The organism is Kineococcus sp. NBC_00420, assembly GCF_036021035.1.
In the GTDB taxonomy this organism is placed as follows: Bacteria; Actinomycetota; Actinomycetes; order Actinomycetales; family Kineococcaceae; genus Kineococcus.
In genome coordinates this window covers 3,039,151-3,094,645 of sequence record NZ_CP107930.1, presented here as the reverse complement: position 1 = coordinate 3,094,645, position 55,495 = coordinate 3,039,151, and the positions used below count along the sequence as shown (strand labels likewise).

Here is a 55,495-nt window from a genome sequence, read left to right as displayed (position 1 = left end):
GACGCAGCCGAGGCGTCGTCCTGACGTCCCTGGCCCACTTCCCGCAGGCGTTCACGTCGGCCACGCTCGTTCCGCTCGTCGACCGGTCGATCTACCCGGTCGAGCAGTACCCCGACGGCCAGTGGGACTACTACCACTACTGCACGACGCGGTTCGAGGCGGCGGTCGCCGACCTCGACGCGGACCCGGCGGCGTCACTGGCGTCCATCTTCCGGGCGGGTGACCCCGTCGGGGTCGACAAGGTCTCACCCAGCGCGACGGTCACGCGTCGCGGCGGGAGGTTCGGCGACACCCACCGCGCTCCGGCCACACCGCCGGATCCGGCGCTCTGGCCACCGGACGACGTCGACCAGCTGGTTGAGGAGTTCCGCACGAACGGGTTCCGAGCATCCTGCGCGTGGTACGTGAACGACGACACCAACCTCGAGTACGCGCGGCGAGCCCCCGCCGGCGGACGACTCACCCTGCCGGTGCTGTTCGTGAACGGCGAGTGGGACGTGATCTGCAGCACGAACGGGAACCGTCAGGGAGACCCGATGCGCGCGGCCTGCAGCGACCTGACCGTGACGCAGGTTCCCGGCGGGCACTGGCTACCGGTCGAACGCGAGGGCGAACTCGTGGCGGCGATCCGGAACCGGCTCCGGGCGAAGGATCTCTGACCTCGTCGGCCGGGTTCCCAGGGTCACGACGCTGTGCACCGGCTGTTCGTCTGGAGTTTCCTGCGAGTTCGAAAGGCACTGTCAGGTTGTGCCTGCCCTTGGAGCCGGCGGTTCGCGCCGGGAGATCGAGTGAGAGGTACCCGGTGTCCGACACCCAGTCCAGCACGAACGACGACGGTTCGCAGGACCGTCGCGGATTCTTCACCCGTCGAGGCCTGCTCGGCACGGGCGGCCTCGCCACCGCCGTCGTCTTCGGCAAGGGCCTCGTCGACGCGTCCGCCGCGTCCGCCGCCCCCGCCTACGTGCCCGCGCAGCTGAACGTCAAGGACGCGCACTACACCACCACGTTCCGCCGCATCGCACTCAGCTCGGGCACCGGCAGCGCCGTCAAGGTCCTCCCGATCGACCGCGCGAAGTTCCAGGTCGGCGCGAAGTTCGACCTGCGCATCGAGGCCACCGGGGTCGACCCCGAGACCACGAAGATCGTCATCAAGGTCAGCGACGGCAGCGGCCCCGCGCCGCTGCTCGCCCCCGCGCCGCTGCGCACGAGTTCCGCCCCGGACTCCGTCGAGGTCACGTTCAAGGACCTGGTCTACCCGGCCGCCGGCCGCTACACGATCGCCGCGGCCGTCACCTCCTCCGCCGGTTCCGCCTCGCAGGAGGTGAAGCACGAGGTCGTGCTGTCGAAGACCGACGCCAAGACCGCGAAGAACGTCATCTTCTTCCTCGGTGACGGCATGGGCCAGGCCGCCATCACCGGCGCCCGGATCCTGTCCAAGGGCATCACCGAGGGCAAGTACGACTCCCTCCTGGAGATGGACACCCTCGACTTCCGCGGGAACGTCACCACCTCCGGCTGCGACTCGATCGCGACCGACTCCGCGAACTCGATGTCCGCGTACATGACCGGCCACAAGTCGGCCGTCAACGCCATGGGCGTCTACCCGGGCAACTCCGAGGACCCCACCGCCAGCCCGCACGTCGAGACCATGGCCGAGGTCCTCAAGCGCTCGCGGGACATGTCGATCGGCATCGTCACCACCGCCGAGGTCCAGGACGCGACTCCCGCCGCGGTCTTCGCGCACACCCGTCGCCGTTCCGAGTACGCGAGCATCATGGACCAGGCTCTCGAGCCCGGTCAGATGCCCGACGTGTACATGGGTGGCGGCCGTGCGACGTTCCTGCCCATGTCGGTGAAGGGTTCCAAGCGCACCGACGAGCGCAACCTCGTCGAGGAGTTCAAGGACAAGGGCTTCGCCTACGCGGCGACCCGCACCGAACTCTCCGCGGTGATGGCCGCCGGCACCCCGGACAAGCTGCTGGGTTCCTTCCACACCGGCAACCTGAACGTCTACATCGACCGTCAGGTCACCCCGAACCCCGCCGTCCTCGGTGAGTTCGACGACCAGCCCGGGCTGGTCGAGATGACCAAGGCCGCCCTGAAGGTCCTGGAGAAGAACGACAAGGGCTTCTTCCTGATGGTCGAGGGCGCCTCGATCGACAAGTCCGAGCACCCGCTCGACGGCCCCCGCGCCGTGTACGACGCGATCGAGCTCGACCAGGCCGTCGGCATCGCCAAGGAGTGGGCGAAGGACCGCGACGACACCCTGATCGTCGTGACCGCCGACCACAACCACGCCATGAGCATCGCCGGCACGCACACCCTCTCCAAGGAGGGGTCGCCCGCGCGCCAGCAGAACGGCGTCTACGCCGACGCGGGGTTCCCCACCTACGTCGACTCCAACGGTGACGGGTTCCCCGACGACCCGAACCCCGACGTGCAGTTGTTCTTCGGCTGGTCCAACCACCCCGACCACCCGGACGACTTCGCGCACAACGCCGTCCTGGCCCAGCCGGCGCTGGAGGACGCGGCCACCGGCCTCGCGTTCCCGAACCCGACCCGCGACCCGGGCGCCGTCGTCCAGATCGGCAACCTGCCGATGGAGGACACGAACTGCGTCCACACCGTCGAGGACGTCTTCATCGGCGCCTCGGGCCCCGGTGCGCAGCGGTTCTCGAAGCTCCTCGACAACACCGAGGTCTTCCACAACGTCTGCGCGGCCCTGGGGCTGGAGATCCCGACCTACTCGCTGAAGTCCACCAGCGCCAAGGTCGCCGAGACCGAGGTCGCAGCCGCCGAGACCGCCCGCGTGAGCTGACACCTCCCTGACGAACGCCCCCTGCCGCACCCAGCGGCGGGGGGCGTTCGGCGTTCCGGCTCCGTCGTCCGGCGGGTGCGCGGACACCGCGGTCCAGTGCATCGTGGACCCCGAGCGGCGCTGAGCGAGCGTCGTCCGCGTCGACGCCCCGGACGTCGTGTTCGCCGACCCGGAGGAGTCGGTGGTGGGTCACCGGGCGCTGAACGACGAGGCGCAGCGACTGCTCGACGAATCGCCGTCCTTCGTCTTCGGTCCCGGCGGCGAGGTGCAGGTCGTGCAGGACCTGGGCTACCTCACGTGGCAGTTCGGGCCCGAGGGCGAGGCCCCGGTGGTGCGCGGAGTGGACGTCGTCCTCGTGGCGGACGACCTGATCACCAAGGTCTGGACCATGCTCACGACATCCTGACCGAGGACCGGTTCCCAGGCGGCGGGGCGAGCCCGACCAGGACGCAGGAGCACCGGTCGCCCACGGAACCGATCGGCGTCGGCCCACCTCCAAGCGGCGTGAGCGACCCCGCTCCGCAGAGAGGTGGTGCAGCGTGACCGGTCTGGTGGTCCTGTTCGTCGTCTGCTTCGTCGTCCTGGCCGGCATCTCCCTCTGGCGCTCACTGACCGGTACCGGCCGGTCGGGCGGGTCCTCCCACCACTCGTTCCCGGGCGGGAGCGACGGCGGTGGCTCGTCGAGTTCCTGGGACGGCGGGTCCTCGTCCGGGGACTGCGGCGGCTCCTTCGACGGCGGCGGCTCCTCCGGCGGCGGGGACGGCGGTTCCTGCTGACGCCGGGTGGGGAAGGCAGTGTCGCGGCTGCCCGGGGAGTGGTCGTCGTCCTCATGGTCGGGTTGCCCGGCAGCGGGAAGACGACCCGCGCCCGTCAGCTCGAGGCGGAGGGGGCACTGCGCTTCAGCCTCGACGAGTGGATGCTGCCGTTGTTCGCCGGCGAGAACGGGACCCGTCAACGCGACACCCTCGAGGGTCGGCTGATCTGGGCGGGGCTGCGGGCCGCAGAACTCGGGGTCGACGTGGTCCTCGACTTCGGGTTCTGGTCCCGCGCGGAACGTGACGCCCTGCGCCACCTGTTCGCCGCCGTGGGCGCGGAGTGCGTGGTGGAGTTCCTGGACGTCGATCCCACGACTCAGTGGGAGCGGGTGAGCAGGCGCCAGCTCGAGGCCCCCGGTGACACGTTCACGATGACCCGCGGGGAACTCGACCACTGGCGCACGCTGTTCGAGGTGCCGACGGCGGAGGAACTCGCCACGAGCACGAACGGGCCGCCCGCCGGGTTCCTCACGTGGTCGGCGTGGGCGGCGGACCGGTGGCCGTCCCTACCCGACCGGGGACGCTGACCGCGACCTCGTGGGGCCGCAACGGGATCACCGGCGTCCCGCGACGACGACGTCGGTACGCTCCCGCAGCTGGCCCCGCTCACTCGGGGAGGTACAGGCAGAAGACGTGGCCGTGCGGGTCGCGCATCACCCGGACGGTGTCCTGCGGCTGGAACTCGAAGAGTTCCGCACCTGCGGCGACAGCGTGCGCGACGCCCGCGTCGAGGTCGTCGACGGCGATGTCGAGGTGGTCCTGCACCTGCTGCTCTCCGGGGCTCTGCGGCCACCGCGGCGGCACGTAGGCCGCCTCGCGCTGGAACGAGATCCCGACCCCGCCGTCGGGGTCGCGCAGCACGATCCAGTCCGGCGACCACTGCTCGGGTTCCATCCCCAGCAGGTGCCGGTAGAAGGTCGCGAGTTCCGGGGGTTCGGGGGAATCGAGCACGACCGCCGACAACCGCGGGCGACCGCTCTGCGTCGTGGAGGTGTTCACCCGCACAGCCTGCCGTCGGGGAACGGGCGTGTCACCCCTCAGCGACGGACGCGGACCGTGCGCCAGATGTCGCGCAGCGCCCAGGGCACGGCCACGACGAGCCAGGCCGCGAGGCCGACGAGGCTGCCCGACCAGAGGAGGAGCGCGGTGATCGCGACGAGCACGAGCGTGAGGACGATCCGACCGACCGGACCGAAGGTCACCGAGGACCCGGCCCAGCGCGACTGCCTGAAGGCGGGCTGCTCGAGCGGCGGTGGGTCGTCGGTGCGGTGGGTCTGCAGGGGGGCCGTGAACCGGGCGTCGGGTGCGGGCGCGAAGCAGAGCCCGCACCACTGGTCCGTGGGGGCCAGGGCGCGGCCGCACTGACCGCACCCGGTGTCCGCCACGTCTGCCGGATCGGCAGGTTCCGTTCCGGTCTTGAACCGGCCGGGAGACGTGGTCGCCGTGGTCGGCCGCGACGTCGCGGGCAGGATGGTCCGGTGGACTCAGCCCTGGTCGACGTCGTGCGCCGGCACTGGGAACACCTCGCCGGTCCAGGGGCACGCTTCGCCCCGGTCGAGGAGGCGCGCGCGCTGGTCGCACCGGGTTCGGTGGTCTTCCCCGCCGGCTGGTGCGGGATCGTGACGATCGCCGGCCGGGTCCTGGCCACCGCCCCCGACGCCGACCGGGCCCTGGTTCTCGACGACCACCTGCACCGAGACCGACCGGCCCCTCCCGCCGTGCTCGGACCGGCCCGGCTGGCGTACCTGGCCCGCGACGCACCTCTCCCGATCGCGCTCGGGGAACTCCACCCCGCCGACCGGGGCGATGCCCTGCAGGACCTGCTGCGCAGCTGTTCCGCCGACGACGTGGGCGAGAGCGGGATGACCGGGATCGACTCTCCCTCGTTCCTGGTCGTCGAGGACGGCGAGACCCTCGCCGCGGCGGGGTACGAACTCTGGCCGAACGACGTCGCCCACCTCTGCGTCCTCGTCCGGGCCGACGCGCGAGGGCGCCACCTGGCCCGCACCGTCGCCGCCCGCGCGAGCGCGCACGCGCAGTCCGCCGGGCTGCTGTGCCAGTGGCGCGCCCGCCCGGCGGACTCCCTCCGGGTGGCGCGGAGCCTGGGCTACGACGTGCTGGGGGAACAGCTCGGACTGCGCTGGTAGGCGCAGGCGTCTCCCGTGCGGCAGGGGGGTCAGTCGCGGGTGACGACGACGAGGCCGTAGACGACGCCGGGGACGTGGCCGAGGAGCTGCAGCAGGAAGGCGATGACCACCTTCCTGCTGAACCCGTCCTTGAGGAGGACGGCGAGGAAGGGGAAGAAGAAGCAGAGAACGATCAGTCCGATGCGCATGGTCCGACGTTCTCCGAGTTTCCCGGGTGCGGCCTGGGCTCCGTCCGGGAATCGTCTGGACGTCACGCGGAGCGGACACCGGAGACGCTGTGCAGGAGGGCGTCGACCCACGGGAGGACGTCCTGGACCCGGTGGACCGTCGCTTCGGCGCCGGCGATGACGGGCCAGAGGCACGCCAGCAGCGAGATCGCCCAGGCGAGCACGACCAGGCTCCAGGTGAGCACCCGCCGACGCGCGACGTAGGCCCCCAGCAGGCAGAGGCCGGCCGCGAGGAACCCCAGGACGACGACGACCGCGACGCTCGCGGTGTGGACGTCGAGGAGGGAGTTCGCGGGCGCGACGGCACCGGCGAGGCCGAGAACGGGGCCGAGCACCAGCAGGGCGTTGAGGAGCAGCAACCCCGTCCCGACCGCCACCGCGACCACGCGGGTCGGGAACCGGCGCGAGAAGTGTCGAGCGGAACGGCGGTAGCGGAGTGTGCGCGACATCGGTGGCCTCGGTCCTCACAGAGGGCGTGGCGCCCTCTCCGGCGGCCACGTCCCGCAGTCTTACACCGTAAGTCCGGGAGGGGGCCACTCGGGACGCTCAGGCGCCGCTGCCGCCGAGCACCTGGGCGGAGATCCGGTCGATGAGGCTCTCCAGCGACTCCTCGAACTCCTGCAACGCCCGGTCCTCCCCCAGCCTCCGGGCCAGGCGCCGCACGATGGGCGCGTCGTCGAGGCCCCCGACGGGTTCCTCCTCGTCCACCAGGTCCAGGGGTCCGACCGCACCACCCCGCTGGGCCACCTCCAGGAGCAGGTTCCCCAGCAGGAAGCTGGTGAACGCCCGGTAGGCCGCCACGGCCTCCTGGTCGGAGAACCCCTGCTGCACCAGCCCGGAGAGGAACGTCTCCACCCAGCTGATGCTGCGCAGCGGCGGACGCAGCCACGGCGCCTCGGGGGGCGTCGAGGCGATGAGGGGGAAGGCCTTGGGGTGGGCGATGGCCATGCGCCGGACACCGTGGGCCATCCGCTGCAGGAAGTCCTGCCACCCGTGTTCGGGGGACCGCAGGACGTCCGCGTCGTGGTCGAGCTCGCCGACCAGCGCGTCGACGACCCCGTCGAGGAGGGCCTCGCGGCCCGGGACGTAGCGGTAGAGGGACATCGCCTCGACTCCGAGCCGCGCCCCGAGGCGTCGCATCGTCAGCGCGGCCAGGCCCTCCTCGTCGATGGAGCGCAGGGCCGTGGACAGGATGCGCTCACGACTGAGCGGGACCCGGTCGGAAGGTCGTTCCTGCCCGTCGACCACCAGCTCGTCCACGTCGGGCAGGTGACCCGGGTCGGGTTCGTCGCTGCGCCGGGCCTCGGTGGGCCCACCGTCGTCAGGGGTTGCCGCCACGTCCCGATCCTGGCACCGCTGCTCCCGCTGCGCCTTCCGCCGGGTCCCGCAGCGGCCCGGACGGGTGCCACAGGGGTCCCACCCAGGCTGGCGCTCGTCGAACTTACGGTGTAAGTCTCTTCCTGACCCGGCCGTCCCAGCCGGACCGACGACGCCGAGGAGACGGTCCCGTGCCGCAGGACACCACCACCACCAGTTGGGCCGCGACCCCGGAGGGGAGCACCACGATGGCCGACGACGTGGTCGCCACCATCGCCGGCATCGCCGCCCGCGAGGTGCCGGGGGTGTTCGCCCTGGGCGGCAGCGCGGCCCGCGCCGTCGCCGTCGTGCGCGAGCGCACCCCCCGCAGTCGGCCGGACCTGGCGACGGGTGTCCACGCGACGGTCGGCGAGACGCAGGCCGTGGTCGACGTCGTCCTCGTCGCGGAGTACGGCAGCGACGTCGTCGACGTCGCCGCCGGGGTGCGCCGCGAGGTGGCCGCCGCCGTCCGGCGGATGACCGACCTGACGGTCACCGAGGTCAACGTCACCGTCCAGGACCTGCACCTGCCCGTCGAGGGCGAGGACCCCGCCGAGCGGGTCCGTTGAGGACCGTCCCGCCACCCCGGCGCCGCACCACCACACCGAGGAGAAACCCGTGCCCTTCCTGATCAACACCGTCCTGCGGCGGTGGCTGCTCACCACCGTCGCCGTCCCCCTCGTGGCTTCCGGGGCCCGGCGCCTCGCCCGCCGCCTCGAGGCGCGACGCGGTGGCGCCACGACCGTCACCCGCGGGCTCACCCGGGCCGCCGACACCGTCGAGCGCGACCGCCGTGACGCGGACACCGGCACGTCCGCACGCCGTCGGGGTCTGCTGCGGGGCCGACGGTGAGCGCGCCGAGCCGTCACCACGGCGTGACCACCCCCCGGGAAGGTGACTCCACGGACGCGGTGACCGAACCGCGGACCGCGGTGAAGCTCGCCGCGGAGGCGATCGGGACGTTCGTGCTCGTCCTCGGCGGCTGCGGGGCCGCCGTGCTCGCTGCCGCGACGACGACCACGGACGGCACCGCGGTGGGTATCGGCTACCTGGGGGTCGCCGTGGCCTTCGGGCTGACCGTGCTCGCCATGGCCGCCACGTTCGGAGGGGTGTCCGGTGGGCACTTCAACCCCGCCGTCAGCCTCGGCCTCGCCGTGGCGGGACGCCTGCCGTGGCGCGACCTCCCGGGGTACGCGCTGGCCCAGGTCGTCGGCGCCGTCGCCGGGGCGGCGGTCCTGTTCACCGTCGCCTCCGGACGTCCCGGTTTCGACGCGGCGACCTCGGGGTTCGCCACCAACGGCTACGGCGAGCGTTCACCGGCCGGGTACTCCCTGCTCGCGGCCCTCGTGGTCGAGGTCGTCCTCACCGCCGTCTTCGTGCTGGTCGTCCTCGGCGCCACCGCACCCCGCGCACCGAAGGCCCTCGCCCCCGTGGCGATCGGGCTGGCCCTGACGCTGATCCACCTGGTGTCGATCCCGGTCGACAACACCTCGGTGAACCCCGCGCGCTCCCTCGGCCCGGCCCTCTTCGCGGGAGGACCGGCTCTGGAGCAGCTCTGGCTCTTCGTCCTCGCCCCGCTGGTGGGCGCCGCGCTCGCCGGTGCGCTGCACGCGGGGCTCTTCCGAACCCCCGGACACCGCGACTGACCTGGCGGGGGGAAACCGGGTGCGCGACGGCAGGGACGTGCTGCACGGTGGGCCCGTGACCGGCACCCCGCCCGACGAGACCGTTCTCACCGGCGGTGGCCGCAGCACCGTCACCCGGCGGGGTGACGTCGTCCTGCGCCCGGCCCGTCCCTGGTCGCGCACCGTCATGGCCCTGCTGCGGCACCTGGCGGACGTCGGGTTCGAGGGTTCTCCCCGCCCCGTCGGTGACGGTTTCGCCGCCGACGGCCGCGAGGCGGTGGAGTTCGTCCCGGGCGGGTTCGTGCACCCGCACGCCTGGTCCGACGACGGGACCGCCGCGGTCGGCCAACTCCTCCGCCGGCTTCACGACGCGACGGCGACGTTCGTCCCCCCGCACGACGCGGAGTGGCAGCCCTGGTTCGGCCGGGACCTCGGGCGGACTCCCCGCGTCCTGGGGCACTGCGACACCGGACCGTGGAACATCGTCGCGAGGGACGGCCTCCCGGTGGCACTGATCGACTGGGAGACAGCGGGTCCGGTCGATCCCCTGGTCGAACTCGCGCAGGCGGCGTGGCTCAACGCGCACCTCGTGGGCGACCAGGTCGCCGAGCTCCAGGGTCTCGGGTCGATCGAGGACCGCGCCCGACGGTTGCGGCTGCTCGTCGACGGCTACGGCCTGGCCCGCGCACACCGTGAGGCCCTGCTGGACCACGTGGTCTCGGTGATCGTCGCGGACGCCCACACCCAGGCCGTGGAGGCCGCCGTCACGCCGGCCAGCACCGATCCGGCGCCGTTGTGGGCGATGGCGTGGCGCACCGCCAGTGCGGACTGGGTGCTGCGTCACCGTCGCCCGCTGCTCGCGGCTCTGGTGGACTGAGCCCGTGACGACGTCCTGGCGCATCGCGACCCACGCGGAGGAACCGCTCGACCCCTCCGCGGTGCTCGCCCTCTTCGCGGCCGAGGGGTGGTGGCCCGAGCGCACCCCGTCGACCGTGCAGGACGTCCTGGACCGCGGGCCTGCCGTCGCGGCTCGGGTCGGCCGGCGCGTGGTGGGTTTCGCCCGGGCGGTCTCCGACGGGGCGTTCCGCGCGTACGTCGAGGACGTCGTCGTCGACCGGGAGTTCCGCGGCCGGGGTCTCGCCCGGGAACTCCTCGAGGCCCTGCTCGAACAACTCCCGGACGGTGCGACGACGACCCTGTTCTGCGACCCGGAACTCGTCGAGCTCTACCGAGGCGCAGGGTTCTCCGACACCCGCCAGGTCGTGCTGCACCGGCGTCCCCGGGTCGAGTTCGTGCTGACCCCTCCCGCCGAGGCGGACGACGTCCTCACGGCGTACTACGAGGACATCGTCACTCGCTGGTACGGGCGTCCCGCGACGCCCGCCGAGGTGAGCCGGGCGATGGCGGAAGGTCCCAGCCACGACCTCACGGGTCCGACGGGTGCGCTGTTCGTGGTCCGTGACGGCCCACGCGAACTCGGCTGCGGCGGGCTGCGCCACGTGGACGCGGACGTCACGGAACTCACCCGGGTCTGGATCGCCCCCGCCGCCCGGGGGCGGGGTCTCGGCAGCCGGCTCGTCCGGCGTCTCGAGGGTTTCGCCGCGGAGAACGGACGGACGAGGATCCGCCTCGACACCCGCGACGACCTCGTCGAGGCCCGGGCGATGTACGCCCGGCTCGGTTACGCCGACGTCGAGCCCTTCAACGACGACCCGTACGCCCACCACTGGCTGGGCCGCGACCTGCCCTGAGGTTCAGGCCGGGTTCAGGCCTGGACGAAGGGAAGCAGGATCGCGTTGAGCTCCTCGGCGTGGGTCCAGCCGAGACCGTGCGGCGCACCGTCGATCTCGTGGTAGTCGGCCTCGGGGAACGCGGCGTGGAACGGACGGCCGGTGGCCTCGATCGGCAGGATCCGGTCCGCGGTGCCGTGGACGATGAGGGCGGGCTTCTCGCTGGCGCGCACCGCGGCGACGTCGGCGGTGAAGTCCTCGATCCAGCTGGGGACGACGGCGTAGGCGGCGACCGGGGCACTGCCGACGGCGGTGTTCCAGCTGGCGTCCACGGCCTGCTGCGAGATGCGCGACCCGAGGTTCTCGTCGAGGTTGTAGAAGTTCGCGTAGAAGTCGGAGAACCAGGCGAAGCGGTCCTTCTTCGCCGAGGCCGCGATGTCGTCGAACACCGACTGCGGAACCCCCTGGCCGAGCATGCCGGGTTCGACGGAGGCGAGGAACGCGAACTTCGCGACGCGGTCGGTGCCGAAGAGCTTGGCGTAGCGGGCGAGTTCGCCGGTGCCCATGGAGAACCCGACGAGGATGACGTCGTCGAGGTCCAGCGTCGTGAGGACGGCGTTCAGGTCGGCCGCGAAGGTGTCGTAGTCGTAACCGGTGCCCACCTTGGAGGACCGGCCGAAACCGCGGCGGTCGTAGGTGATGACGCGGTACCCGGCGGCGAGCAGTTCGCGGCTCTGACGTTCCCAGGAGGAGCCGTCGAGCGGGTAGCCGTGGATGAGGACGACCGGCTGCCCCGTGCCGTGGTCTTCGTAGTACAGCTCGATGGAGGTCGAGTTCTCCTGGCCGGCGGTGATGGTGCCCATGGTCGTCTCCCGTGGTCGAGTCGTTGAGAACGAGCGTTCTCTAGCGATGGCCCTACAGTAGAGAACGACGGTTCTCAGCGCAACCCCCAGGAGGCACGAGATGACGACCGACACCGCGGCAGACCGCGACCGCATCGTGGAGGCCGCCGACCGGCTGTTCAACCGCAGCGGCGTGCAGGCCGTCGGGATGGACGCCGTCCGCGCGGAATCCGGGGTGCCGCTCAAGCGCATCTACGCCGCCTTCCCGTCGAAGGACGCCCTCCTCCTCGCCGTCCTGCACCACCGCAGCGGCAGCTGGGACGCCGGACTCGCCGGGGCGGCCGCCACCGCGACGACCCCGCGCGAGCGCCTGCTCGCCGTCTACGACTTCCTCGACGAGTGGTTCCGCGGCAACGACTTCCGCGGCTGCGGGTTCATCAACGCCTTCGGTGAGCTGGGCGGCGTCTCCCCGGAGGTCGTCGACCTGGTGCGGGCGCAGAAGGCGTCCTTCCAGGCCTACGTGGCCGACCTCGTCGACGAGCTGGGCGCCCCGCAGCTGCTCGCACCGCAACTCGCCCTCCTCGCCGAGGGCGCGCAGACGACCGCGGCGATCAGCGGCGATCCCGTCGCCGCGGCACACGCCCGCTCGGCCGCGGAGACCCTCATCGACGTCGCGCTTACGGGACGCTGAGCGGTGCCTCTCGACCTCGACGCCACCGACCACCGCATCGTCGAGCAGCTGCAGCTCGACGGCCGGATCTCCGTCGCCGACCTGGCCCGGACGATCAACCTCTCCGCCAGCGCCACCGCCGAACGGCTGCGCCGCCTCACCGAGGGGGGCGTGGTCACGGGCTACAGCGCGGTCGTCGACCCGCAGGCCCTCGGGTTCGCGATCACGGCGTTCGTGCGGCTGGCCTACCCGACCGGCAACTACAAGCCCTTCCACGACGTCGTCGACACGACCCCGGAGATCGTCGAGGCGCACCACGTGACGGGCGCGGACTGCTTCATCGTCAAGGTCGTCGCCCGCTCCATGCCGGACCTGGAACGGATCGCCGGGCGGTTGGCGACGCTCGGTGGCATCACGACGAACGTCGTGTACTCCAGCCCGCTCCCGAGGCGTCGCCTGCCACCGGCCTGAGACCTCCCGCGCCGGACTCAGCGACCGGAGCCCCGAGCGTGCGGTGCGGGTGGACCCTGCGGGCCGAGGACCCGGTTGCGTCCAGCGCGCTTGGCCTCGTAGAGGCGGGCGTCGGCACGGGCCAGGAGGTCGGACCAGGTCGTCAGCGATTCGGCGACGGTCGTGGCGAAACCGACGCTGACCGTGATGGGAATCCCTGCCGCAGAGGGGAGCCAGTCGTGCTGCTCGATCCCGGACCGCAGCGTCTCCGCCGAGAGTTCGACGGCGCTGACGGACCACCCCTCCCACACGACGACGAACTCCTCACCGCCGAGGCGTGCGCAGAACTTCCCCGGGGCACCGTCGACGTAGTGCCGCAGCAGGACCCCCAGCTCACGCAGGACGGCGTCACCGGCGTCGTGGGAACGTTCGTCGTTGACGCGTTTGAAGTGGTCGAGGTCCACGATGGCGACGGTGACGGGGCCGGGCCCGTCGAGCACCTCGCGGACGTGCTCCTCGACCGCGCGACGGTTGGGCAGACCCGTGAGGGAGTCCGTGAGCGCGAGGGTGCGGAACCTGTCCCGGTCGCGTCGGGCGGTGGAGGCGTCGAACTGCACCTGGGCGAGCAGGGCTCGCGCGGCGTTCTGACGGTCCTGCAGGCGCACGTGCTCCCGGTGGAAGCGGACGTGCGCGCGGTAGGCCCCCTCCCAGTCGCCCGTCGTGGCGCGGTAGGTCGCGTCCGCCTCCTCGACCTCGGCGAGCACCCCCGGGAGGTGCCGCTCGGTCGCCAGGGTGCGGGCGGCCTGGAGCTGCTCGAACGCCGCCTCGGTCCGCTCGAGACCGATGAGGATCCGGAACGCCGTGAGGCGCGCGATGGGTTCGTGGTCGGCGCCGTTGTCGGGACAGCCCGGCTGGAACGCCTCGGTGATGGCCGACCAGGCCTCCTCGAACCGCCCCGCCCGCAGCTCGACCGTGGCGACGGTGTCGAGGTCGGCCATGCGCAGCGGGATCCCCGAGGCGGCGGCGACGCGGCGCATGCGTGCGGCCAGCCGGACGGCCTCGTCGACGTGCCCGACGTCGGCGTGCTCCCAGGCGGTGTTGTTCAGCGCGAAGAGTTCCAGCGCCGGGTCGTCCTCGCTCGCAGCGATCGCCAGGACCTCCGCGATGACGGCCTCGTGGGAGTCGACGGCACGGTCGAGGACGACGGTGAGCGCCAGGAGGTGCTCGGCGCGCAACCAGGCCGGGGCGTCCGCGGGGAGGACCTCGACGGCACGGATCGCGTGCCAGCGGGACTCGGCGACGTCTCCCGCCTGCAGGTGCAACTGGAACCGCAGGAAGTGGGTGCGGGCGAGGAGTTCGTCGTCGCCGGTCTCCTCGGCGACCCGGACGGCGCTCTGCACGATCAGGCCGGCGGTCTCCACGTCGCCCGTCGTGCCGATGCCGTCGGCCCGCACGAGGGCGGCGCGGACGGCGGCGACGCGGTCCCCCGCGGCCTCGGCCGCGGCCTCGATCGCCGCGGCGGCCTCGCCCTGGGCCAGCAGTTCGTACCCGCGGGCGCGCTCGAGCGCACGCACCTGGTCCACCAGGGGCGTGACGCGCACCGCAGGGATCGCCACGTCGTGGACATCGGCGTGTCCGGCGGCGACCCTGAGCCTTCAGCCCTCGAGGAAGTAGCGCCGCGCCCCGCCGACGGGGTCCAGGGTCAGGAACCGCTGCGGCAGGCCGGCCCTGGTCCGCAGCGCGGCGTAACGCCCCAACGGGCCGTCGCAGGGTTCCACGACCCAGTCGCGGTCGGGGTGCTCGCGTTCGAAGGCGTCGACGTCGTCGAGCAGGTAGACGCCGCCGGCGCCCAGTTCCAGCTCGACGTCGTGCACCTCGAGCAGGACCGCGGCCGTGCTCGTCCCGGGCGCGGCCAGCAGCGCGGAGTCCCGGTCCGGGTGCCACAACACCGTGAACCCGGACCGCTCGAAGCCGGTCAGCGCCTGCTTGAGGTTCGTCACCGGGTGCTTCTCGAACCCCAGCCTCACCGCACCACTCCTTCGTCGTGTGCGGCCATCCTGCCGCAGCGGGGACGTGATGTCCCAGAACTCCGGCGACAGTCGATTCGTCAGGACTTCGGTGACGGTCGCGGAGTCATCAGGTGCAGCCACCCCGACAGCACACACTTCGCGGGATGACCGTGCGTTCCGAGACGGGTGATGCCGATGATCGTCTGACACCACCTCCTCGTATCGCTACGGTCCGAACATGCACACAGCAGCGATGGTCCGAGCTCTGCAGGTGGGAAGTGCCATCGCCTTGGGAGGTGGCCTGATCTTCGGCGCCATGCCCCTGCCGCTGCACAACTACGGTTGCACCTCCGCTTTCGCTGGCAACGTCAACGACAGCGCTGATCTCTGGCCGGCGTGCTCTCAGCAACGTGCGGACCGGCAGAACGTGGTGCTCGAGCTGACCGTCGTCTCCCTCGGTCTCGCTGCTGGGGCTGAGACGTACTTGCGACTCACGCAGCAGGAGGTCGCACGGCGGGCCGAGGAAACAACCGCACCGGCAGAGTGAGGCGTCGGAGGACCTTCTCGGCGATCGCTTGGTCATCGCCATGATCACGACGTCGCCGACCACGGTGTCGCCCCGACGGACGGGACGGGCGAAACGCCCTCCCTGCAGGTCTTCGTGTTCGAGGTCGCTCATCACGTTCCTGGGTCGGTGTGCCGGGTCGGCCGGGTGAGGTTGAGGCCGCGGATCGTCCAGTCGTATCGGCAGGGAAGGTGTACCGCCATCCCTTTACTGCGCCTCGCTGTCACTCGGCGTCGCATGGGAGGCGCGCGACCAGCGGGATGTCCGGAGGGTGGCACCACCGGTGCTACCCGGGTAGCATTTCCGTGTGAAGCTCAGCATCAGCCTCTCCGAAGCCGACGTCGCCGCCCTCGACGAACACGTCCGCGCGACCGGTCTGCCGTCTCGATCCGCGGCGATCCAGCGGGCCGTCCGGGCACTGACCCACCAGCAGTTGGAGCAGGACTACGCCGCCGCGTGGAAGGACTGGGACGACTCCGGGGACCGTGAGGTGTGGGAAGGCGCCGGTACCGACGGACTGCGCTGATGCGCCGCGGAGAAGTACGCCTCGTCGATTTCGACCCGGTCCAGGGCAGCGAGGCGAACAAGCGCCGACCGGCGGTCGTGGTCAGCAACGACCGGGCCAACGCGGTCGCCGAGCGTTTGGGGCGAGGAGTGATCACCGTGGTCCCGGTGACCAGCAACACGGCCAAGGTGTTTCCCTTCCAGGTGTTCCTCGCGGCAGAGGACACCGGACTGAACCTCGACTCCAAGGCTCAAGCGGAGCAGGTCCGCGCCGTGTCGGTCGATCGCCTGGGGCCGGCGCTGGGGCGGTTGCCGTTCGAGGCGTTGGACGCCCTCGACGACGCCTTGCGGCTGCACCTGGATCTCTGAGGCTGGTGACGAGAACGACCCCCATCGCGGGATGACCGTGACGTCGAGTAACTCCTCGCGGTGGCCGTTCTCTGCGATGCGTTCCCCTCCTGAACGCATCGCAAAGTACGGACATATCCGTCGGCGGGCGTGGTGGCGCCGAGCAGCACCCCGAGCTGCGTCCTCAGCGGGGGTTGACCTCCGCAGCGACATCTCGGGCGTGATCGGTCATCACCCAGTAGGCCGCGAGGTCCTCGGCGTGGGCGCTGGCTAGCGGCGCCCAGTGCTCCACCAGGGCTTGAGCGAGGACCGAGCCCAAGGCGCTGGTGTCCTTGCAGTTCCGATCAGCGTCGGCCAAGGCGGTCTCGGTCTCGGCCAGCGCGGTCAGGTCAGCGTTGGTGGCCTTGGTTCCATCTTGCTTGTGCAGCAGAAGGTCCCGGCGGGCGGCCTGCAACTGCACCGGTAGGTCCGCGGGGGTGGTCACGCTGTAGCCGCGGGCGTTCATGCACTGCGACCACCGCTTCGTGGCATCCTCAACTTCGCCGTCAGCAGCGACCTGGGTGAGGAGTTCCTCGCGCAGGGGCCGGACCGCGACGGAGGTGCGGGTATAGGCCTCCACATCGCTGCCGTACAGCTCTTGGACGGCCTGGCCGAAGCAGCCGGTGGTCGCCACGGTCAGGCTGCCGTTGTTCTCCAGCCGCACCGTCACCTCCACCCTCGGGTCCCCGTAGACGGCCTGCTCGTAGCCCGTCGGGATGCCGTGGACGAAGTCGCCCAGTTCACCAACGCCGGGGTCGGCCAGGGCCGCGCGGATGGCGGTGCTCAGGCCGTAGTCGGTGCCGTGCGCGGTCCACGCTGTCAGGTCCTCGATGTCCACGCCCCCCGCCGCGTCGGCGATGGGATCGGAGGGGTCAAGGGTGACCGGTGCACGCTCGACGTCGAGGCCCTGCGCGGCCAGGCACCGGTCGATCAGCACTTCCTGGGCCGGTCCGATGCCCTTCTCGGTGGGCAGCTGAGCCAGGACGTCGTCAACGGTGGCCGCGGCGCGCTGGCCGTCGCGGACCTGCTCGGCGACCGGGACAGTGCGCACCTGCCCACCGGTCCAGGGCTGGGCCCAGCTCAGGCCGAGCGCGCCGACGGCGACCAGGGCGATGGGCGCGGCGATCGCGGCGCGGCGCTGACGGCGGCGACGTTGGCCACCGCGCAGGGCGGCGCTGACCATCCCGGCCGGGGCGTGCACCCCGCGGCCGGCGGCGTCCAGACCTGAGCGCAGACGGCGCGCGGTCACGTCGTCGCTGCTGGCGTCGTAGCGGTCGTGGGGGTCGTGGGGGTTCATCAGGTGCGCTCCTCGGACGAGGGAACCGGGTGCTGGGAGGGGGCGAGGACATGGGGAGACAGGGCAAAGGTCAGGGCGGCGGTGCCGGTACTGCTGGTGCTGATGTCGGGTGGGTCCGCACGGGCAGTACCCAGCAGCTGCCGCAGCCGGGCCAGGCCGCGCGAGGCTTGGGTCTTGACCGTGCCGGTGGAACAGTTCAGCGCGTCGGCGATCTGGGCTTCGGTCCAGTCCTCGTAGTAGCGCAGCACCAGCACCGCCCGCTGACGAGGCGAAAGCTGGCGCAACGCGGTGAAGGCTTCGTCCTGGTCGGCGTAGCGGACCGCGGCGTCCTCACCCGTCGAGCTGGATCGGTGGCCGTGCTGGTCGGATCCCACCGCGTCCAAGACGGCATCAAGGGTGACCTCACGGGGGCGGCGGCCCAGTCGGCGCCAGCGGTCGGTGACAGCGCGGGCCATGACGGTACGGGCGTAAGCGGCAGGCTCTTGTACTCGTCGCCAGTGCAGGTAGGTGCGTTCGAGGGTGTCCTGTAGGAGGTCCTCGGCGCTGTGGTGGTCGCCGGTGAGGAACAGCGCGGTGCGCAGCAGGTGGTCGACGTGTGTGCTTGCCCAGTCCTCGAAGTCGCGGTCGCGCTGCTGATGGCTGGGGTGGGTGGGGTGCGGTGTAGAGCTGGGGGCAGGGCCCGGCTGGGGGTCGTGCCCTGGCTGGTTCACGGGGGCCGTCCTTCACTCTGTGCTGGCTAGGTCACCATCACAGACGCCATACGGCGCTGGATGGTTGACAGCACATCCCCAGCTTTGTGGTGTCTCCGTCCACGTTGCGACCTGGGGGCGGTGCAGCAGGGGCGGTGTAACGGGAGCGACATGTAGAGGTGTGGCGACTCAGCGGGAGTCGCTGGAGGAGGCATGTCATGGGCGAACACGACGAGCAGCGCCTGACGCGGCTGCTGCGTCACGCTGATCCGGCCCCGCTGGACGCCGTCACCGTAGAGGACATCTACGAACGGGCGTGGGAGGCGATCCGCGCGGGGATGGCCGAGGAGCACCGCACGGCAGACGCAACGGGAGGGAGGAACGCGGAGAGTACGGCGGGCACAGCGGGCACGGCGGGCACGGCGCGGCCAGCTCAGGTCGCTGCGCGGCGCCTCGACGTGATCGCTGCCGCCGACGCCCGAGCGCGTCGACGCCGGCGGGTGGCGCGCACGAGCGCCATCACGACCGCGGTGCTGCTGGCCGGAGCGGGAACCGCCGCGGCGAGCACCTACCTGGCCACCCGCACCGGGCAGCACACCAGCGGGTGGCAGATGCAGGCCGCCGGTTCCGGGGAACTGCTGAACCTCGAGGGCGATGACCGGGTGCAGGTCATGCGTGAACTCATCGCCGACATCCCTTACGCCCCAGGCTATGAAGACCTGCGCGAAGCCGAGCCGGTCACGGGGTCCCTGCGCAGCGAGAAGAATGCGCAGGTCAGTGACAGCGCCGCGCGGGCCTGGGTGGCGCGTGACGCCATCTGCACCTGGGCCGACGCCTGGGTCGCGGCGGACAGCTCTCGTGATCGCGTGGCCCGGGACGCTGCCACCGCGGCACTGGCCGGGTCGCTGCAGTGGCCGGCAGTGCGTGAGGTTGACCCCGACCCCAGTCCCACCGGCTACCTCGGTGATGAGGGAGTGGGCAGCCCGACCCAGTTCGGATGGGTGCCGGGTATCGTCACCGCCGCGCAAGGCGGGCAGCGTCAGGCGGTGCTGGACGCCGTGGCCCACGACTACAGCTGCTTCCCCGAGTACACCCCGGCGATGAACGAGGACCCCGACTATGCAGGACCGCCGCGATGAGCGCACCGCGTCAGGAGGTGGACGCGGTGCAGGGCCCTGGCTCGGCGCGGCAGACGCAGGAGGAGGCCGCCTTCGAGGAGTTGTACCGCCAGACCCGGGCGGATCTGCTCGCCTACCTGCACCGACGAAGTGGCGGGTGGGCCGGGGGCACTGGCGCCGTTGAGGCAGCGGATCTGCTCGCGCAGGTCTACCTGGTGGCCTGGCGTCGTCGCAACGTCCTGCCCCCTGCGGGGCAGCGGCGGCCGTGGCTGTACGGCATCGCGCGCCGGGTTCTGGCTGAGTACCACCGCGCTGCACCGGCTCACGTATCTCTGGAAGATCTGACCCACGAGCCGAGCGATATGCGGATGGACTGGGAGGGTGGCGGTCTCGTCGTCGCTGACGGGAACGTCACGGGAAGTTCAGCAGAGGCCGTTGTGCTGCATCAGGCCCTCGCCGGCTTGGGAGAGGTGGATCGGGAACTACTGCTGCTGACGGTGTTGGACAGGCTGAGCAGCGGTGAAGCGGCGCGGGCCTTGGGGATTAGCTCCGGGGCAGCACGTGTTCGACTGCACCGTGCCCGCCGCCGCCTGCGGACCCACGACGGGCTCCTGTCGTTGCTCGAGGCGTACGGCCCACCGATCTTGCGTCTTGCTCCCGACCTTGGTGTGCAGACCGCACCTGATGTTCACGATGTCCCTGAGACGAGGTGCTGAGGGTAGGTCAGCGTTCACATACGGTGCGGCACCCTGATCCATACCCTGCACCTCCCATGCGCCCATTGTTTGGGCCCAGCTCGACGCGACGACTCATCAGGACCGGGTCGAGGGCTGCTGGTTGGCGACAGGACGTGACATTGCCCGCGCGCCAGGACCGCGACGTCGATCGATTCCTTCGCGGACAGGTTTCTGGATCATTCATCCACCTCAGCGTGGTCAGTTGTGTCAGCCTGCGCCGGTGAACGATCGTCGATGCTTTCGCGCGGTAGGCGCTGGACTGCTGGCCGGTGTCGCGCTGATGGCCGCGGCCTGCTCGGACGGCGCCGACAGCAACCCGCCGGTGCAGCCGACGACATCTCCGACGACGCGAAGCACTGTCGTGACGGAGTCGAGCGGTCCTCGGGCAGAGGATCATTCGGCTGAGATCGCCGAGTACCGGAGTGCAGCGCAGGCAGCACTGCCTTCCCGCACCGACGTGGTGTTCGGGTCCTCCGACATCGTCACCGGTGCGGACACCCCCGAGGGTTGGCAAGTGCAGAACCTGCGGGGCAGCTCCTTCGGGCAGGGCGTAGCGGTCGGGAGCCGGCTCCTGGAGGTGGTGTGCGCGGGCCGAGGAGAAGTCGAGGTCAGCATCACCGTGCGCACGGGGCACGGCGAGGAAGTGAGTGTCACTCCGGTCTCGACCACCTGTTCGGTGCAGGGGTCGATGTCGCAGGCGACGTTCGAGGTGGGAACGGACGATGAGGGCTTCGACGTCGATGTGGTCCCTGCGGAGGGCGCCGTCGCGGTCCTCGGGTACGCCATCACTTGAGCGATCGGTCATCTATCCCATGCTCGATTGCTGGTCATGACAGCACGCGCAATTCGTCATGACCGCGACGTCGCCGACCGCGGACAACGCGGGATGACCGTGCGCTTCGCGCGCACCGCGGAATGAGCGCGAAGTCGAACGAAGGCCGAAGCGGCAAAGGCCGGAGCGACACCGGGCAGTGGTCGCTCCTTCCGTTGGGGCGGTCAGCGCTTCTGGCCAGGCCGCGCCGGTCGCCACAGCGATTGCCCCGGTTTCGCCCGAGCCGCCATGCCGAAGACGAAGATGAGACCGGAGATCGAGGAACCAACCACTGTCGAGGTCCACCCGTGCACGGAGACGGGTACGTGGAGGACCTTCATGACCAGAAACCCCGCCAAAACGCCGACGGCCCACAGCGCAGCGGCGACGGCGAACCGACGTGGGTAGGTGCTGGGCCAGGTGCTCATGTCTCTCCTCGGTGACGACTACTCGTCTTGATCATGCACTTCTGCGGGTTTGTTCTGCAGGCACCACTGAGGGTGCTCGTCCTGGGTGTGACCTTCTGCCGGCGGCGGTGGCGGTGTTGGAGGACGAACAGGGCAAAACGGTTGATCGCGCCGGCGTTCCCGTCTGCCGGGCATCGCCGGCGTTCCGCCGTGGTCAGGCGTCGTCGTCAGGCATCGGCGTCTCCTGGAGGTAGACCAGCTGGTTGCCGTCGGGGTCGCTGAAGTGGAACATCGCCGGCACGCCGTCCCAGCGCAGGACCTCCGCGTTGTGAAGCACCACACCCTCCGCGCCTGCCAGCCGTTCGTACGCGGCGTCGGCGTCGCGCGTACCCAACCGCAGCGCCATCGGCAGCGGGGTGTCCGGTGGCAGCAGGACCAGACCCACGCGCGAGCCCGGCGGGACCACCTCCACCATGCGTGCCCCCGGCCACACCTCCACGTCGTAGCGCAGTTCGCACCCCAGGACGCCGGTGTAGAAGGCCAGGGCGGCGTCCTGGTCCGCCACCGGCAGCGCAACGCTGATCACGGTCGTTGTCATCGTCATGGCGCTCAGACCTCGCGACGCTGCAAGAGTCATCGGTTCTCAGGACGGCTCGGTCGTCACCTCGCCCCAGCACCTGACGCCGGCCCACGCTCCTCGACGAGGTGGCGACCGTTGCGGAAGCTGCTCCAGAGCCATCCGGAGATCGGCATGGTCACTGTGTCGCCGGCCGAGCGGATCGCGGGATGACCGCGATGTGGGGAGCTACTGCTTCGGGTTCGAGGAGCGCTTCTCACGACGCCACGAAGTCCAGGCGGTGCTGAGCGCACCAGCAGCCACGGCAGTGATGACGCTGGCGTAGTTCCCATCCACGACTTCGCGCAAGGCGAACCACAGGCCGACTGCCACCACCAAGGCGAAGAGGATCGCTCCCGCGAGACGCGAAACCTCCTCGGTCCGGCTGAGTTGACGCCGATGCTGGGCCACGAGAACACCTTGCCGCACGGACGACACGTCGATGCGCGATCTTCGTTCGACGTCACGCGATCGGCGCCACGAGCGCGCAGATCGCGGGATGACCGTGAAGTCGTGAGTACGCCGAAGGAACGCAGCTCGTGGTGAGACGGAAGATCAGGTGAGGTGCTCGAAGGTTTCCTCGCCGCGCCGCCGACACATCCAACCCTTGTCCTCGAAGCCGAAGAGCATGGCGATCTCTGGCCCCTCGGGCTCATCACGGGTGGGCAGCAGGACGATCGCTCCGCCGGTGAGTCCCAGGCGCAGTCCCTGGACCCTCGCCTCGGTCGTCGCGGTCACGGTCCCTGGTACGAGCGAGACGGGTTTGCCCCGTGAAGCACGGACGCCGCGCGAGCGGTGACGATCACACGGCGTCGTCGGCCAGTCGTTCTCCGAAGAGGACAGCCTCCCCGGTGGAGTAGTGACTGTTCACGCTCAGGTGCTCGGCGAAGCGTGCGTCGTCGAACGCCGCGGTCAAGTCGGCGGCTGAGCGCCACTGCACGTGCTCGACGATTCGCTCGCTGCGGAGGTCGCGGAAGAAGCTCGCCGAGACGAATCCGTCGAGATGCCTGGTGTGGTCGCGCGTTTCGCTCTCGTTGTACTCGCCGACCCACCCTTGTCTACCGCTGTCGGGTGTCAGCCGGATGATCTCGTTCGCCGGGTCGGACCGAGCGCTCGATGGGTCGAGTCCGGTCACGTTGTCCGGACTCGCAGTCATCGAGGCGGCGAACTGGTAGATCCCTTCGTCGACGACGAGGTCGTCGACGAACTCGTCACCGGGTTGCGTCCGACTCAGCTCCACGGCGAACGCTTCGGCGTCGCTGCTGCTGCGCCAGAAGAAGAACCCCGTGAGGAGTTCGGTGTCAGGGGCTGGGGGCGGACCGAGCACCTGGCCCTGCGCCAGCCAGATCCCGCCGCCGTACCCTGGTCGCGGCCGTGCGAGCGCCTCGGTGGACGCCACGAGGCCAGTCCACCTGTTCCCTGCACCGCGTGGGTCGGTTGCATCGTGTGGGTCGGCGTCTGCCTTCACCACGACGAGGAAGGGAAACTCGACGAAGTTGACGTCGTCCATGTCAGTGACCTCCGGCTCTTGTGACGAGCTCGTCGTCCTGGTCGTCGAGCAGGCGAGCGGTGACTCCGAGCTCGATGTCGACCCGGTTGCCCGCCAAGACCCCCTGTCGATCGAGGGGAACGCCGAAGCGGACTCCGAAGTCCTGACGATTCACCTGCCCCGTCGCACGGAACCGGACGTCGTGGCGTCCTTCGGCGTCGCGCTCGAACCGGATCTGTGTCACCTCCAGCACGACGGGGCGGGTGACGCCGCGCATGGTGAGGGAGCCGTGGATTCGAACGTCGTCGTTGCTCGGTGTGATGGCGGTCGAGGTGTACGTGATCGCCGGGTGGTTCTCGGCGTCGAACGGGTCCTTGGAGCGGGTTCCGTCATCACGCCGGGTGTCGAAGGTGTTCATCGAGCGCACCTGGATGCTCGCCTGGACGGAGGACCTGGTGACGTCGGGACGGGTCACGATCCGGCCGTCGAACTCGGTGAAGACATCTGGCACCTTCTTGGTGATCAAGTGGCGGATCGAGAACTTCACCGTGCTGTGCTGTGGATCGATGATCCAGGTCCCCGTCACGTACTTGCCGGATGCTTGTGCCATGGGTCTCGGTCTCCAGGTCCAGTTCGATTGTCGAGAACAGGTTGGGTGCTTCACGGGCGACGTCTCTCCGAGGTTGTTCCTCGGGTTCGTCTCGAGGACTCACCGTCGAGCGAGGGCGCTTCACGCGGTGAGCGTCGTTTCAGGCCATCTGTTGCCTGCGCTGGGGGTACTCAGGAGACCGCGGAGCTGAAGAGCCCGTGTGCTCCCAGCACCGAGAGGTCCGTGGCCGTGTAGCCACCGTCGACCGCGATGATCTGAGCGGTGATGAACGAGGCCGCGTCACTGAGCAGGAACAGCACCAGCGCGGCGGCCTCTTCGCTGGTCGCGGCCCGCTCGAGGGGGAGGGTGCGGAGAAAGCGATCCATACCGGCCTGGTCGTCGTAGGCGAAGGCAGTGGCATCAGTGCGCGTCAGCCCGGGGCGGATCGCGTTGACCCGCACACCCTGAGGTCCCAGCTCTGCCGCCAGGGCTCGGGTGGCGGCGTCCAGCGCACCCTTGGCCGCGGCGTACAGACTGGTCGTCGGCTGGCCCACGGCCGCCATCGCGGAGGAGATGTTGACGATGCCGGCGCCTGGCTGCAGGTACGGTGCAGCTGCCGCGATCAGGAGCAGTGGAGCACGTACGTCCAAGGCCAGGACGTGATCGATCGTGGACGCCTGCAGGTGCTGCACGGGTTGGAACGGTGCGATCCCGGCGTTGTTGACCAGGCCGTCGATGCGGCCATGTCGCTGCAGCACTTCACGAACCAGGACAGCCGCGGCGTCCGCTTCGGTCAGGTCACCCACCAGGTAGGTGCAGGAGGGCCCCAGTCGATCGGCGTGGGTGTGCAGCGACGTCTCGTCGCGGCCGGTGATGACCACGGAAGCCCCGGCAGCTACGAGGGCTGTGCTGATGGCGGCGCCGAGACCACGTCCGCCCCCGGTCACGATCATCGTCTTGTCGAACAACGAGCGTGGTCGAGGGCTGCTCTCCACCACGGTAGTGGTCTCTTCGTCGGCGGATTCCTGCGCGTCGACCGTCGCGCGAGCTGTCGCGGGGGTGCCTGATGTGGGGGGCGTGGCTGTGGGCAACTTCGCCTCGGTCATGGTGGTTCTCTCCAGGAGGGGGACAGACCCTGGTTCGCGAGAGCGAGCACCTCGCCGATGGCGCACGAGGAGACGGGAACACGAGTCAGGGGCGTGGGTTTCCAGCCCCGGACCGCTCGTGTCGAGCGACCACTTCACCATGAGGCGAACGATCTGAGCACAACCCGCTCGAGACCTGTTCGTTCCAGTGAGTTCGAGATGCGCTCGGTTGCCCAGAACTGACGGAATCGGGCAAGGGAAGTCTCCTGTGAGGATTGCCACAGGCAGGACCTGAGGATTGGGATGGCGATCTCGAGACCGTTCTGGGCAATGGTGAATCGTCGACGTCGACCCCGCCTGAGCGGGCAACGCCGGCGTCTGGACGGGCGGCAGGACCGGTGATCTGACTCGTTGAGGAGTGGTCGGCCGGGCCGGGATGTCGTAGAGGTGGGGTAGACCTGTCACCGTGCTGAACCTGACCCCCCGCGGACCGTTCTCGCTCGCCGCCGGCAGGCGCTTCCTGGACGGTTTCGCCCCCGCGGGCCGGACGGTCGAGGACGGCCCGCTCCGGTTGGCGTTCGCGCCCGACGGCCGCGGCGCGACGACCGGTGTCGCGCTCACCCAGTCTGGCGACGGTGTGGTCCACGCCGAGGTCGTGGGGGCCGAGCCGCCGGGGTTCGCCGACCACCTGGCTCGCGTCCTGTCCCTGGACGTGGACGGCACCGGCTTCCCCGCCGTCGCCGACCGGGACCCCGTCGTCGGTCGGCTTCTCGCCTCCTACCCCGGACTGCGACCGGTCGGTTTCTACTCGCCCTACGAGGCGGCCTGCTGGGCCGTGGTCACGCAGCGGTTGCGGATCACCCAGGCCGCCGGGGTCGTCGCGGGCATCCGGGCCCGTTGGGGGGAGGCCGCCGAGGTCGCCGGCCGTCCGGTGGCGGCGTTCCCGTCCGCCGCGGTGCTGCGCGAGGTGGCCGGGGAACTCCCGCTGCCCGACGTGAAGCGGGAACGGCTGCGCGGCCTCGCCGAGGCCGCCCTCGACGGGCGGCTCGACGGCGCCCGGTTGCGCGCGATGTCTGCGGAGGAGGCGGTCGCCGACGTCAGCCTGCTGGCGGGGATCGGCCCCTTCTCCGCCGAGCTCGTGGTCGTGCGGGGTGCGGGCCACCCGGACCGGTTCCCGACCAGCGAGGGGCGCCTGCACGACTCGATGCGCCAGCTGTACGACCTACCCGGAGCCGACGTCGAGGAGCTGGCCTCCGTGGCCCGCGCCTGGGCCCCGTACCGGACCTGGGTCGCCGTGCTGCTCCGCGTCGACCGCGAGGCCAGCACCGGCGAGATCGCCCGCGGGGCCAGGGTCACCCTCGCAGCCGCCGCCCGCAGAGGGTCACGCTGAACTCGGCCGCCTGCAGCGCGGCCGACAGCCGGGTCGGCGCGTGCACCGAGGCGCCGTCGGCCTCCTGCACCGAGCACCGGGTCGCGGACGTCGTCATGACCGCGCGGCACCGGATGCCGTTCTCCGGTGGGCCGGCACCTCAGTGCAGGGCGACCCCTCGGTTCACGTGGTTGCTGAGAAACGTGTGCTCATCGTCTCCGCGCTCCTCGACGCTGCCCAGGACGGACAAGACCAAGCCTGCGTCCGCGGCGGTGGTCGAGGTCACCATGCGGAAGGTGCGCTGCTGGCCTGCGCCCAACACCCCGAGCTGGCAGTAGCGGTGACTGAGTCCGGCGTAGTCGCACTCCGGTGGGTAGTCGTCGAAACCCCGCAGGTCGCCCTCACCGGAGGCGAGGGCGACCGCGTCCAGCACCGCACCACTGATCGTCTCGCGGCCGGTGTTGGTGACCGTGAACTGCGACACGACCGCCTCCCCGGCACGCACGTCGGGACTGACGCTCAGATCCACCCGCAGTGGTGGGGAGATGACCCCCGTGCTCGGACTCCAGAGCAACGTCCCGCCCTGGAAGTCCTGCGCCACCTCACCACTGAGCCCACCCTCCTCGGCGACGGGGTACTCCTCGGTGAGGGGGTAGCCCAGCCAGGAGCGCTCCCAGCCCTGACTGGCGTAGTAGGAGAAGAAGTCACCGTGCACGGCGTGGGCACCGGTCTCAGCGGACCAGTACGCCTGCCCACCCTGAAAGCGTTGGTAGACCCCTCCGACCGCCGGCAGCTCCCCGGTCAGGGGGAAACCCAGGTAGCTGTTCTCCCAGCCCAGCGAGGCCCACCAGGTGCGGAAGTCGCCGTGCACCTCGTGCGCGCCGGTGGTGGGGCTCCAATAGATCGAGGCGCGCTCGAAGTGGTTGAAGGCCCCGGTCTTGATGGGGGTGCGAAGCTCATCGGTCAGTGGTGCACCGGGTTGGAAGGCACCCGGGTCGGCGCGCAGGTGCAGCCATTCCTGCTCGATCGCCCCGTGGACATCGCGGGGGCCCTGCGGTCCTGGGTAGGTCGTGGCGTGCGCAGTTCCCGTTCCGCACCCGAACGCAGCAGCGGCCACCACCACCGCCGCCAGGGCTGCGGTCACTGCCGTGCGCGGCGTTGTCGTCTGCATGTCGTCACTCCTTCGCACCCGCTCGTTCGTCATCACCGTCCGGGTTTCTCATCACACGAGCCCTCCCTACCAGGTTGAGGTGAGACACGAGCGAGAGCCACCGCCCCGAGCATCCCGTGCAGCGGGGTTCGGCGTCTCGGGGATGCATCACCTCGACCGCCGCTCTGCCGCCGCCGCGCACGGGGGTTCGAACCCCCACCACTCAGCGAGTCACTCGCTGATGAGTTGCGTCCCCACCCCGCACGCTCCTGCTGACCGCGAGCGGTGTCGCCCACTCGTGCGTTTCGTCCAGCAGGGTGGATCGCGCCGCCGTCCGCTCATCGTGCGAGCGGACGGCGACGACGTCACGACACTTCCCGGATGGGCTGCTCCGGGTGGACTAAGTTGCTGGTGGCCCTGTGTCCCCCGAGCCGGCTCAGATCGCCAGGATCGTGTCCAAGGGTTTCGTCACCTGCGCCAGTTTCGGCCCCGACGTCCCCAGTTCCCCGGGCCAGCGCGTCACCGTCACCGAACCGGCGTGGAAACCCGTCCACCCCGGCGTGGTGCCGGCGGCGCAACCCAGCACCCAGGGGTACTGGATCTGGTTGGCGTAGATCATCCGGGAGAAGTCGACGCCGACCTGCTGCCGCGTCACGCCCGCTGCGACCGAGCTCATCCCGTCGAAGAACTTGCCGCCGTAGTTCGGCACGTCGCGACCGACGGTGAAGGTCGTCACGAACCGTTCGCTGCCCTCCGTCAAGGACCCGTCAGCGGCGAAGCAACCGGCGTAGGCGTCGCCGGTGACGCTCGTCGTCAACAGCGTGGGACCGGGCGACTTCGCCATCTGCACCAGGAAACCCCCGACGGAGGTCTGCACGCTCAACCCCGCCGCGACCTCGAAGGTGACGCTTCGGGTGTTGTTGTCCTCCCGGGTCTCCTCGATGCGGGCCGCGTCGTCGACGAAGGCCCGCAGGGTGTGCCGGCCGGCGGTGGCCTGCCAGGTGGGGGAGGCGGTCGGTCCGCTGTTGGCGGTGACCTTGACCGACTGCCCAGGCTGGATGGCGGAGGTCGTGGTGTCGGACCACGTCTGCAGCTTGCCGTCGACGGCGAAGGCCACTCCGCTGATGACACCGTCCGGGGTCGGGGACTTGCCCTTGTTCGTGATGGTCGCGGTGAAGCGGACCTGCTGTCCCGCCACCGCCTGCACCGGAGCCCACTGGGTGGAGGTGACGACCAGGTCGGGTCCGGTGGTCGCGGCATCAGCGGTCGTGGGGAGGGCCACGAGCGCGGCCCCCACCGCCGCCACCGCCGCCTTCTTCCTCGTCCTCACCGCCACGGTGACGCGGTCGCGTCCTCGTCCGCGCCCTCGCCGAGACGGTTCCGGCGGTGTGACGGCAGACTGGAACTGGTCGTTCACGTGGTGTCCCCAACGGTTCTCGGATCCCGCGAGCGCGTGACCACGGGACAACGTAGCCCCGGTCTGCTCCCGGTGAGTGATCTTCACGGAATCGACCCGCGACGACAGTTCAGCGGCGGAGTCCACACCGCCCGCAGGTTCTCCGGACAACACCAGGCCCTCCGGACGACAGCAGGACCGCAACGTCACCGTGCTGCTGAAGATCGCCGCGTCTCGCGGGACGACCGTGCGTTCGTGGTGGTGTCTTCGTAGGCTGGGTCGGTGCCTGAGCTGACGACGGAGCGGTTGGTGCTGCGCGCCTTCACCGCGGAGGACTTCGAGGCGGTGCACGCCTACGCAGCTGATCCGGAGGTGTGCCGTCACGTGTCCTGGGGGCCGAACACCGTGGAGCAGACCCGCACCTTCCTGGAGGAGATGGTCACCGCCGGCGGACAGGAGGACCGGTCCTCCTTCACCTGGGCGGTCACGGTCGCCGGCGCCGTCGTGGGTGCGTGTTCGGTGACGGTGAGCAGCGCCGAACACCGCCGTGGCGAGATGGGGTACGCCTTGGCGCGGACGGCGTGGGGTCACGGGTACGCCACTGAAGCGGCGGCCGTGGTGCTGAAGTTCGCGCAGACGAGGCTGGGTCTGGCGCGGGTGGAGGCGACGTGCCGGCCGGGCAACGCGGCCTCAGCCGGTGTGCTGCGCAAGATCGGCATGCAGCAGGAGGCGCTGATGCGCAGCCACCTGATCATCCGCGGGCGGCGCGAGGACAGTTTGCTGTTCGCTGCAGTCAGCTGAGACGCCAGGAACCCCTCGTCCTCGAGGGGGAAGCCGGGCCGGTCGGAGGCTTGACGTCGCGCGCCGGCTCGCCGGTGCTGCTGCTCGGAGACGACCTCCAGCCGTCAGCGTCGAGGTGACCGTGGTACTGCAGAACCCCTGAGGCGTCGGTCCAGTCGATGAGGACGCGTTCCTCGTCGCCGGCGACGAGGAAGCCAGGATGACCGGGCCGCACCAGCGGAGGCGGGGGTGTGCGCGGGGGGTCGGTGTGTGGTTCACCGGTGATCTCCTTGCCGTCCTGGTCCGGTCGGGCAGCGCGCACACCGCGGGACGACCGGTGGACCGGGCCCGCACCTCAGGAACTGCGGCGTTCGCCGACGCCTGAGCCGGTTGCGCGCAGCCGCTCGTTGTGAGCCTCGGTCGCCGCGACCACTCCGGTCAGGAGACGTTCCACCTGCTGCAGGGCGGCGTCGTCGTAGTCGTCCAGCACGTCGTCCAGCGCGTGCCCGGTGCTCTCGAAGAAGGCGGTGGTCGCAGCACGGGCGGCCGGGGTCAGACGGAGCCTGATGATCCGCCGGTCGGTGTCCTCACGGTTGCGGACCACCATCCCCGCGTCCTCGAGGCGGTTGAGCAGGCTGGCGGTGGCACCGGAGGTGAGCCCGATGCGCTCCGCCAACCGCGCCGGCGTCAAGGGCGTCCCACTGGCCTCTGCCCACAGCACCTCCGCCACGGCCACCGCGTCGCTGCCGTGGACCCCGAGTGCCCGCGCCAGGTGACGGGTCAGCTCGACGTGGGTGTCGGTGTAGGCGCGCAGCAACTGCAGCACCCGCGCACGTCGCCCCGGCGCGAACAGGGTGTCCGCCCGGTCGTTCGCGCGCGCCATGTCCCCGAGGTTACTCCGCCGTGCAGTACCTTGAGCGTGAAGGTACTTGATGGTCAAGCAATCGAGGAGATGATGGCGATGGGAACGGACATCCAGACCCGAGTGCTGGTGACCGGAGGCAGCATCGCCGGGCCCGCGGTGGCCCACGAGCTGTGGCGGTCCGGCTTCGCGCCGACCCTGCTGGAACGAGCACCACGACCCCGCACCGCCGGCCAGAACGTCGACGTTCGCGGTCCGGCGCGGGAGGTGCTGCGCCGGACGGGGTTGTACGAGGCGGTGGCCGCCGCCGGGACCGGAGAGGTCGGCACGCGGTTCCTGCGACCCGACGGCTCGGCCTACGCATCCTTCCCCGTCCGCGATCACCCCCACCGCCCCGGGGCCGACCGTGCCGGGGACGGGCCCACCGCGGAACTGGAGATCCTGCGCGGCCGGCTCTCGCAGCTGCTCCTGGAAGCCACCGGCGGGGACGTCGAACACCGCTACGGCGAACACCTCGTCCACGTCGAGCACGACGCTCCCGGCGGGGGCGTCGACGTCGTCACCTCCCGCGGATCACGGGAGCACTACGACCTGCTCGTCGTCGCGGAAGGCAAACGCTCGGCGACCCGCGACCTCGTCTTCACCGACGGCGGGCGGAGCGAGGTCACCTGCACCGACCGGGGCCAGTACGTCGGCTACGGCCGGATCCAGCCCAGCGGCGACGACGACCAGTGGTGGCGGTGGCTGACGGCTCCCGGTGGTCGCATCGTCTCCCTGCGCCCCGACGACGTCGGGACCACGCGCGCGACGCTGGCCTTCATGGCGCCACCGATGGGCCTCCACCGCCTCGGCGTCGAGGCTCAGCTCACGGTGCTGCGCGAGCGGTTCGCCGACGTGGGCTGGCAGACGCAGCGCGTCCTCGACGGGTTCGCCGCCGCTCCGGAGGAGTTCTACCTCGAACGTGCCGAGCAGGTGCGCACTCCGCGCTGGTCGCGTGGACGGGTGGTCCTGCTCGGGGACACCGCGTGGGGCGGGCCGACGGGCATGGGCACTAGCCTGGCCCTGCTGGCCGCTCACGTGCTGGCTGGTGAGCTGGCGCTCGAGCGTGACCGGGCACTGTCCCGGGGAGCTTCGATGGAGCCCGAACGAGCTCTCGCCGCCTACGAGCAGCGGCTCCGCTCCTACGTGGACAAGACCCAGCGGGTGAGGCCGGGGATCCCGGCGCTGGCCTCCCCGAAGAGCCGCTGGGGTCTGGTTCTCCTGCACGGGGCCCACCGCCTGGCCGCCACCCCCTTGCTGCGCAGAGCGGGCGAACGCGCTCTGCTCGCCTCCACCTCGGACACCGTCGAACTACCGGAGTACCGATCAGCGACCACCCGGGCGTCGTGACGTCCGTGACCGTGGAGCGGGGGCGGAGGCGGGACGGGTCGCCACCGAGGCGGCTGGAGGCACCAGCGGTGTCCTGCGGCACGACACTGCCGCGGCCAGGAAGGGCGTGCATCGTTCGAACACCTGTGCGAAGATGATCTCGGGTCGGCCGGACGGTGTGGGGAAGCTCCGCTCGGCCGACCCACCCTTTGGAGCGCCGGGTCACCCTCCCTCCGCTGGATCTTCACCCCCTAGCGGCACCCGTGCACTCGCGGACCCGCACCCGGACGTGCGACGGTTGGACCGTCCGAGACCCCGCCCCGCGAGATCCCGGGAGACCCGTGAGCTCCACCCTGAGCACGACCACCCCCCTGCGCGGGCGCGACGTCATCGGCCTGCCCGTGGCCCTCGCGCTCCTCGGCGGAGCCGCCGCCTGGGTTCTCGAGGGACCCCACGCCGCCGCGGCCCTCGTGACGCTCGCCGCGTACGAGGTCGCCCTCAGCGTCGACAACGCGGTACCGATGGCCGGGGTCGCCGGCCGGCTGCACCCGAGGATGCGTCAGGTGTTCCTGACCGCCGGGCTGTTCGTCGGCGTCGTCGTCATGCGGTTGTTCGTCCCCCCGGTGGCGGTGGCGACGGCCAGGGGCGAGGACGTGGCGGAGACGACGACGGCGATGGTCGCGGACCCGTCGCACTACGCCGCCGACCTCGCCGGTGTCCGTCCGGGGCTCGCCGCCTTCGGCGGGGTGTTCCTGTGGATGGTGTTCACCGAGTACCTGTTCAACTGCGAGCGCAAGGACCGGCCGTTGTGGATCGCGCCGCTGGAGCGGCCGTTCTTCCGCCTGGCCCGCCCTCGACTCGTGCAGTTCTGCACCGCGGCCGTCCTGGCCGGTGGTGCGATCGCCTGGGCCCCGCCGGGGAACCGCACGACGGTGGCCGTCGCCGGCGCTCTCGGGATCGCCGGGTACGCCCTGGTGAAGGCCGGGGCGCGGCACGTGTGGACGCACGCGGCGGCCGTCGTCGTCGAGCGCGCGCTCGCGGTGTTCCTGCTGCTGGAGATCCTGGACGGCACGTACTCCTTCAGCGACACCGGCACGGGGCTCCCGGCCTGGGAGCGGCTCGTGATCGCCGTCGCCGGGGTCAGCATCGGGGCGGTGTTCCTCGTGCGGCTGACGCGCCGCCTCGACTCCGGGGAGGCGCTGAAGCGCTACGAGCACCTCCCCGCCGGGGCCGCCTACGTGCTGGGCGTCCTCGGTGTGCTGCTGTGGGTCTCGCTGGTCGCGCCCATCCCGGGACTGCTCGCCGGCTGGTTCGGCGCGGTCGTCATCGGGACCTCGCTGCTCACCTCGCTGGTCCACAACCGGCGCCGCGGTCGCACGGTCAGTGGGTCAGCAGTGCCTTCGCCACGGCGACCCCGGCGCTGACCGCCGCGAGGACGATCCCGCCCCACAGCGCTGTGGCGGAGGGGTCGCGACCGCTGAGGCGCTCCGTCACCACCCCCGTGATCGCCAGCCGCAGCACGACGAAGGCGATGCCGATCCACAGCGCCGGCTGGGCCGGGAGGATCTCGAGGGTCCCCAGCAGCACCAGGAGGACGGGGACCACCCCCGACGTCGCGATCGGGGTGGCGTCCCGCAACTCCTCGGCGAGCTCCTCCCGCGGCTTCCCCGGGAGGTGGTCGGGTCGGACACGTTCGGAGACGAGGTCCGCGGCGATGTGCGCGATGAACGTCGCGACCGCGGTCGCGGCGACGGCGATCGCCGCGTGCCCGGTCTCGACGGCATGGGAGTCCACGGCGACGAGCGCCCCGAGCACCGTGATGTTGCCGTAGACGAACGCCGAGGTGCGGTGCCGGGCGCGGACGACGTCGAGCCCACCGTCGCGACGGTGCCGGAAGCTGGCCATCGCGGCAGCCTAGGGCGATGAGTCCGCGACCCCCGACGAGTCTCCCCGCCGTGCACACCACGCTGACCCACGACCCGGTCGTCATCCTCGGGGCGTGGGTCACGCCCGGACGACGAACGCCACCACAGCGGACGCGGTGGTGGCGGACGGACGACGTGGCTCGCTGCAGGCGAGGGACGGGCCGCCGGCGACCCCTTCCCGCAGGCGCGGCGTCTGGTGGTCAGCCCCCCGACCACCAGACGCGACACCGCGTTTCCCCCCTGAGACCAGACGTCGCTCGCAGGCCCCCCGGCCTCCGAGCCCCGCTCCCCCCGGACTCAGGGGCCTTATCGGCGTCACCCGTTCGGGCGTTACAGATCTGCCGGAGAAGTTTCCGGGCGCTTCACCAGCGGTCGTGCACGTGCTCGGCGACGAGGTCGCGGTAGACCTCCTGGACGGCGTCGAGCTGGGCGGTGGTGGGCGCCGCGACGTCGGCCGCCGCGGCGTTCGCGCGGGCCTGCTCGGGGTTGCGGGCACCGGGGATGACGACGCTGACCCCGGGCTGCTCGACGATCCAGCGCAGCGTGAAGGCGGCGAGGGGGACGTCCCCGGCGACCCCGGCCAGCCGCTTGGCCGCCTGGACGCCGGCCCCGAGCGGGACCCCGGCGAAGGTCTCCCCGACGTCGAAGGCCTCGCCGTTGCGGTTGAAGGTGCGGTGGTCGTCGGCGGCGAAGGTCGAGTTCTCGTCGATCTTGCCCGTCAGCAGGCCCGAGGCCAGCGGCACCCGGACGACGACGCCCACGCCGGCCTCGGCCGCGGCGGGCAGGAACTCGGTGACGGGCTTGAGCCGCAACGGGTTGAGGATGATCTGCACGCTCGCCACGTTGGGGCGGGCGACCGCGTCGAGACCCTCGGCGACGGTCTCGACGGAGACGCCGTAGGCGCGGGTGCGGCCCTCGGCCACGAGGGTGTCCAGCGCCTCGTAGACCGCGTCGGTCGTGAGGACGGGCGGCGGCGGGCAGTGCAGCTGGACGAGGTCGAGGGTGTCGACACCGAGGTTCTCGCGGCTGCGGTCGTTCCAGGCCCGGAAGGCGTCCAGCGTGTAGGCGGAGGCGTCGTGCGGGTCGGCCCGCCGGCCCATCTTCGTGGCGACGAACACGCCCTCGGGTGCCGTCGGCAGGAAGCGGCCGAGCAGCTTCTCGCTGCGCCCGTCCCCGTAGACGTCGGCGGTGTCGAAGAAGGTCACGCCGGCGTCCGCCGCGGCCTGCAGCGTCTCCAGCGCCGCGTCCTCGGCGACGTCGCCCCAGCTCCCGCCGATCTGCCAGCAACCCATCCCGATCGCCCCGACCCTGCGGCCGGTCCTGCCCAACACCCTGGTCAATCCCATCGTCTGCACAGCGTGAGACTACGAGCGGAGGACGCCGAGCACTCCCTGGAACGGCTCAGAGGCCGAGGGCTGCGGTGACCACGCCCAGGGCTGCTCGCGCGACGGCCTCGTCCTCCCCCGCCCACAGCTCCTCGACCCACGGCCCCGCGAACAACCCGACGAGGGTGGGCCGCCCGTCCGCCTCCGTGGCGTCGAGCCACTCGCTGACGGACCCGGCCCCCGGCCCGTGGACGCGGTAGTAGCCGGCCGCGTGCTCGGGCCAGAAGCGCCGGTCGAGGCGCAGCACCACCTTCTCCACCCGTCCGGTGGGCAACCGCGCCAGCGCGTCCCGGTGCCCGCCCGGCAGCGGCGGGACGAACTCGACGGCGCCGGCCGCGAGGACCGCGAACGGCACCGTGATGATCACCGCGTCGGCGTGCACCTCACCGTCGTGCACCTCTTCGTCGGCGCCGGCCACCAGCACCCCGTCGTCGCGGACCTCCACCCGGCGCACCGGCCGCCGCAGCCGGACGTCGACCCCCTCGGCGAGGTGGTCGAGCAGGCGGCGGTAACTGCCGACGATCCACCGGTCCCCTTCGCCGACGCCGGCCTCGAACCCGTGCCGCGCACTCAGGGAGGACAACGGAACCCCGGTGTCCATGACGACCTCGGCGTCCACGAACCGGCGGACGACCTCCGCGGTCCACGGCCGCGGGTCCCGCAACCACTCCTCGACGACCTGCCCGATCGAGGTTCCCGGCGCCGCGACGGCGAGCCGCTCCCGGAGTCCACACGTCAGGCCCTCCGGACGGGGCACCCCGCCCGTGGATGACCCGAGGACGAGCGGATCGGTGAAGTCGGTCGCCACGGTCCGCAACCCCAGTGCCTCGACCGTGCGCGCCAGGACGTTCTCGTCGAACTGCTGCAACCAGTTGGCCCCCAGGTCGAAGGTGGACCCGCCGACCTCCACCCCGACGGCTCGGCCCCCCACGCGGTCGCGCGCTTCCCACACCTGCACGTCCACCCCGCGTCCGCGGAGTTCCTGCGCCGCGGCGAGACCGGCGATCCCGGCGCCCACCACGACGACCCGCCGGTGTCCGAGCGCCGCGGCCCACTCCCCCGCCTGCACGCCCTGTTCGTGCGCGCCGTGGGTCATCCCGGCCCGGGTGGGGTGGGTCCCCTCCCCCGCGATCCGCAGCCGCGTCCCGACGGGGGAACCCACGGTGGTCCGGTCCGCGGGCGTCCCATCCACGCCGATGAGGCTCCACGCACCGCGGGACCACTCGTCCTCCCCCCACCGGGAGACGGCGGAGGCGAGCAACTGCACGGGTTCCGGCACGGAGCCGGAAGCTACGCCGTGCGGGACCACTCGACCAGCGCGGGGACGCAGCGGCGGGCGAAGTCGTCGTAGTCGTCGGGGGTGTTGTAGGCGTGGGCCGAGAGCCGGACGAAACCCTGGTCGCCGAACGCGGTGAACGCGGCCTCGACGCCCAGTTCGGCCAGTGCGCGGTCCCGCACGGCGTTGCCGCCCCCCTCCCCCAGCCCCAGCCGGCCGGGCAGTCTCACCAGCCGCAGCGGACCGGCCGGCATCCCGACCTCGACGTGGTGGTCCTCCCCCGTCAACGCCGCGAACGCGTCGGCGACGACGTCCACGCCGTACCGGGCCAGTGCGGCGACCCGCACCCGGAGCGCGGCCCAGCCGATCTCCGCCTCGACGGCGTCGAGGGCGTCCGGGGCCGCGAGCCAGCTCGTGAAGTCGAGGGTTCCCTGCTGGTCGAAGCTGGCGGGGAACTCCTGCTCGGCTCCCCAGGAGTCGATGAGCGGGTTCAGTTCCCGGCGGAGGTCACCGCGGGCGACGAGGACGCCGGAACCCCGCGGGGCGCACCCGAACTTGTGCAGGTTGCCGACCCAGAAGTCGCAGTCGACGCCCGCGAGGGGTTCGGCGAGTTGCAGCGGGACGTGGGCACCGTCGACGAGGACGGGGATCCCGCGTTCGTGGGCGGCGGCGCTGATGAGGTCGACGGGCAGGAACCGCGCCGTCGGGGAGGTGATGTGGTCGAGCACGACGAGGGCCGTCCGGTCCGAGAGTTCTGCGGCGACGGCCGCGGCCGCCTCCTCCGGACCGGCACCGAGCGGGACGTGCGCGGTGCGGATCCGCCCGCCCCAGCGCCGGACGAGCCGACGCGCGCCCATCGTCACCGCGCCGTACCCGTGGTCGGTGACGACGACCTCGCACCCCTGCTCCACCGGGAGCGAGCTGAAGACCACGCTCGCCCCGGCGCTGGCGTTCGGCACGAACGCGAGGTCGTCCGCGGACACCCCGAGGTAGGGGGCCACGCGTTCCCGGGCCGCCGCGATGCGTTCCGGAACACCGACGAAGAACCGGACCGGCGCGCCCTCCATCTCCGCGCGGTAGGCCGCCTGCCGTTCCAGGGCGAGCGTCGGGACCGCGCCGAAGGAACCGTGGTTCAGGTGGCGCAGGGTCGGGTCGAGGGAGAACGCGAGGGTCACCCCGGCAGTGAACCAGTCCACCGCCGCACCACGAGGACGGCCCCGCCGAGGAACGCCGCGGCCGCCAGACCGGACGGCAATCCCGCCCGGAGCCCCTCCAGAACCCATCCGTGGTGCAGGGAGTCGGCCGGCAGCCCGAGGAGGGAACGATCGCGCGGATCCACGGCGACGTCGACGCGCTGGCCCTTCGCCGTGACGGGGGTCGGGCTCCAGGTCGCGTCGACGAAGAACTGCTCACCCTGGACCTGCGTCCGTCCGCCGGGGGCTTGCACCCCGTAGGAGGTCATGCTGCCGTCTGGACGCGTCAGGCCCTCTTCGACGACCACGCCGGTGAACCGGGTCCCGTTCTCCCGCAACCAGTGCAGTTCGTGCACCTGCCCCGCGACCCCGGCGAGGCGCCACCCGCACGACACCGCCAGCAGAATCCCGCAGAGGGCCAGGACCCAGGCCGCGGCCACGCGCGCGTCAGCGTTCCGGGAGCTCGGCGCCGACGTGTCCAGGGTCGTCATGGCGTGACGCTAGCGGAGGACCAGCGTGCGCCGCCCGGTTTCCCGGGAGGTCGTCACGCGGTCCCCGCGAGCAGCCGCAGCAGACGCTCGGTCTCGTCCTCCAGCGCGGCGCGGCCCGCGGCGACGTACTTCCGCGGGTCGGTGAGGTCGGGCCGGTCGGCCAGCACAGCGCGCACGGCGCGGGTGAACACCCCGTTGAGGTGCGTCGAGATGTTGACCTTCGTCATGCCGACCTCGACGGCGGCGCGGAGTTCCTCGTCGGACAACCCCGACGAGCCGTGCAGCACCAGGGGGACGGGGACGCTCGCGGCGAGCCGGGCGATGAGGTCGCGGTCGACGCGGGCGACGCGGGTCTGCATCGCGTGCGACGTCCCCACGGCCACCGCCAGGGCGTCGACCCCCGTGGCGGCGACGAACTCCGCGGCCTCGTCGGGGTCGGTGCGCGCACCCGGGGCGTGGACGCCGTCCTTGCCGCCGACCTCGCCGAGTTCGGCCTCCAGCGCGATCCCCACGGCGTGGGCCTCCTCGGCCAGGGCCCGGGTCGCGGCGACGTTCTCCGCGTAAGGCAGTTTCGACCCGTCGTACATGATCGAGTCGACGCCGAGGTCGATGCCGCGCCGGGCCAGCTCCGGGTCCTCCACGTGGTCCAGGTGCACCAGGACCTCGACGTCGACGGCGCGGGCGATGGCCTGGGTGGCGACGGTGAGGGGTTCCAGACCACCGTGGTACGTGATGCAGTTCTCGCTGATCTGCAGCACGACCGGCAGACCGGCGCGCGCGGCACCGGCGGCCATGGCCTCGGCGTGCTCGAGCAGGACGACGTTGAAGGCCCCGACTCCACGACCGGCCGCACGGGCGGCGTCGAGGAGTTCCACGAAGGGGGGACGAGTGCTCATGCGGGACTCCCGGTGGTGTCGAGGAAACGGGCGGCGGCGGCCCGGTCGATCTCACCTGCGACCGGACGCAGGACGGCGGCGGCGCCGAACGCGGCGGCCCGGCGCAGGGCGTCGGGCAGCGGGGAACCGCCGGTGAGGGCGAGGACGAGACCGGCCGTCGCGGCGTCCCCGGCGCCGGTGGCGTTCCCGCTGACGCCCGGGACGGCGGAAACCTCGCACACCCCGTCGCGGGTGTGGGCGGCGATCCCGTGGACCCCGCGGGAGACCACCACCGCACCGGCCCCCCGGGCCAGCAGGTCCGCGGCGCCCTCCGCCTCGGAACCGGCACCGGTCGCGCCGAGGAGTTCCTCGACGTTGGGCTTGCAGACGGAGGCCCCGGCGTCGGCGGCCGCCAGCAGGGCCGGACCGGACAGGTCGGCGACGGTCAGGACCCCGGCGTCGCGGGCCGTGCGCACCCAGTCGCCGACCAGGCCGGGGTCGCTGCCGAGCGGGAGCGACCCCGCGACGACGAAGGCCGCCGCCCCGCGCAACGCCCCGGCGAGGGCGTCCCGCACGGCGGCCCACTCCGCGGGGGTCACCGCGGGGCCGGGTTCGCCGAACATCGTCGGGTGGGCCACGTCGTCGACGACGGTCACCGTCGTGCGGGTCTCACCGGCCAGGGGAACGGTCGTGGGTTCCAGCCCCAGGTCGCGCAGCGCCTCCTGCACCCACGTCCCGGCCGCCCCGCCCAGGGGCAGCACGCACCGGGCGGGAACCCCCTCGCCGCCCAGGACGCGGGCCACGTTGACGCCCTTGCCCCCGGGGCGACGGGAGACCTCCAGCACCCGCTGGGTGGTTCCGACCCGCTGTTCCGCGACGCGGTACGTCACGTCGACCGCCGGGTTGGGGGTGAGGACGACGATCACACGACCACCCCGCGGGCCCGGGCCGCCCGGACGGCGTAGAGGGCACCACCGAGTTCCGGACCGTGCTGCGGCGTCACGAGTTCCAGCCGGAACGGGCTGTGCTGCAAAGCCTCCTCGAACTCCGACCGCACCACGGGGGCGTTGAACAGTCCCCCGGACCAGGACACCGCCACCTCGTCCTGCGAACCGTGGCCCAGGGCGGTCGCCGTCGTCGTCACCAGGGCGGCCAGTTCTGCGGCCGCGGCGCGCACGATCCCCAGGGCCCGGGCGTCGCCCGCGGCGGCCGTCGCGGTGACGACGCGGGCGAGGCCCGCGATCCGGCTGCGGTCGCCCTGCCAGCGGTCCACGACGACACCGATGACGTCGAGGTCGTCGCCGTCGTCCCGGACCTCCAGCGCCTCCCGGACCGCGCCGTGCAACGCCGTCCGGGGTTCACGGCCGTCGGCCATGCGGGAGAACGCGTTCAGTCCCTGGACGGCCACCCAGTACGCGGACCCCTCGTCGCCGAAGAGTTCGCTCCAGCCGCCGGTCCGGTGGGCGCGGTGACCCCGTTCGCCGTAGGCCACCGATCCGGTACCGGCGACGACGTTGATGCCGTCCCGGCCGGCGAGGGAACCCGCCCAGCCGCTGAGCATGTCGTTGCCGCAGAGGTAGCGGTCGTGCCCCAGGACCCGGGCGGGCATCGCGTCCAGGTGGGCGACGTCGGCGCTGGCCTCGCCGTAGCCGGGGATCGCCAGGAACGCGAAGGTGAGGTCCTCGACACGGATCCCGGCCGCCGCGACGACGGCGCCGACCCCGGCGCGCAGGACCTGCTCGACGAGGTCGATCCCGCTCTCGCTCCCGAAGTAGTAGCTGGAGGGTTGCCGGTCCTCCGCGACGACCGTCCCGTTCCCGTCGAGCAGGACGAAGGCGGTCTTCGTCCCGCCCCCGTCCATGCCGAGGAAGTACGTCACGGCTGCTCGCTCCGGCCCGGGAGGTCGTGGATCGAGACCCCCTGGACGACCCGGTTGACGGTGCCGCCCGGGAAGGGGTTGTCGGGGGTGCAGCCGCGGCGGACGGACGCACCCAGCGCGAGCAGCTGCGCGAAGGCGACGAGGGCGACGCTGCGCAACCCGTCGTCGAGACCGTCGAGCTGCGGGAGGGCGAGGTCCAGCGCAGAACCGTCCGGCCCGCCGACGTGCACGACCTGCGCGGGGCGGTCACGACGGAGTTCGGTGACGATGTCGGCGTCGTAGTGGGCGGTGTAGGGGTCGGCGGAGGCGTACACGACGACGAGGGTGCGGTCGTCGACCACCGACTTCGGGCCGTGGCGGAACCCGAGCGGGGAGTCGTGGAAACCCGCCACTCCCCCCGCCGTCAGTTCGAGCAGCTTCAGCGCGGACTCCTGAGCCAGCCCCTGCAGCGGACCCGAGCCGAGGTACACGACGCGTTCGGGGTCGGCGTCCAGCAGGGCCTCGACCTGTCCGCTGCGCCCGATCAGCGACGACGCGGCGGCGCCCAGGGCCTCGACGTGGCGGGCCTGGTCGGCCCGGAACACCAGGAGCGCGGCGAGCAGCATCGTGGAGAAGCTCGACGTCATGGCGAAGCCGGTGTCGTTGGTCTGCTCCGGCATCACCAGCACGAACGAGTTCGCCGCACCGCGGTGCTCCCGGGCCAGGGCCCCCTCGGCGTCGCAGGTGATGACGAGGTGGTGCGCCCGCGGGGCGAGATCGTCCACGATCCGGGTCGCCGCGACGCTCTCGGGACTGTTCCCGGACCGCGCGAAGGACACCAGCAGGACGGGGCCGCCCTCCGCGAGCAGGCCGAAGGGGTCGGCGACGAGGTCGGTCGTGGCGAGGGCGTCGACCCGGCGGCCCAGGTGGCGGCGCAGCGACGCGCTCGCGATGTCACCGGCGAAGGCGGAGGTCCCCGCGCCGGTGAGGACGATGCGTAGGTTCTCCTGCGCCAGGACCGGGGCGAGGAAGTCGTCCAGCGCGTCCCGGTGCCCGGCGAGCAGGGTGACCAGGTCGCGCCACGCGCCCGGCTGCTGCCGGATCTCGTGGTGGGTCGCGGATCCGCTCGTGGGAGCGGCGACGTCGGTGTTCACGGGAGGTACCTCCGGTCGGTGGTGCGGGTGGTGCTCGCTTCGGTGCGCACGGGGCTCAGCCTTTCAGCCCGGCCGAGGCCATGGTCGCGACGAACTGCCGCTGGGCCAGGAGGAAGAGCAGCATGAGCGGGAGGGTGGCGACGACGTTGCCGGCCATGAGCAGCGACCAGTCGGTCCGGCGGGCGCCCTGGAAGTTCGTCAGCCCCAGCTGCAGCGTGAAGTCGTGCTCGTCGTTGATGGCCACCAGGGGCCACACGAGGTCGTTCCAGGACCCGAGCAGGGTGAAGATCGCCAACGTCGCCAGCGCGGGCCGGGCCAGCGGCAGCACGATGCGGAAGAACACCTGCAGGCGCGAGCAGCCGTCGATCCTGCCCGCCTCCTCCAGCTCGCTCGGCAGCGACAGGAAGAACTGGCGCATGAGGAAGATGCCGAACGCCGAGGCCAGCCAGGGCACGATCGCGGCCGAGAGGTGGTCGACGAGACCGAGCCGGGCGAACATGACGTAGGTCGGGATCATGAGCAGCTGCGAGGGGATCATGATGGTCGCGAGGATCGCCAGGAACCCGAAAGTCCGGCCCGGGAAGCGCAGCCGGGCGAACCCGTAGCCGGCCAGCGAGCAGAGCACCAGGTGCGAGACGGTCGCCGACGCGGACACGACGGCCGTGTTCAGCAGCCACCGCAGGATCGAGGAATCGGCGAACAACCGGGTGTACCCGCTGAGGGTGAAGTGCGTCGGGACGAAGGCGGGCGGGAACTTGTTGATCTCCGACGCAGGTTCCAGGGAGGTGAGGAACATCTCGAGGAACGGCAGCAGGAAGAGGACCGAGATCGGCACCAGCAGCAGGTGCCACGGGCTGAACGGCAACCCGCGGCGACGGGGCACGGTCGACGTGGACGTCGAGGTCGCGGACGGAGTCACGGTCGTCACGGATTCCTCCCGGCGCGGCGCTGGGTGATGGTGACGACGATCGTCACGACCAGGGTGGCGAAGAACAACGCGTAGGCGACGGCCGAGCCGTAGCCGAACTGCAGCCGCTGGAACGCGAGGTGCCAGACGTAGTAGACGATCGTCTGGGTGGCGTCGAGCGGCCCGCCGCGCGTGGTGGCGTAGACGAGGTCGAACAGCTGGACGGCCTCCAGGGTCTGGTAGACCGCGACGAACGACGTCACCGCCCCGAGTTGCGGCCACACGACGCGCCAGAAGACCTGCCGGGAGTTCGCGCCGTCCATCCGGGCGGCCTCGATGGTGTCGCCGGGGATGTCCTGCAGCGCAGCGAGGTAGATGACCGTGGTGAAGGCGGCCTGCCCCCACAGCGACATGATGGTGATGACCACCATGGCCTGGTGGCCGTCCTCCAGCCAGCCCTGCTGGGGCAGGTGCAGGACGCGCAGGACGTTGTTGACCAGCCCGAACTGCGCGCTGAAGAGGTAGGTCGTGAGGATGCCCGTCGCGGCGGCGGAGGCGACGAAGGGCACGAACACCGCGGTGCGGTACAGGCCGATGAACCGGATCCGACGGTTCAGCGCGACGGCCAGGAACAGTCCCAGCAGGACCGACGCCGGCACGAAGAGGACCGTGTAGAGGGCGGTGTGCAGCGCGGCACCGCCGAGCGCGGGGTCGACGGCGAGGTCCCGGTAGTTCTGGATCCCCACCCCCCTCGGCGGGCTGAACCCGTCCCACGTGCGGAAGGACAGCACGAGGGCCCAGATCCCCGGGAAGAGGGTGAGCCCTCCGACCACGATCAGGGCCGGGGCGACGAAACCCCACCCGGCCAGTGCCTCCCCCACGGCACGGCGGGGCCGGGGGGCAGCCGCTCCCGAGGTCCCCCGGCGCTGCGACTCTCGAAGGTCAACGGTCGTCACGTCACGTCCTCAGCTCTGGCGCAGTGCCTTGTCGGCGGCGGTGGCGGCGTCGGCGAGGGCGCCCTGCGGCGACCCTTCGCCCTGCAGCACGTGGGCGGTGGCGCTCCCGACGGCCTCCGAGAGGCCGTTGTAGCCGGGGACGGTCGGGCGGGGCTTCTTCGCGTTCGCGGCGTTGGCCTGCATCACGTCGAGCCCGGGGAGTTCGGCGGAGGCGGTCAGGAACGCCTCGCTGGTGGCCTCACTGGCCCGCAGCGGGAGGTTGCCGAGAGCCACGTTGAACTGCTCGTCCTGCTCGGCCGAGGTCAGCCACTCGGTGAACTGCGTCGCCCAGTGGGCGCGGTTGACGTCGTCGTTGTCGAACAGGGTCCACAGGTCGGGGCCGGAGACCGTCTGGTGGTCGCCGTCCGTCCCCGGGAGCTGCACGACGCCGTAGGAGGTTCCGGCGGTCTTGAGCGCCGACAGTTCCCAGGGACCGGAGGTGATCATGGCGATGCGGTCGCTCTCGAACAGCTGGGCGAACTTGGTGTCCGTCTGGTCGAGGTAGACGCTCCGGTCGTCGACGGCCATCCCGCGCAGGAAGGTGAGGGCGTCGATCCCGGCCCGGGAGTCGAAGGCCGCCTCCTGCCCGGTGGCGTCCAGGATCTCGCCGCCGTTCTGCCACAGGTGCGGCCACAACTGCCACGTCGTCTCCTCGCTCCCCGAGACGGAGTACCCGTACCCGTAGACGTGGTCGCCGGGGTTCGTGAGCTGCTTCGCCGCGGCCCGGAAGTCCTGCCAGGTCCAGTCGGGCGTGGGGTACGCGACGCCGGCCCGGTCGAAGAGGGTCGTGTTGTAGAGGAGGGCGATGTTGTCGACGACGGCGGGGAACCCGATGGTGCGGTGGCCGGTCGGCTGCGCCGTCGCCCGCGCCGCCGAGGTGAAGTCCTCCCAGTCCACCCCGGGGCCCTGCACCACGGAGGTGATGTCGAGGGTCCGGTTCGAGCGTTCCAGCTGGCTCGCCCACGACCCGAACGTGTAGGAGATGTCCGGGGAGTCGTTGCCCGCGAACGAGGCGGCGAGCTTCTGCAGCAGTTCCTCGGTGGAGGAGGCCCCGGGCGTGACGTCGATGCTGACGTTGGGGTGCTGCTGCTCGAACTCCGCGGCGAGACGCTCCAGCACCCGCTCGGCCTCGTCGCTCTGCCCCGACCACATCGTCAGGTGGACCTGGGCGGAGGGGTCGAGCGTGGTGACGGGTTTCGTCCCGCACCCCGTCGCGACGAGCGCGACGAGGGTGAGGGCGGCGGCGAGTCGTGGGACGTGCACCGGGAACTCCTCTCGGGGGTCTGGACTACAGGGCGTCGACCGGCAGCTGCACGCGCAGTTCTGGCGGCAGCAGGTCGCCGTGGGCGGCGACGAGGTCGTTGCACAGCGCCCAGATCCGCTCGGGCGTGAGCGTCGAGCTCGCGTTGGGGTCCACGAGCACCGCCTGGCGCACGAGGCGCGGGTCCCCGGTCCGGGCGGCCTCGATCGTGAGCTCGGCGACCGAGACGTAGGGGCGGTTCACCGCTGCGGCCTGCACCGGCAGGGAACCCATCGGGACCGGGGAGATCCCGCCGGCGCCCACGATGGTCGGCACCTCGACGACGCACCCGGCGGGCAGGTTGTCGATCAGGCCCCGGTTGACGACGTTGGCGTGGATCTCGCGTTCGGTGCCGGTGACGAGGGAGTGGATGACCTGCGGCGCGTACTCGGCCGCCTCCTCCTCGAGCGCCAGCGGTTCACCCGCGGCGAGGGCGCGTTCGGCCGCGTGGAACTCACGGACGTTGTTCTCGGAGATCTCCAGGTACTCCATCGGCCGCAGCCGGAACCTCTCGACCTGCTCCTGGTCGCGGAGGAACCACGGCAGGTACTCCGAGGAGTGCTCGCTCGTCTCGGTCGGGTAGTAGCCGATCCGGCGGAAGACCTCGACGCGGACGCGGCGCAGCAGTTCCGGGTCGGCGGCGATGCGCTCGCGCAGCACCGGGTAGAGGTCACGACCCCCGTGGGTCCACTCCAGCAACCACGCCTGGTGGTTGACGCCGGCCGCCCGGAACCTGGTCTGCTCGACGGACAACCCGACGAGCTCCGCGAGGTCGTGGGCGGTCCAGTAGACGCTGTGGCACAACCCCAGGGTGGTGAGTTCCGGGGCGACGAGGCTGGTCCACCAGACGTTCATCGCCATCGGGTTGGTGTAGTTCAGGAAGACCGCGTCCGGCGCCACGTCGCGGATGTCCGCGGTGAGGGCGGTGAGGAAGGGGAACGTGCGCAGCGCGCGGAAGACCCCGCCCACCCCGGTGGTGTCGCCGATCGTCTGGCGCAACCCGTAGCGGGCCGGGATCTCCAGGTCGTGGCGGGTGGCCTCGATGCCGCCGATCTGCACCATGTCGACGACGAAGTCGGCGTCGGCGAGGGCGCGGCGCCGGTCGGTGGTCGCGGTGGTCGTCAGGGGGCGGTTCAGGCGTTCGCCGACCTGCCGGGCGGTGCCCTCGGCCACGGCGAGGCGGCGCTCGTCGATGTCGAAGAGCCGCAGGTCGAGCGGGCCGAGGTCGTCGAACCTCAGGAGGTCCCCCACCAGCTGGCGGGTGAACTCGACGCTCCCGGCCCCGACGAAGGTGACTCGTGTCATGCCAGGATGGTGTTCCGACTGCGCGATGGACGCAATATTCTGAGCGAAACGCTCATTCTGGTTGATCGGTTCGAGTGATTGGTGCGGTGGAGATGCCCGGTGGCCACGCCCTCGGCGGCTCGGAGGCCCTCCCGCGCGCGGGTTCCGGCAAACGTGCCGACCGGCTGGTGGCGATCCTCGGCGTGCTCAACGAACGCGGTGACGTGAGCCTGCAGGACCTCGTCACCGAACTCGGCGTGTCGGTCGCGACCGTCCGCCGCGACCTCGCCGACCTCGAAGGACAAGGGCTGCTGTCGCGGACGCACGGCGGCGCGCGGGTCCTCGCCCCGGCGCTGGAACTGCCGGTGCGGTTGCGCGCGGGGCAATCGCACCAGGTCAAGCAACTCATCGCCCGCCGCGCCGCCACCTTCCTGCCCGAGGGGCCGTTCGCGATCGCCATCGGGGGCGGGACGACGGCCGCGGGCGTCGCGCGGGCGCTGATCTTCCGCACCGACCTGACGATCGTCACGAACTCGCTGACGACGGCCACCGAGATCGGGTCCCGGCCGAACCTGCGGGTGATGATGACCGGTGGCCTGATCCGCGCGAACTCCTTCGAGCTGGTGGGGGCGCTCGCCGAGAACTCCTTCGCCTCCATCAACGTGGGCATGGCGATCCTCGGTGTGGACGGGGTGAGCGCCGAGGGCGGGATCACGACGCACGACGAGACCGAGGCGCGGACGAACGCGGCCATGATCCGTCACGCCCAGCGGACGGTCGTCGTCGCGGACTCCTCCAAGATCGGACGGATCACCCTGGCCAAGGTCGCCGGGCTCGAGAGCGTCGGCGACCTCGTCACCGACAGCGCCGCCCCCGCCGAGGAACTCCAGCGGATCCGGACCCTCGGAACCCGCGTCCACGTCGTCACGGTCCAGGACGGGGTCTAGCGTCCTGGACCATCGGTCCGCCGCCGGCCCACGGGACGTCGGCGCATCCGCCGGGTCCCGCTCCGCAGCAGCAGCTCACCCATCGCGTGTTGTCGGCCACACCCCCGGTTCGCGTGCACGTAAGCTGAGGACGTGGGCGACGCTGAGGAGACGCGCTGGCTCGACGAGCAGGAGCGTCAGGTGTGGCTGGCCCTGACGGTACTGCTCACCGCCCTGCCCAACGCCCTGGATGCGCAGCTGCAGCGTGATGCCGGGCTCAGCCACTTCGAGTACTTCGTCATGGCCGTGCTCTCGGAGTCTCCCGACCGGACCCGGCGCATGAGCGAACTCGCGGCGTTGTCCAACGGCTCGCTCTCACGGTTGTCCCACGTGGTCTCCCGTCTGCAACGCCAGGGGTACGTCAGCAGGCGTCCCGACCCCGCGGACGGGAGGACCACCCTGGCCACCTTGAGCGAGCAGGGGTGGGAGAAGGTGGTGGTCTCGGCCCCCGGGCACGTCGCGACCGTGCGCCAGGCCGTCTTCGACCGGTTGACGAAGACCCAGGCCCGATACCTCAAGGACGCCTGTGTCCGCATCGAGAGCGGTCTGGGAGTCGAGCTGCCCGCGGAGGCCTTCGGGTCCGCGTCGCGCGCGAACCGCCCCGACGGAGCCTGACCGCCACCGTCAGCAGTTCCTCGAACGCGGCGTGATCCGCGCGACCGGGTCCGAACCCGCCCGAGGCGTCGCGGTCGGGTCGTCGGGTGAAACCGTCCGACCCCTTGCCGACGGAGCGCCCGCGCGATCCGGGACGACCGTTTCCGGGACCGGATCCCGTTGCCCGATCGCGGGATTCGCGGTCGTCGTCCCGAAACCACGTGGTGGTCCCTACCCCGTCGAGACAGCGGATCCCCGGCACGAATGACTTGACGCTTAAAGTAAAGATGCCTACGCTGAACTTGTCGCTGCACCATCCGGGGAGGCGGATTCACGCCTTCCCACACCACCCCGCGACGATCGAGGACGGGGTTCGGCGCGACACCGACACCACTCGATCCGCACCACTCGATCAGCACCGCCCCGGCCCGGCACTCTTCTTCCGTCCCCGGCCGGGAACCCGGTCGGACCTGCCCGGTCCGCCACGTCCCACTCACCCACAGGGGTTCTCCATGAGCCAGATCGATCGACGCGGACTCCTCAAGGCCGGCGGCGCTGTTCTCGGTGCCTCCGCACTGGGCGCGATGACCGCGCCCACCGCGTCCGCGAGCACCACCGGTTCGCGGCGGGTCAGGGAGGAGAGCAGATCGCTGGACGCGTTGTACGCGGCGGCCCGCAGCGAGGGCGGTGAACTCGTCGTCTACGCCGGCGGTGACACCCCCGACCAGCAGGACGCCGCCAAGACCGCCTTCACGGCGCAGTTCCCGGCCATCGACCTGAAGATGATCGTGGACTACAGCAAGTACCACGACGTCCGGGTCGACAACCAGCTGGCCACCCGCTCCCTGGTCGCCGACGTCGTCCAGCTCCAGACGTTGCAGGACTTCACCCGCTGGAAGCAGCAGGGCGTCCTGCAGCCGTACAAGCCCGCGGGTTTCGGCGCCCTGCACCCCGCGTTCCGCGATGAGGACGGTGCGTGGATCGCCGTCGCGGTCTACGCCTTCAGCTACATGCACCAGGTCTCCCTGGGTGCGACCGCGCCCGCCACCCCACGCGACCTGGTCGACCCGCGCTGGCGCGGCGCGATCGCGTCCTCCTACCCCAACGACGACGACGCCGCGCTGTACCTCTACAAGCTCTACGCCGAGACCTACGGCTGGGACTGGGTGGGCCGGCTCGCCGCGCAGAACCCGCAGTTCGCCCGCGGAACGAACACCCCCGTCGAGGCCGTGGCCTCGGGCAGGAAGACGATCGGCATCGCCGGTGCCGGTTCCCTCACCGGTCCGCTGGCCCCGGGCGTCCGGTGGGTCACCCCGGCCGGCCACCCCTTCATGGCCTGGGGGCAGCGCGCCGCCCTGCTGAAGCGCGCGGCACACCCCGCTGCCGCGAAGCTGTACCTGAACTGGCAGCTCTCGGTCCCGGTGCAGCAGAACTCCTTCAACGGCTGGTCGGTACGAACCGACGTGAAACCCGCGGGAGACCTCGCCCCGATCTGGCAGAACCGTGACGCCCACCTGGACGGGTTCCCCCGTTTCATGGCCGACCGGGCCGAGGTGGAGCGCTGGCGTCAGACGTTCTCGTTGTACTTCGGTGAGGTCCAGGGTGCACCCAGCCCCGGTGTGCTGGGGCTGCACCCCGGACGCTGAACGAGCGCGCACCGACACGGTGGGTACTGGGCCGGCGGGCATCGGGGTCGAGGTCCGCCGGCCTCCGACGGGAATCTGTCGCGGAGGGAGATCCGATCCCCTCGGCTCCGCTCCGGACAGCCGGGCGGGATGCGGGGTTCACACGGGATCCTGGTCCCCCGAGCCGAACTCACGATCCGCGAGACCCGCCTAGCAGGTCTCGTCGTGGTACGCCTCGTCGCCGCGCGGCACGACGTCGCGGTCGCGCAGGAGGACCGAGATCCTCCTGCCCTGCACCGCGCAGGCCGTCGTGTACGCGGTACGGGGGTTGTCCGTGTACTCGACCTCGAGGACGTCGTCCCCGTAGACGTCGGTGTAGTCGTCGCACTCGGAGTAGTTCTGGCACTCCTCGGCGATCGCGAAGTCGAACCCCACCGAATCCCGGCCGGTCGATCCGAGGCTCCCCGCGTTCTTCTGCGCGATCGCGAGACCGTCGGCGTGGGCACGGTCCGCCAGCAGGGTCGCGTACGCGACGGCGTCCGCCTCGGTCAGCCTGCCGCCCGACCGCGTCCACGTGTCGAGGTTGTCGGGTTCGACGGCCTCGAAACCGTCGTCGCGGCAACCGTCGATCCAGCCGCCGACGATCTCCGCGACGTCGGCCCGCTTCCCGGCGGTGGAGACGTCCAGGAAGAACTCGCCTGGCCAGTCCGGGTCCTCCACGAGGCCGCCGTCCTCGTCGCGCAGCAGCAGGTCCGGGTGCGACCCCGTCCAGAACGCATCCTCCGCGGGTTGGGTCTGGAACGCGTTGACGTAGCAGATGTCGTACGTCCCCCCGGCGGGCCCCGCGGACCGGTCGCGGTCGACGATCGCCACGGAGGCGTCGGGGGTGTAGGCACCGCCGATCTGGTAGTCGAAGCGTCCGTTCGCCGGGAGCCGTTGCGGGGCAGCGGTACCGGATGTACCGGACGTCCCGGACCCACCGGTGACGAGCAGGGCCGCGCACAGCCCGAGCGTCGCGAGGGGTGTGGTGAGACGTCGCACGGGGGTCGCGTCAGAGTCGCAGGAGACCCGCGACCTTCAGCACGGCGGCCCCGGCCTCGTCGGAGGCGTCGAGGTCGACCTCGGCGACGATCCCCCAGTCCCGGTCACCCGCCGGGTCCTCGAGGACCTGACGCACGTACCAGTTCCGCTTCGAGCCCTTCGCGTCCGGCCCGGAACCGTCGTCGACCTGCAGCAGGTGCGGACCGCGGGCGTCGGGGCCGGTGCCGATGGTGTCGTGGTCGTCGTAGTACGCGTCGAGCTGGTCGCCCCAGGTGCCCTCGTCGGGGGACCCCTCGAGTTCCGCGAGCGCGGCGGGCCGGTCGAGGGCGCAGAGTTCGACGAACCGGAACATCGCGTTGCGCACCAGGACGCGGAAGGCGCGGGAGTTCGCGGTGACGGGCGGGGTCTCCTCCTCCTGCGGTGCCGCGCCGTTGTGGGGGACGTTCTCGACGTCGGCCGGGTCGACGCCGTCGCGCAGCGCCTCCCACTCCGCCAGCAACGAGGAGTCGGTCTGGCGCACGACCTCCCCGAGCCACTCGACGAGGTCGATGAGTTCCTCGGTGCGGGCGTCGTCGGGGACGGTCTGCTTGAGGGCCTTGTAGGCGTCGGAGAGGTAGCGCAGGACGAGACCCTCGGAGCGGGCCAGCTGGTAGTACTGGACGTAGTCCCCGAAGGTCATCGCGCGTTCGTACATGTCGCGGACGACGGACTTGGGTTTCACCTCGTAGTCGCCGACCCAGGGGTTCCCGGTGCGGTAGGTCTCGTAGGCGCCGCGCAGTTCCTCGGCCAGCGGCTGCGGCCACTCGACGTCCTCGAGGAGTTCCATGCGTTCCTCGTACTCGATGCCGTCGGCCTTCATCCGTTGCACCGCCTCCCCCTTGGCCTTGGAGCGCTGGGCGAGCAGGATCTTCATGGGTTCGTCGAGGGTCGCCTCGATGACGGAGACGACGTCGAGGGCGTAGGTGAGGGACTCGGGGTCGAGGAGTTCGTCGATGACGGCCAGCGCGTACGGCGACAGCGGCTGGTTGAGCGCGAAGTCGAGCTGCAGGTCGCCCACGAGGCGGACCTGACGTCCGTCGGCGAGGGGTTCGGGCAGCGTCTCGATGATCCCGGCGTCGAGCAGGGCGCGGGCGAGTTCGACGGCGCGCCGGACGTGCTTGATCTGGTTCTTGCGGGGTTCGTGGTTGTCCAGCAGCAGGTGCCGCATGGCCTCGACGGGGTTCCCCGGGCGCTGCAGGACGTTCAGCAGCATCGACGTGGTGACCCGGAAGTGCGACGTCAGCTGTTCGGGTTCACCGGCGACGAGCTTGTCCATGGTCGCCTGCGACCAGGAGATGAACCCCTCGGGCGCCTTGACCCGCTGGACGCGCTTGAGCTTCTTGGGGTCGTCACCGGCGCGGGCGACGCGACGGGCGTTCTCGACCTCGTGCTCGGGAGCCTGGACGACGACGGTGCCCGCGGTGTCGAACCCGGCCCGCCCGGCCCGGCCGGCGATCTGGTGGAACTCCCGGACGCGGTAGTGGCGGTTGCGGCGGCCGTCGAACTTGGTCAGCCCCCCGAAGAGGACGGTGCGGATGGGGACGTTGATGCCGACGCCGAGGGTGTCGGTGCCGCAGATGACCTTGAGGAGCCCGGCCTGGGCGAGGGTCTCGACGAGGCGCCGGTACTTCGGCAGCATCCCGGCGTGGTGGACGCCGACGCCCATCCGCAGCAGCCGGTTGAGGACCTTGCCGAAGCCGGCGGCGAAGCGGAACCCGCCGATGGCGTCGGCGATGGCGTCGCGCTGCTCGCGGGTGGCGATCTTCGCGCTGGTCAGCGACTGCGCCTGCTCCACGGCGGCGGCCTGGGTGGAGTGCACGACGTAGACGGGGGCCCGGTCGGTGTGCAGGAGTTCCTCGACGGTCTCCTGCAGCGGGGTCGTCGCGTAGGAGTAGTGCAGCGGGACGGGCCGTTCCACCGAGGTGACGCTGGCGGTGGGCCGCCCGGTCCGCCGGGTCAGGTCCTCGCGCAGGGCCGTGGTGTCGCCCAGCGTCGCCGACATGAGCAGGAACTGCACCTGCGGGAGCTCGACGATCGGGACCTGCCAGGCCCAGCCGCGGTCCGGGTCGGCGTAGAAGTGGAACTCGTCCATGACGACCTGGCCGACGTCGGCGAAAGCTCCGGAGCGCAGCGCGACGTTGGCGAGGATCTCGGCGGTGCAGCAGATGATCGGTGCGCCGGGGTTCACCGAGGCGTCGCCCGTCATCATCCCGACGCGTTCGGCGCCGAAGACCTCGACGAGGGAGAAGAACTTCTCGCTCACGAGGGCCTTGAGCGGCGCGGTGTAGAAGGACCGGATCCCGGCGCTCAGCGCGGCGGCGTGGGCCCCGGCGGCGACGAGGGACTTGCCGGAACCGGTCGGGGTGGCGAGCACGACGTTGGAGCCGGCGACCACCTCGATGAGCGCCTCCTGCTGCGCGGCGTACAGCTCGATGCCGCGTGAGGTCACCCACGTCGAGAACGCCTCGTAGACGAGGTCGGGGTCGTCGTCGCCCGGGGCCGGCAGCAGGTCGGTGAGCTGGGGGGTGTCTGTGGTCGCAGTCATGGCGCGCCCATCGTCGCACCGCGGGACCCCGCTCCGCTGGACGAGTGCCCGCGGGCGCCGCGACGACGCGCTGGTGATCGCTCCTGGTGCTCACAGGGTTCGTGCAGCATCCTGACCTGACGCACCACGACGACAGGGGTGAGCACGATCGACGAGAGCCTGTCCCGGGAGCACCACGTCCGGCGACGCGCGGAGCAGGTGCGCGCGGACCTGGAGGCGCTCTGGGGTGACGACCTCCCCCCGGGCCCCGACCCGCGCACCACCGAGCTGGTGGACGCCCTGGCCCTCGACGACGACCACGGCCGGACCGCCGGCCTGCTGGTGCAGGGGGACGCCATCCCCTTCCACCTGCTCGTCCGCCTGCTCGCGACGAGCAGCGTGGGCGAGGCGGTCCTGACGGAGCTCCCCCCCGAGCTGCGGGCCCGGGTCGACCTGGCGGTGGCGACGGTGGACCCGCTGGCGATGGCGGCGTGGGCGGCGACGCGGGGACTGCCGCAGACCCCGTCCGGGGCGTTCGCGATGCACGTCGACCCCCCGGTCATCGACCTCGACGAGCGGGTGAGCGGACTGCTGGGGTTCCCCGCGCGGCAGCACCGGTTGCCGTGGGCGGAGTCGATGCGCAACGTGCACCCCGCGGACGTGGGGCTGGTGGCCGACGCGACGCGTCACGCGTTCGAGAAGCAGGCGTCGTTGAGCATGCGGTTCCGGGTCCTGCACGAGGACGGCAGCGTCCTGTGGGTCTCGACCGTGGGCCACGCCCTGGCCGGGGAGGACGGGGGGACCGAGCAGGTCGTGGGCTTCACGATGCCCAGCCCCTGACCCGGGGCGTCAGGAGATGAGACCGTCCTGGCGGGCGACCGCGGCGGCGGCGGCGGAGGAGCGCACGCCGTACTTGCGACGCACCGAGGCGAGGTGCTGGGCGACGGTGTTGGGGGCGAGGCCGAGGCGCTCGGCCACGACGGATCCGGGGCACCCGTCGGCGATCATCTGCAGGATCTCCTGCTCACGGGCGGTGAGGCTGACCCCGGGGCGGGCGGGGGCGGTTCCGCGCCCGGCCTCCTCGAGGGCGCGGTAGCGGGCCTCGGAGACGACGACGAAGCGGTTGCCCGCCGCGTCCTCGACGATCATCCGGCGGTCGCCGTCCGCGACCGTCCGCAGGACGTCGCCCCACCAGTCGTTGGGGACCTGGACCCGGTTGCCGTCGACGACCGCCACGTTGTTCTGCTCCATCCTGGTGTTCTACCTCTTCACGCCGCTGGTCCACTGGTCCTGGCTCGCTGTGGTGCCGGTGTCGCACGGGAGCGGCTCACTCCGTTCTGAAACGTTCGGGGTGTGACCGACCGTTCTGAACCCCGCTGTCAAAACACCACCCGACCGGATGAACCGTCGAGGACCCCGGAGGAGGCACGGTGAGCCTTCCCCTCAATGTCCCACAGAGTCGCCTCGCGGGGCCCTCCGGCGCAGGAGGAGTCCCACGACGAGGACGACGACCAGCGCGCTCCACGAGACCCACGGACCCACCTCCTTGCGGTAGCCCAGGGTGAGCGCCTCGACGGACGGGCTCATCCCGTCCACCAGCCCCGGCACGTAGGCCAGCGCGAGCAGCGTCAACCTCCCCGTCAGCACCCCCGTCAGCACCCCCGTCGAGGACGGAGCCGCGAGGGCCAGGGCCAGCGGCCCCCACAGCAGCAGGTCGTACCAGGGCAGCTCGTAGGCCGTCCCCAGCAGGTACCCGGCGGCGAGGACCGTGCTCACCCCCGCCGCCCGCGTCAGGGCGTCACCGCGCACCAGCAGGCGCCACCAGGCGAACGCCACCGCCGCCATCACCAGCACCATCCCCGGCAGCAGCCACCCGCGCGGCATCCCCGCCTCGACCAGCGGGCGCCAGACCGTGGCCAGCGAGACGTAGCGGCTCGCGGTGCGGGTCTGGTCGTAGGCGTGCGGGCCCGCCCAGACGTGCGCGGGGACCAGCAGCAGCAACGCCCCCGCCGCACCCCGCAGCAGCCACCCGCGGGTCAGGTACCCGCCCGCCCGCGCGGCGAGCAGCACCCCGAGGGCCACCGCGCCGTAGGGCAGCTTCGTCCCGACGGCGACAGCGAGCGCCACCCCCGCCC

63 protein-coding genes and 1 pseudogene (2 of these 64 running past the window's edge) are annotated in these 55,495 nt (G+C 71.5%); 27 read left to right on the top strand and 37 right to left on the bottom strand.

The genetic code is table 11. From position 1 onward, the window contains the following. The 5 genes and pseudogenes from OG218_RS26670 to OG218_RS15205 form a co-directional block, all read left to right on the top strand. A pseudogene (locus OG218_RS26670) lies at positions 1–659 on the top strand (alpha/beta hydrolase) (it extends 344 nt beyond the left edge of the window). Between the two features lie 143 nt (positions 660–802). Next, positions 803–2,818 carry an alkaline phosphatase gene (locus tag OG218_RS15220; RefSeq protein ID WP_328294073.1) on the top strand — a complete coding sequence of 672 codons (2,016 nt, stop codon included), beginning with the start codon at positions 803–805 and terminating at the stop codon, positions 2,816–2,818. 157 nt (positions 2,819–2,975) lie between these two features. Then, a complete protein-coding gene (locus tag OG218_RS15215) occupies positions 2,976–3,224 on the top strand; it encodes a nuclear transport factor 2 family protein (protein ID WP_442906392.1) in 249 nt (82 codons plus the stop codon). A 133-nt stretch (positions 3,225–3,357) separates the two neighbouring features. Further along, positions 3,358–3,594: a hypothetical protein gene (locus tag OG218_RS15210; RefSeq protein ID WP_328294072.1), complete on the top strand. Its 237-nt coding sequence runs from the start codon at positions 3,358–3,360 to the stop codon at positions 3,592–3,594. 38 nt (positions 3,595–3,632) lie between these two features. Further along, positions 3,633–4,160: an AAA family ATPase gene (locus OG218_RS15205; RefSeq protein ID WP_328294071.1), complete on the top strand. Its 528-nt coding sequence runs from the start codon at positions 3,633–3,635 to the stop codon at positions 4,158–4,160. A 79-nt stretch (positions 4,161–4,239) separates the two neighbouring features. Here OG218_RS15205 and OG218_RS15200 read toward each other — a convergent pair whose 3' ends face one another. Beyond that, on the bottom strand, positions 4,240–4,632 hold the full coding sequence (locus OG218_RS15200) for a VOC family protein (RefSeq protein ID WP_328294070.1): 393 nt from the start codon (positions 4,630–4,632) through the stop codon (positions 4,240–4,242). A gap of 38 nt (positions 4,633–4,670) precedes the next feature. Then, entirely contained in the window at positions 4,671–5,018 is a 348-nt protein-coding gene (locus OG218_RS15195; RefSeq protein ID WP_328294069.1) for a hypothetical protein, read from the bottom strand. A 93-nt stretch (positions 5,019–5,111) separates the two neighbouring features. Here OG218_RS15195 and OG218_RS15190 point away from each other — a divergent pair, with 93 nt between their 5' ends. Continuing rightward, positions 5,112–5,780, top strand: coding sequence for a GNAT family N-acetyltransferase (locus OG218_RS15190; RefSeq protein ID WP_328294068.1), 669 nt, complete (start codon positions 5,112–5,114; stop codon positions 5,778–5,780). Between the two features lie 29 nt (positions 5,781–5,809). Here the strand turns inward: OG218_RS15190 and OG218_RS15185 are convergent, their stop codons facing one another. The 3 genes from OG218_RS15185 to OG218_RS15175 all read right to left on the bottom strand — a co-directional run bounded on the left by OG218_RS15185 (position 5,810) and on the right by OG218_RS15175 (position 7,345). Beyond that, positions 5,810–5,968: a YqaE/Pmp3 family membrane protein gene (locus OG218_RS15185; protein ID WP_328294067.1), complete on the bottom strand. Its 159-nt coding sequence runs from the start codon at positions 5,966–5,968 to the stop codon at positions 5,810–5,812. Between the two features lie 62 nt (positions 5,969–6,030). Beyond that, positions 6,031–6,456 carry a hypothetical protein gene (locus OG218_RS15180; protein WP_328294066.1) on the bottom strand — a complete coding sequence of 142 codons (426 nt, stop codon included), beginning with the start codon at positions 6,454–6,456 and terminating at the stop codon, positions 6,031–6,033. A gap of 97 nt (positions 6,457–6,553) precedes the next feature. Then, a complete protein-coding gene (locus OG218_RS15175) occupies positions 6,554–7,345 on the bottom strand; it encodes a TetR/AcrR family transcriptional regulator C-terminal domain-containing protein (protein ID WP_328294065.1) in 792 nt (263 codons plus the stop codon). A gap of 170 nt (positions 7,346–7,515) precedes the next feature. On the opposite strand from OG218_RS15175, the gene OG218_RS15170 reads away from it, so the two are divergent. The 5 genes from OG218_RS15170 to OG218_RS15150 are packed head-to-tail and all read left to right on the top strand — an operon-like array spanning position 7,516 to position 10,739. Then, positions 7,516–7,932: an Asp23/Gls24 family envelope stress response protein gene (locus OG218_RS15170; RefSeq protein WP_328294064.1), complete on the top strand. Its 417-nt coding sequence runs from the start codon at positions 7,516–7,518 to the stop codon at positions 7,930–7,932. 49 nt (positions 7,933–7,981) lie between these two features. Then, on the top strand, positions 7,982–8,215 hold the full coding sequence (locus OG218_RS15165) for a hypothetical protein (RefSeq protein ID WP_328294063.1): 234 nt from the start codon (positions 7,982–7,984) through the stop codon (positions 8,213–8,215). Positions 8,216–8,274: 59 nt separating this feature from the next. Continuing rightward, positions 8,275–9,009, top strand: a complete 735-nt coding sequence (gene aqpZ, locus OG218_RS15160) for an aquaporin Z (protein WP_328294062.1) — start codon at positions 8,275–8,277, stop codon at positions 9,007–9,009. A 55-nt stretch (positions 9,010–9,064) separates the two neighbouring features. Next, positions 9,065–9,865: a phosphotransferase gene (locus OG218_RS15155; protein ID WP_328294061.1), complete on the top strand. Its 801-nt coding sequence runs from the start codon at positions 9,065–9,067 to the stop codon at positions 9,863–9,865. A 4-nt stretch (positions 9,866–9,869) separates the two neighbouring features. Then, positions 9,870–10,739, top strand: a complete 870-nt coding sequence (locus OG218_RS15150; protein ID WP_328294060.1) for a GNAT family N-acetyltransferase — start codon at positions 9,870–9,872, stop codon at positions 10,737–10,739. A 14-nt stretch (positions 10,740–10,753) separates the two neighbouring features. Here OG218_RS15150 and OG218_RS15145 read toward each other — a convergent pair whose 3' ends face one another. Continuing rightward, a complete protein-coding gene (locus tag OG218_RS15145; protein WP_328294059.1) occupies positions 10,754–11,581 on the bottom strand; it encodes an alpha/beta fold hydrolase in 828 nt (275 codons plus the stop codon). Between the two features lie 100 nt (positions 11,582–11,681). Here OG218_RS15145 and OG218_RS15140 point away from each other — a divergent pair, with 100 nt between their 5' ends. Together OG218_RS15140 and OG218_RS15135 are read left to right on the top strand one after the other, a co-directional pair. Next, positions 11,682–12,251: a TetR/AcrR family transcriptional regulator gene (locus tag OG218_RS15140; RefSeq protein WP_328294058.1), complete on the top strand. Its 570-nt coding sequence runs from the start codon at positions 11,682–11,684 to the stop codon at positions 12,249–12,251. A 3-nt stretch (positions 12,252–12,254) separates the two neighbouring features. After that, complete coding sequence (locus OG218_RS15135) at positions 12,255–12,701, top strand: Lrp/AsnC family transcriptional regulator (protein WP_328294057.1); 447 nt, start codon at positions 12,255–12,257, stop codon at positions 12,699–12,701. Between the two features lie 17 nt (positions 12,702–12,718). On the opposite strand, the gene OG218_RS15130 is transcribed toward OG218_RS15135, so the two are convergent. Continuing rightward, positions 12,719–14,296, bottom strand: coding sequence for a GGDEF domain-containing protein (locus OG218_RS15130; protein ID WP_328294056.1), 1,578 nt, complete (start codon positions 14,294–14,296; stop codon positions 12,719–12,721). Between the two features lie 39 nt (positions 14,297–14,335). After that, positions 14,336–14,707: a hypothetical protein gene (locus OG218_RS15125; RefSeq protein ID WP_328294055.1), complete on the bottom strand. Its 372-nt coding sequence runs from the start codon at positions 14,705–14,707 to the stop codon at positions 14,336–14,338. A gap of 220 nt (positions 14,708–14,927) precedes the next feature. Here OG218_RS15125 and OG218_RS15120 point away from each other — a divergent pair, with 220 nt between their 5' ends. From OG218_RS15120 to OG218_RS15110, 3 genes are all read left to right on the top strand, one after another. Then, the gene (locus OG218_RS15120; protein WP_328294054.1) at positions 14,928–15,236 is read left to right on the top strand and encodes a hypothetical protein; all 309 of its coding nucleotides are present in this window, start codon (positions 14,928–14,930) and stop codon (positions 15,234–15,236) included. A gap of 325 nt (positions 15,237–15,561) precedes the next feature. Beyond that, positions 15,562–15,780, top strand: a complete 219-nt coding sequence (locus OG218_RS15115) for a ribbon-helix-helix domain-containing protein (protein ID WP_328294053.1) — start codon at positions 15,562–15,564, stop codon at positions 15,778–15,780. Further along, on the top strand, positions 15,777–16,127 hold the full coding sequence (locus OG218_RS15110) for a type II toxin-antitoxin system PemK/MazF family toxin (RefSeq protein WP_442906510.1): 351 nt from the start codon (positions 15,777–15,779) through the stop codon (positions 16,125–16,127). The genes OG218_RS15115 and OG218_RS15110 overlap by 4 nt, the downstream gene beginning before the upstream one ends. Positions 16,128–16,290: 163 nt before the next feature. Here OG218_RS15110 and OG218_RS15105 read toward each other — a convergent pair whose 3' ends face one another. After that, positions 16,291–17,442, bottom strand: coding sequence for a hypothetical protein (locus OG218_RS15105; RefSeq protein WP_328294051.1), 1,152 nt, complete (start codon positions 17,440–17,442; stop codon positions 16,291–16,293). Beyond that, positions 17,442–18,152, bottom strand: coding sequence for a SigE family RNA polymerase sigma factor (locus OG218_RS15100; RefSeq protein WP_328294050.1), 711 nt, complete (start codon positions 18,150–18,152; stop codon positions 17,442–17,444). Before OG218_RS15100 ends, OG218_RS15105 begins: the two co-directional genes overlap by 1 nt. Positions 18,153–18,349: 197 nt before the next feature. Here OG218_RS15100 and OG218_RS15095 point away from each other — a divergent pair, with 197 nt between their 5' ends. The 3 genes from OG218_RS15095 (at position 18,350) to OG218_RS15085 (ending at position 20,779) form a co-directional block, all read left to right on the top strand. After that, positions 18,350–19,270, top strand: a complete 921-nt coding sequence (locus OG218_RS15095) for a hypothetical protein (RefSeq protein ID WP_328294049.1) — start codon at positions 18,350–18,352, stop codon at positions 19,268–19,270. Next, positions 19,267–19,965 (top strand): RNA polymerase sigma factor, encoded by a 699-nt coding sequence (locus OG218_RS15090; protein WP_328294048.1) that lies wholly within the window; start codon positions 19,267–19,269, stop codon positions 19,963–19,965. The genes OG218_RS15095 and OG218_RS15090 overlap by 4 nt, the downstream gene beginning before the upstream one ends. Positions 19,966–20,206: 241 nt before the next feature. Continuing rightward, positions 20,207–20,779, top strand: a complete 573-nt coding sequence (locus OG218_RS15085; protein WP_328294047.1) for a hypothetical protein — start codon at positions 20,207–20,209, stop codon at positions 20,777–20,779. A gap of 203 nt (positions 20,780–20,982) precedes the next feature. Here OG218_RS15085 and OG218_RS15080 read toward each other — a convergent pair whose 3' ends face one another. The 7 genes from OG218_RS15080 to OG218_RS15050 form a co-directional block, all read right to left on the bottom strand. After that, positions 20,983–21,225 (bottom strand): hypothetical protein, encoded by a 243-nt coding sequence (locus tag OG218_RS15080; protein ID WP_328294046.1) that lies wholly within the window; start codon positions 21,223–21,225, stop codon positions 20,983–20,985. A gap of 193 nt (positions 21,226–21,418) precedes the next feature. Continuing rightward, complete coding sequence (locus OG218_RS15075; protein ID WP_328294045.1) at positions 21,419–21,808, bottom strand: VOC family protein; 390 nt, start codon at positions 21,806–21,808, stop codon at positions 21,419–21,421. A 201-nt stretch (positions 21,809–22,009) separates the two neighbouring features. Beyond that, positions 22,010–22,231, bottom strand: coding sequence for a hypothetical protein (locus tag OG218_RS15070; protein ID WP_328294044.1), 222 nt, complete (start codon positions 22,229–22,231; stop codon positions 22,010–22,012). Positions 22,232–22,375: 144 nt separating this feature from the next. Beyond that, complete coding sequence (locus tag OG218_RS15065) at positions 22,376–22,558, bottom strand: hypothetical protein (protein WP_328294043.1); 183 nt, start codon at positions 22,556–22,558, stop codon at positions 22,376–22,378. A gap of 64 nt (positions 22,559–22,622) precedes the next feature. Next, entirely contained in the window at positions 22,623–23,330 is a 708-nt protein-coding gene (locus tag OG218_RS15060; RefSeq protein WP_328294042.1) for a hypothetical protein, read from the bottom strand. 1 nt (position 23,331) lies between these two features. Further along, on the bottom strand, positions 23,332–23,919 hold the full coding sequence (locus OG218_RS15055) for a YceI family protein (protein ID WP_328294041.1): 588 nt from the start codon (positions 23,917–23,919) through the stop codon (positions 23,332–23,334). Between the two features lie 170 nt (positions 23,920–24,089). Beyond that, a complete protein-coding gene (locus OG218_RS15050; protein ID WP_328294040.1) occupies positions 24,090–25,004 on the bottom strand; it encodes an SDR family NAD(P)-dependent oxidoreductase in 915 nt (304 codons plus the stop codon). A 445-nt stretch (positions 25,005–25,449) separates the two neighbouring features. Between OG218_RS15050 and OG218_RS15045 the strand changes: the two genes are divergently transcribed. Continuing rightward, entirely contained in the window at positions 25,450–26,373 is a 924-nt protein-coding gene (locus OG218_RS15045) for a DNA-3-methyladenine glycosylase family protein (RefSeq protein WP_328294039.1), read from the top strand. 139 nt (positions 26,374–26,512) lie between these two features. On the opposite strand, the gene OG218_RS15040 is transcribed toward OG218_RS15045, so the two are convergent. After that, positions 26,513–27,523, bottom strand: coding sequence for an LGFP repeat-containing protein (locus OG218_RS15040; RefSeq protein ID WP_328294038.1), 1,011 nt, complete (start codon positions 27,521–27,523; stop codon positions 26,513–26,515). 415 nt (positions 27,524–27,938) lie between these two features. Further along, positions 27,939–28,832 carry a CARDB domain-containing protein gene (locus OG218_RS15035; RefSeq protein WP_328294037.1) on the bottom strand — a complete coding sequence of 298 codons (894 nt, stop codon included), beginning with the start codon at positions 28,830–28,832 and terminating at the stop codon, positions 27,939–27,941. Between the two features lie 348 nt (positions 28,833–29,180). Here OG218_RS15035 and OG218_RS15030 point away from each other — a divergent pair, with 348 nt between their 5' ends. Continuing rightward, positions 29,181–29,699: a GNAT family N-acetyltransferase gene (locus OG218_RS15030; protein ID WP_328294036.1), complete on the top strand. Its 519-nt coding sequence runs from the start codon at positions 29,181–29,183 to the stop codon at positions 29,697–29,699. Positions 29,700–30,033: 334 nt separating this feature from the next. On the opposite strand, the gene OG218_RS15025 is transcribed toward OG218_RS15030, so the two are convergent. Further along, on the bottom strand, positions 30,034–30,561 hold the full coding sequence (locus tag OG218_RS15025; RefSeq protein ID WP_328294035.1) for a MarR family winged helix-turn-helix transcriptional regulator: 528 nt from the start codon (positions 30,559–30,561) through the stop codon (positions 30,034–30,036). A 78-nt stretch (positions 30,562–30,639) separates the two neighbouring features. Here OG218_RS15025 and OG218_RS15020 point away from each other — a divergent pair, with 78 nt between their 5' ends. Continuing rightward, on the top strand, positions 30,640–31,929 hold the full coding sequence (locus OG218_RS15020; RefSeq protein ID WP_328294034.1) for an FAD-dependent monooxygenase: 1,290 nt from the start codon (positions 30,640–30,642) through the stop codon (positions 31,927–31,929). A 320-nt stretch (positions 31,930–32,249) separates the two neighbouring features. After that, positions 32,250–33,332, top strand: a complete 1,083-nt coding sequence (locus OG218_RS15015; protein WP_328294033.1) for a DUF475 domain-containing protein — start codon at positions 32,250–32,252, stop codon at positions 33,330–33,332. On the opposite strand, the gene OG218_RS15010 is transcribed toward OG218_RS15015, so the two are convergent. The 13 genes from OG218_RS15010 to melA all read right to left on the bottom strand — a co-directional run bounded on the left by OG218_RS15010 (position 33,289) and on the right by melA (position 46,572). Next, a complete protein-coding gene (locus OG218_RS15010; protein ID WP_328294032.1) occupies positions 33,289–33,813 on the bottom strand; it encodes a hypothetical protein in 525 nt (174 codons plus the stop codon). The genes OG218_RS15015 and OG218_RS15010 overlap by 44 nt on opposite strands. 382 nt (positions 33,814–34,195) lie before the next feature. Then, complete coding sequence (locus tag OG218_RS15005; protein ID WP_442906509.1) at positions 34,196–35,125, bottom strand: aldo/keto reductase; 930 nt, start codon at positions 35,123–35,125, stop codon at positions 34,196–34,198. A 109-nt stretch (positions 35,126–35,234) separates the two neighbouring features. Further along, positions 35,235–36,497 (bottom strand): flavin monoamine oxidase family protein, encoded by a 1,263-nt coding sequence (locus OG218_RS15000; protein ID WP_328294030.1) that lies wholly within the window; start codon positions 36,495–36,497, stop codon positions 35,235–35,237. 11 nt (positions 36,498–36,508) lie between these two features. Then, a complete protein-coding gene (locus tag OG218_RS14995) occupies positions 36,509–37,690 on the bottom strand; it encodes an aminotransferase class V-fold PLP-dependent enzyme (RefSeq protein WP_328294029.1) in 1,182 nt (393 codons plus the stop codon). Next, on the bottom strand, positions 37,666–38,178 hold the full coding sequence (locus OG218_RS14990) for a hypothetical protein (protein ID WP_328294028.1): 513 nt from the start codon (positions 38,176–38,178) through the stop codon (positions 37,666–37,668). Before OG218_RS14990 ends, OG218_RS14995 begins: the two co-directional genes overlap by 25 nt. A gap of 53 nt (positions 38,179–38,231) precedes the next feature. Then, entirely contained in the window at positions 38,232–39,074 is an 843-nt protein-coding gene (locus OG218_RS14985) for a class II fructose-bisphosphate aldolase (protein ID WP_328294027.1), read from the bottom strand. Beyond that, positions 39,071–39,979, bottom strand: coding sequence for a 1-phosphofructokinase family hexose kinase (locus tag OG218_RS14980; protein WP_328294026.1), 909 nt, complete (start codon positions 39,977–39,979; stop codon positions 39,071–39,073). Before OG218_RS14980 ends, OG218_RS14985 begins: the two co-directional genes overlap by 4 nt. After that, positions 39,976–40,932 (bottom strand): N-acetylglucosamine kinase, encoded by a 957-nt coding sequence (locus tag OG218_RS14975; RefSeq protein ID WP_328294025.1) that lies wholly within the window; start codon positions 40,930–40,932, stop codon positions 39,976–39,978. The genes OG218_RS14980 and OG218_RS14975 overlap by 4 nt, the downstream gene beginning before the upstream one ends. Further along, a complete protein-coding gene (locus OG218_RS14970; RefSeq protein ID WP_328294024.1) occupies positions 40,929–42,065 on the bottom strand; it encodes an SIS domain-containing protein in 1,137 nt (378 codons plus the stop codon). The genes OG218_RS14975 and OG218_RS14970 overlap by 4 nt, the downstream gene beginning before the upstream one ends. Before the next feature lie 55 nt (positions 42,066–42,120). Continuing rightward, positions 42,121–42,984, bottom strand: coding sequence for a carbohydrate ABC transporter permease (locus tag OG218_RS14965; protein WP_442906508.1), 864 nt, complete (start codon positions 42,982–42,984; stop codon positions 42,121–42,123). A gap of 5 nt (positions 42,985–42,989) precedes the next feature. Beyond that, on the bottom strand, positions 42,990–43,928 hold the full coding sequence (locus OG218_RS14960; RefSeq protein ID WP_328294022.1) for a carbohydrate ABC transporter permease: 939 nt from the start codon (positions 43,926–43,928) through the stop codon (positions 42,990–42,992). A 9-nt stretch (positions 43,929–43,937) separates the two neighbouring features. After that, positions 43,938–45,230, bottom strand: coding sequence for an extracellular solute-binding protein (locus tag OG218_RS14955; RefSeq protein ID WP_328294021.1), 1,293 nt, complete (start codon positions 45,228–45,230; stop codon positions 43,938–43,940). A gap of 25 nt (positions 45,231–45,255) precedes the next feature. Beyond that, positions 45,256–46,572 (bottom strand): alpha-galactosidase, encoded by a 1,317-nt coding sequence (gene melA, locus OG218_RS14950; protein ID WP_328294020.1) that lies wholly within the window; start codon positions 46,570–46,572, stop codon positions 45,256–45,258. Positions 46,573–46,664: 92 nt separating this feature from the next. On the opposite strand from melA, the gene OG218_RS14945 reads away from it, so the two are divergent. From OG218_RS14945 to OG218_RS14935, 3 genes are all read left to right on the top strand, one after another. Then, a complete protein-coding gene (locus OG218_RS14945) occupies positions 46,665–47,498 on the top strand; it encodes a DeoR/GlpR family DNA-binding transcription regulator (RefSeq protein WP_328296246.1) in 834 nt (277 codons plus the stop codon). Between the two features lie 132 nt (positions 47,499–47,630). Then, the gene (locus OG218_RS14940; RefSeq protein WP_328294019.1) at positions 47,631–48,152 is read left to right on the top strand and encodes a MarR family winged helix-turn-helix transcriptional regulator; all 522 of its coding nucleotides are present in this window, start codon (positions 47,631–47,633) and stop codon (positions 48,150–48,152) included. A gap of 491 nt (positions 48,153–48,643) precedes the next feature. Beyond that, positions 48,644–49,777: an ABC transporter substrate-binding protein gene (locus tag OG218_RS14935; protein ID WP_328294018.1), complete on the top strand. Its 1,134-nt coding sequence runs from the start codon at positions 48,644–48,646 to the stop codon at positions 49,775–49,777. A gap of 189 nt (positions 49,778–49,966) precedes the next feature. Here OG218_RS14935 and OG218_RS14930 read toward each other — a convergent pair whose 3' ends face one another. Continuing rightward, positions 49,967–50,797: an endo alpha-1,4 polygalactosaminidase gene (locus OG218_RS14930; RefSeq protein ID WP_328294017.1), complete on the bottom strand. Its 831-nt coding sequence runs from the start codon at positions 50,795–50,797 to the stop codon at positions 49,967–49,969. 10 nt (positions 50,798–50,807) lie between these two features. Then, positions 50,808–53,381, bottom strand: a complete 2,574-nt coding sequence (locus OG218_RS14925) for a DEAD/DEAH box helicase (RefSeq protein WP_328294016.1) — start codon at positions 53,379–53,381, stop codon at positions 50,808–50,810. 138 nt (positions 53,382–53,519) lie between these two features. Here OG218_RS14925 and OG218_RS14920 point away from each other — a divergent pair, with 138 nt between their 5' ends. Then, positions 53,520–54,200 (top strand): PAS domain-containing protein, encoded by a 681-nt coding sequence (locus OG218_RS14920; protein WP_328294015.1) that lies wholly within the window; start codon positions 53,520–53,522, stop codon positions 54,198–54,200. A gap of 9 nt (positions 54,201–54,209) precedes the next feature. On the opposite strand, the gene OG218_RS14915 is transcribed toward OG218_RS14920, so the two are convergent. Together OG218_RS14915 and OG218_RS14910 are read right to left on the bottom strand one after the other, a co-directional pair. Further along, positions 54,210–54,611, bottom strand: coding sequence for a helix-turn-helix transcriptional regulator (locus tag OG218_RS14915; protein WP_328294014.1), 402 nt, complete (start codon positions 54,609–54,611; stop codon positions 54,210–54,212). 192 nt (positions 54,612–54,803) lie between these two features. Next, on the bottom strand, positions 54,804–55,495 hold the 3' portion of the coding sequence (locus tag OG218_RS14910; RefSeq protein WP_328294013.1) for a hypothetical protein. It continues 748 nt past the right edge of the window; the window shows 692 of its 1,440 coding nt (coding positions 749–1,440); its start codon lies off the right edge, out of view — the gene reads right to left on this strand; the stop codon is at positions 54,804–54,806.

Bases quoted from the DNA above. Each gene is read 5' to 3' on its own strand.
- OG218_RS15185 (WP_328294067.1), bottom strand. From the start codon at position 5,968: ATGCGCATCGGACTGATCGTTCTCTGCTTCTTCTTCCCCTTCCTCGCC.
- OG218_RS15180 (WP_328294066.1), bottom strand. From the start codon at position 6,456: ATGTCGCGCACACTCCGCTACCGCCGTTCCGCTCGACACTTCTCGCGC.
- OG218_RS15145 (WP_328294059.1), bottom strand. From the start codon at position 11,581: ATGGGCACCATCACCGCCGGCCAGGAGAACTCGACCTCCATCGAGCTG.
- OG218_RS15140 (WP_328294058.1), top strand. From the start codon at position 11,682: ATGACGACCGACACCGCGGCAGACCGCGACCGCATCGTGGAGGCCGCC.
- OG218_RS15120 (WP_328294054.1), top strand. From the start codon at position 14,928: ATGCACACAGCAGCGATGGTCCGAGCTCTGCAGGTGGGAAGTGCCATC.
- OG218_RS15105 (WP_328294051.1), bottom strand. From the start codon at position 17,442: ATGAACCCCCACGACCCCCACGACCGCTACGACGCCAGCAGCGACGAC.
- OG218_RS15095 (WP_328294049.1), top strand. From the start codon at position 18,350: ATGGGCGAACACGACGAGCAGCGCCTGACGCGGCTGCTGCGTCACGCT.
- OG218_RS15090 (WP_328294048.1), top strand. From the start codon at position 19,267: ATGAGCGCACCGCGTCAGGAGGTGGACGCGGTGCAGGGCCCTGGCTCG.
- OG218_RS15080 (WP_328294046.1), bottom strand. From the start codon at position 21,225: ATGAGCACCTGGCCCAGCACCTACCCACGTCGGTTCGCCGTCGCCGCT.
- OG218_RS15075 (WP_328294045.1), bottom strand. From the start codon at position 21,808: ATGACGATGACAACGACCGTGATCAGCGTTGCGCTGCCGGTGGCGGAC.
- OG218_RS15060 (WP_328294042.1), bottom strand. From the start codon at position 23,330: ATGGACGACGTCAACTTCGTCGAGTTTCCCTTCCTCGTCGTGGTGAAG.
- OG218_RS15055 (WP_328294041.1), bottom strand. From the start codon at position 23,919: ATGGCACAAGCATCCGGCAAGTACGTGACGGGGACCTGGATCATCGAT.
- OG218_RS15050 (WP_328294040.1), bottom strand. From the start codon at position 25,004: ATGACCGAGGCGAAGTTGCCCACAGCCACGCCCCCCACATCAGGCACC.
- OG218_RS15040 (WP_328294038.1), bottom strand. From the start codon at position 27,523: ATGCAGACGACAACGCCGCGCACGGCAGTGACCGCAGCCCTGGCGGCG.
- OG218_RS15025 (WP_328294035.1), bottom strand. From the start codon at position 30,561: ATGGCGCGCGCGAACGACCGGGCGGACACCCTGTTCGCGCCGGGGCGA.
- OG218_RS15020 (WP_328294034.1), top strand. From the start codon at position 30,640: ATGGGAACGGACATCCAGACCCGAGTGCTGGTGACCGGAGGCAGCATC.
- OG218_RS15010 (WP_328294032.1), bottom strand. From the start codon at position 33,813: ATGGCCAGCTTCCGGCACCGTCGCGACGGTGGGCTCGACGTCGTCCGC.
- OG218_RS15005 (WP_442906509.1), bottom strand. From the start codon at position 35,125: ATGGGTTGCTGGCAGATCGGCGGGAGCTGGGGCGACGTCGCCGAGGAC.
- OG218_RS14990 (WP_328294028.1), bottom strand. From the start codon at position 38,178: ATGACGACCCTGGACACGTCGGCGCCGAGCTCCCGGAACGCTGACGCG.
- OG218_RS14985 (WP_328294027.1), bottom strand. From the start codon at position 39,074: ATGAGCACTCGTCCCCCCTTCGTGGAACTCCTCGACGCCGCCCGTGCG.
- melA (WP_328294020.1), bottom strand. From the start codon at position 46,572: ATGACACGAGTCACCTTCGTCGGGGCCGGGAGCGTCGAGTTCACCCGC.
- OG218_RS14945 (WP_328296246.1), top strand. From the start codon at position 46,665: ATGCCCGGTGGCCACGCCCTCGGCGGCTCGGAGGCCCTCCCGCGCGCG.
- OG218_RS14935 (WP_328294018.1), top strand. From the start codon at position 48,644: ATGAGCCAGATCGATCGACGCGGACTCCTCAAGGCCGGCGGCGCTGTT.
- OG218_RS14925 (WP_328294016.1), bottom strand. From the start codon at position 53,381: ATGACTGCGACCACAGACACCCCCCAGCTCACCGACCTGCTGCCGGCC.
- OG218_RS14915 (WP_328294014.1), bottom strand. From the start codon at position 54,611: ATGGAGCAGAACAACGTGGCGGTCGTCGACGGCAACCGGGTCCAGGTC.